Genomic DNA, 56,957 nt, shown 5'->3' with positions numbered 1-56,957 from the left:
AGGGCGATTGGCGTTGTCGTTCTCGTCCAGCCAGATCGCCGCGCGGATCAGCGCTTTGGTGATGGCAAGCGTGGTGTTAGGGTTCTGTTCGGTGAATTCCTTGGTCAGGCCGAACACCTTTTCGGGGTTGTTCTTCCACAGCTGATAATCGGTGATGACCGGCACGCCGATCCCCTTGAACACCGCCTGCTGGTTCCACGGCTCACCCACGCAATAGCCGTGGATCGTTCCCGCCTCCAACGTGGCCGGCATTTGCGGCGGCGGCGTCACCGAAAGGAACACTTCCGCCCCGATCTGTCCCGAGATGTTTTCCGGGCTGTAGTAGCCTGGGTTGATGCCCCCGGCGGCCAGCCAATAGCGCAGCTCATAATTGTGGGTCGACACCGGGAAGACCATGCCCATGTTGAACGGCTGGCCCTTGGAATTGAACTCTTCGATCACCGGCACCAAAGCCTCGGCCGAAATCGGGTGCTGCGGGCGGCCATCATCCATTTTCGGAATATGCGGCAGCATCTTTTCCCAGACCTCGTTCGACACGGTGATGCCATTGCCGTTCAGGTCCATGGAAAACGGCGTCACGATATGGGCTTCTGTGCCGTAGCCGATGGTGGCGGCCAATGGCTGACCCGCAAGCATATGCGCACCATCAAGCTGGCCGCCGATCACCCCGTCCAGAAGCACTTTCCAGTTGGCCTGCGCCTCCAGCGTGACGAACAATCCCTCGTCCAGGAAATAACCTTGCTCATAGGCAACGGCGAGCGGTGCCATATCGGTCAGCTTGATGAAACCGAAGGTGAGTTCGTCTTTTTCGAGCTCAAGCAATTCGGCAAAGGAAGGGCTCGCAAGCGCTGTGGTGGCAACAAGGCTCAGAAAGAGCTTTCTCATGATATGTCCTTTCGAAGCGCGCGGTCTTTCGGGGAGGCGAAAAGACTGCGCAGAAACAGAAAAAGGGCCGACACTGACCACCGGATGGTTCCGGCGGAAAGTGAGCGACCCTGCTCAGAAGTTCCCAGTCGTGGGAGGAATTCGGTTTGCTCGCCCCGTTGCGAACACGTCCCTTCAATGCCGCAGCGCAGCGATGATTCCCAATATTTTCTTTAAGGAAATGGGTCGGATCCGTGCAACACGCATCAACCGCCCAAAAAACAGGCGGTCATTTCACGGGAAAGTCGAAAACCCGTGCATCGAAAAAGCGGTTCGGCAAAAGTGTCAAACTGCCAGCCGCAGAAGCAACGGCCGTCGCATGCAGAATCGCCCCTTCGACCTTTTCAGAGGCACCGGGCAAATCGCAGCCCGTTCCCTCCATATGCATCCTGTAGAGATCGGTGCGATAGACCTTGGCAATGGCGTCGATGGACGGCGTGTCAGCAGGCCTGTGATGATCTGCCAGATGCTGCCCAATCCATTTGGCCTGACTGCGCCACGGGAAATTCGCCGCCCCCTCGTGAAACAGCAGGAAACCGTCCACCGATCGCTGCTCGCCCCGGCTTGAAACCACCAGATCCCCCGACAATGCGCGGTCGATCAGTTCGGACGAGACATTGAGATACGACTTTCTCGACAGCAGGGTTGCAGCGGCCAATCGGGCATTGGGATCGGCTAGCCACCGGCCCGCGCGCCACACCGCGCGCATCAAGCGCCCTGTCAGGTCGGGTTCGGTCTCGGCCCAGGCTGTGCGCACCGCAAGCACCTTTTCGGGCGCAAAGCTCCAGATGGAGGCACCGGGCAGCAAAAGCGCGCCCGAACCCTGCTCCACCGCGACAGACCCCCAAGGTTCACCAACGCAAAAAGCATCGACATCGCCAGCAGCAAGGGCATTGGCCATCAAAGGCGGAGGCACGGTGCGGATCACGATGCCATCAGGCCCAAGATCGGTTGCGGCACTCCAGTACCGCAGAAGTTCGACATGCATCGAAAACGGGAAAGGCACGCCAAAGATGATCGGCCTGTCCCGAACTTCGGCCAAGGCGCGCGCGGCTTTCACAGGATCGGCAAAGTCGAACTCAAAGCCATTGGCGCGGAGCTTCTCTTCCAGCGGCTTACCGACGCCAATGACATTGCCATTGACCGACAGGACCGATACCGCGCTCAGCGCCGTGGCCACACCGCCTAGCCCCATCGCCATGGCAATCGGCACGGGCGACAGCATATGCGCGGCATCCACACGCCCAAACGCCAGCATGTCACGCACCGAAGACCAGGACGGAGCGGCGATCAGGTCAAGCGCGAGACCTTCTGCATCCGCAAACCCCATTTCCTGCGCAACGATCAGCGGCGCAGCATCGACAAGCGGCATATAGGCGACAGGAACCGTGACCCGCGTCATCCCAACAATCCCGCCGCAGTGACCAGCGCCTCGGCCACATCGGCGACACGACGTCCCCGGTCCATGGCGGTCTTGCGCAACAGCGCATAGGCCGCGTCTTCGTCGATGCCCTTGGCCTTCATGAGCAGGCCCTTGGCGCGATCAATGACCTTGCGCTCTTCCAGCGCGCGCCGCGTCTCGGCCAATTCGTTGCGCATCTGGCGCACCATGGCAAAGCGCGCGATGGCCGTATCCATCACAGGTTTGATGCGCGCGGGTGCAAGCCCGTCGACCACATACGCCGAAACGCCCGCTTCGATCGCCGCTGCCGCCAGACCGTCGGAATTTCCCGAGACGAACATCGCCACGGGCCGTTCCAGCGGCCCCGAGGCAAGGGTCAGTTCCTCCAGCATGTCGCGCGTCGGATTGTCGATATCAATCAAGACAATATCGGGACCATATGCTGCGATCTTGCGCTCCAGACCGCTGGAATCGCCAACAACAAGGACGTCGCAGGCACAGGCGTCCTTGAGGGCGTCAACGATGGCTATGGCTCTGTCGCGGTCCTGTTCGACGACGACAATCCGGATCGAGGTCTGCATGGTCAGGATGTGCAACAGGTCATTCGGCAGATGCAATCATCGACATGCACAGCGGTGCAGCACACCACCGGAATTCGAGCCGCCGCAAAAACTCTGCCCGCAAAATGAGCGAAACATCCAAATTGAACACCAACCATGGCAGGCCGCGGGACACCATTTGACCGTCACGCAGGCTGGGCCTGTGCCTCCGCACTTCGCTTGAAAAAGGCGTAGTAGAACACAGGGGCCGCCACCAGCGTGAGGATCGACGCAAACGCGAGCCCGCCCATGATGGTCACCGCCATCGACTGGAAGAACGCGTCCCAGATCAGCGGCAACATCCCCAGAATGGTCGTGGCCGCAGCAAGGATCACTGGCCGCAGACGCGATGTAGAAGCCTCTACAATCGTGTCCTTCAAATCCTGATCCGGCTTTTCGGCCCGCACGATGTCGATCTCTTCCACCAGAACGATCCCGTTCTTGATCAGCATCCCCGACAGCGACAACAGCCCCAAAAGCGCTGTGAACGTGAACGGGTACCCGGTGCCCAGCAAAGCCAGACTGACGCCGTTCACCGACATCGGAACCAGCAGCCAGATGATCAGCGGTTGCCGCAGCGCGTTGAACAGAAGAACCGAGATCACCACCATGATGATCAGGCTCATCGGCAATTGCCGCCCAAGGCTGGCCTGCGCGTCGGACGAGCTTTCCAGCTCTCCACCCCATTCCATCTTGTAGCCCGCAGGCAGGTCCATTGCCTCAATGGTCTCGGTCACCTCGGCCTGCACCTGTGCCGCAGTCAATCCTTTGACGATATCCGCGCCCACGGTGATCGTCAGCAGCCGGTCCCGCCGCATCAGCAGCGTGTTCTGCGCCTCGAATTTCAATCCGTCCGTCACCTGTTCCAGCGGCACCGATGTCTGCGCATTCTGCGAATAGACCACGTAATCGGTCAGAGCGAGCCCCGCCTCGGGGTCAGCACGCAGAACGATGGGGATCTGCCGCTCCCCCTCCCGGTACACCCCGGCATCGATCCCGGTGGTCGCAAAGCGCAGGATGGTTGTGATGTCGTCGCGGGTGATCCCTGCCTCCTGCGCGCGGTCTGTGGCGTAAACCGGCTTGAGCACAAGCTCTTGTTCCCGCCAGTCGATGCGCGGGGCAACGATGTTGTCCGATGCAGCGGTCAGACGTGCCATCGCCTCGTCTGCCAGATCCCGCAGAACAACCGCATCCGGCCCCGAGAACCGCACCTGAATCGGATCGCCCCCACCGGGTCCAAAGGCCAGCCGCTTGGCGCGGAATTCGCCTTGCGGCAGGTTTTCAGCGGCAAAGGCTTCAATCTCTGCGATCAGCGGCGCAATTTGGTCGATGTTTTCGGTGCGCACGATGATATGGCCGTAACTCGGGTTCGGGTCTTCGGCCTGATATGTCAGCATGAACCGGTCCGCGCCGCGCCCGACAAAGGCACTGGCAGAGACGACATCCTCCTGTTCGGCAAGCCAGTCCTCGAACACCATCAGATCGCGCGATGTCTCTTCGATCGACGCCCCCTGCTCCAGCTTGTAATGCACGAAGAACAGCGGCGTGTTGCTGTCGGGAAAGAACTGCTGCTTGATCTGACCAAACAGCATGAAGCAGACAACCGTGATCCCCACGAGCCCGACAATCACAAGCCACCATGTGCGCAACGCGCCGCGCAGGACCGCGCCATAAAGCCGGAACATCGCGCCGCCATAGGCGTCGTCATCCCCACCCGCACCACGCTTGAAGAAATAGTGCCCCAGCAAAGGCGTCGCCGTCAGCGCCAGCACCCACGATAGCAGCAGCGAAATCCCGATCACAGCGAACAGCGAGAACAGGAATTCCCCCGTCGCATCCGGGCTGAGGCCAATACCGGCAAAGGCCATGATCCCGATCACCGTGGCCCCAAGCAGCGGAATTTGCGTCTTGCTGGCCGCCTCATCCGCTGCGGCCCGGCTGTCCTTGCCGCGTCGCATCGCGATCTGCATGCCTTCCGCCACAACGATGGCATTGTCGACCAGCATCCCCATGGCGATGATCAATGCGCCCAGCGAAATCCGTTCCATCTCGATGGCAAAGACCGCCATGAAGAACAGCGTTCCGACCACGGTCAAAAGCAGCGTCACGCCGACAACAATCGCAGCCCGCCATCCCATGAAAAGCGCAAGCACGATGACAACGATGGTCACCGACATGGCAAGGTTGACCAGGAACGCGTTGGACGCCTCTTCCACCACCACGTGCTGCTGGTAGATCGGTTGCAGCTCCACGCCCACCGGGATTTGTGGCGCAAGCTCGGCCAGCTTGGCGTCGGCACGCTTGCCAACATCGACGATGTTCTCCGAACCGATCCCGGCGATCCCCAATGCAAAGGCTTCGACCCCATTGTGGCGAATGATCAGGTCGGGCGTGACTTCGCGCGCGCGATAAACGTCGGCAAAATCGAAAAGGTTGAGCACCTCTCCACCGACCCCAACGGTCAGGCCCGCGATCTCTTGCACGGTGTCATATCCATCCGGTCCCTGGATCAGCGTACGCCCGTCCACATCCTGGATCGACCCGCCATCCACAACCGAATTGGTCGTCGCCAAAGCCTGCTGAATCGCGGCAGGCGGCACGTTCAGGTTGGTGCTCAGAACAAGGTTCGGCTCCACATAGATCACTTCGTCCGGAACACCCGAGAGGGCGACATCGGCAACGCCGTCAACGGTCAGCAATTCGCGCCGCAGAAAGGTGGAAAGCTCGTAAATCTCGGCATCGGAAAAACCGGGGGCTGTCACGGCATAGTAGATGCCGAACACGTCCCCAAACCCGTCATTCACAAACGGTCGGCCGGTGCCTGATGGCAGCCGCGCCGCATTCACCCGGTTGCGTAGCTTGGTCCAAATCTCGGGCAATTCCTCGCCGTCATAGGTGTCTTTCATGTCCACGCTGATGCGCGACAGACCGGGTTGGTTCACCGACCGGACTTCCTTGACCTCCGACATCTTCTGGATCTCGGATTCCAGCGGTTCCGTCACCTCGCGCGCTACCTGTGCGGCGCTGGCACCGGGATATTCCGTGACCACCACGGCGGTCTTGATGGTAAAAGCCGGGTCTTCCAACCGACCCAAGGAAAAGAAGCCCCAGATGCCGCCCAGCAGGGCTGCCAACATGATAAGCCACGTGAGGATGGGGCGGTCGATGGACGCTTTTGCAATATTCATGGCGCGGCGCTCAGTTCGAGAAGCCGGTGAACCGCTTCACGCGATCCCCGTCGGCCAATTGGCTGGCGCCGCTGGCAACGATCTCTTCACCCGGCTGCAAGCCTTCCGTCACCCGCACATCTCCGCGAATGGTCGGCTCCACAGTCACCGGACGACGGGCAACTGTGCCCTCGTCCGCGCCAGTCGGCGTGAACACCATCACGGTCGGGCTGCCATCGTTTGTCGTGCTGACCGCCGACGCGGGGATCACGATGTCCTGCAGCTCGCCATTCAGCGTGGCAAAAACCGTCACCGACGATCCCGGCAGGATCGTTTTGCCCTCGGGTGGGGTCATGCCAAGGGTGATGCGGTAGGTCTGCCCGATTTGCGAGGTTTCGGCGTTGAATTCACGCGGCATAACGGAATACCGGGTATCATCTGTCGGAAACTGCGCCCACAGTTCCACATTGGGGTCCGTACCTGCGCGCTGAAACAGCACCTCGGGCACGTCGATCTCGATCCGCAGATCAGACATGTCATGCAACCGCGCAATCGGGCTTCCCGCACCGATGGTCGAGAAATTGGCCACATTGCGCGACGCCACGAGCGCGTCGAACGGGGCCAGAAGTGTCGCGTTGTTCAGCTCGCGCTCGGCATTGCGCACCGCGATCTCGGCCAGTTGCAAAGAGGTTTCGGCGTCATCCACGGTGACCTGACTCACCGTGCTGCCCTGCAGTTTCTGCAACCGCTCGACCGTGCGTTCCGCCTGATCCTTCTGCACCCGCGCCTGATCCAGCGCCAGCTCGAACGGCTCCAGATCCAGTTGCGCCACCACAGTGCCCTTGTCGATCCGCGCGCCTTCAATCACCGGGAGTTCGACGATCTGCCCACCGACCTGAAACGCCAGATCAACGGTTTCCTTGGCCACCACATGCCCAAAGAACTGCCGCGTCACGGCGCTGTCACTGGATTGCACCTCGATGATCTTGGCCAGTCGCATGTCCTGCGCCATAGAGGCGATCGGACTGAGAACCAGCAAAAGAAGAACAAACAGACGGCCCATGACAGATCTCCAGATTTCGCGCGAGGCTAACACGGAAACGATCTATGTCCTGTGACGTTCCCGTAAAACTTCGCCAATATCTAAACTGATCGGTTCAGTTTACCAGATCTATTCCTGCGCTATGGCGTGAAACATCTGTGCGCTGATGCGCAGATGTCCGGTCAGTAAAGCCAAAACAGCGTAATGGCGGGAAACAACACCAGCAGGATCACCCGCACCAGATCGGACGCAACGAACCAGATCACCGCCTTGTAGGTCTCCATCATAGGGGTGTTGCGATCCATCGAATTGATGATGAACAGGTTCATCCCCACCGGCGGCGTGATCAGACCGACCTCAACTACGATCAACACGAGAATACCAAACCAGATCGCCACCCATTCCGCCTCGATCCGGTTCGCCATGCCTTGGGTCACACGAATGTCCAGCGCCTGCATCTGCTCGCGCGTCAACTCCATCCCAGCCGCCATGGCCGACTGGATCGACGCCAGCATTTCCTGCGTCATGCCCTCGGGAACGCCCGCCGCCAGCACGTCGCGCGCTGCATCCGCCTGCATGACCGCCAGATCGACAAAGCCGAAATCCATGACTGAAATCACAGGGAAAAAGATCGGGATCGTGAGCAGGATCATCGACAGGCTGTCCATCAGACAGCCGAACACAAGGTAAAAGAGCAGGATCAACGACAGCACCATGAACGGGCTGAGCCCCATCTCGACCACCCAGTTCGACAACTCCTGCGGCACCTGCGTCAGCGCCAGAAACCCGTTGTAGAACGCCGCCCCCAGCACGATGAAAAAGATCATCGCGGTGCTGACGGCCGTCTGGATGATGCTCTGCTTGAACACGTACCAGCTCAGATTACCCGACAGCAGCGCGATCAGCCCGGTGCCCGCTGCCCCCACAGCCGCCCCCTCGGTCGGTGTAAACCAACCCAGGTAAATACCACCAACGACAAGCCCGAACACAAGCAAGACAGGCCACACGTCGATCAACGCCCGCACCCGCGCGGCATAGGGCACCGGGTCACGATGTCCCGCCGCTTCGGGGTGCCGTCGCACATATAGCGAAATCGTGATCATGTAGCCGATGGCGGCCAGAACCCCCGGAATGAATGCCGCCAGAAACAGCTTGGCGATGTTCTGTTCCGTCAGGATCGCATAGATGACAAGGATCACCGAGGGCGGGATCAGGATGCCCAGCGTGCCCCCCGCCGCCAGCGTTGCCGTCGAAAACCCACCGGAATACCCGTTGCGCCGCAATTCCGGCAGCGCGACCCGGCTCATCGTCGCCGCCGTCGCCAGCGACGACCCGCAGATCGCGCCAAACCCGGCACAGGCCCCGACCGACGCCATGGCAACACCGCCCTTGCGGTGCCCCAGCCACGACTCCGCCGCCTTGAACAGCGCCTGCGACATGCCCGAAAGGGTCGCAAACTGGCCCATGAGCAGGAAAATTGGAATAATCGACAGCGAATAACTGGAAAACGTCGAATAGGTCTCGGACTTCAGCCGCGCGAGCACCACATCCGGGCTACCCAGCGCCATCCAAAGACCGCCAATCCCGCAGAGCATCATCGCCAGCCCAATCGGCGCGCGCAGAAAGATCAGCACCAGCAAGACCGGAAAGGACCAGAACCCAAGTTCGAGCATGCTCATGCCGCATCCGCCCCCGAGGCTGGCAGGATCGACCGTCCGGTAGCGGCATAGGTCACGCGTCCCACCGAGCAATAAAGGGCTGTAACCGAGGCCACCAAAGCGGCCATAAAACTGGCGGCATAGGCCCACCAGACCGGAAATTGCAGCAGGAACGACGTCTCACCATTCCCGAGCTTGTCCAGCAACCCCGCAAACAATCGCCACGTGATCAGCCAGATCACAAGCGTCAGCACGACATCCCAGAACGCGATCAGCCACGCATTCGCCTTGTCAGACATCCGCGACGTGAACACATCCACCGTCGCATGCCCGGCATAAAGCTGGCAGATCGGCAGGAACGCGAAGATCGAAAACGCGATCCCCGCTTCGACCAGCTCGAAATCCCCTGTCACCGGCCCGACCCCGCTGGCGATCAGCCAATCGGCAAAGCCCTGTGCCATCGAGGTCAGCCAGCCGGAATGTCCCATGGAGTTCAGACCGCGCCCCAAAACCGACACGCAGGTCAGAAGCACAAGGGCCACCATCACGACACCGCCAAGAACCGCCATGCCCCGCGCGAGGCGCTCAATCGCCGTTTTCATGCCGCTCTGCCCCTCGCCGTCTTGTGCGTCGCCCAACCCTTTGGCAGGGCGACGCGCCACGCTTTACTGCGTGTTATGCTTGTCCAAAAGCTCTTTCGCCCGCGCGATCAGAGCATTTCCGTCAATGCCCTTATCGTTCATCTCGGCAATCCACTCGGCTGTGGTCGAGGCAGCCGCCTCGCGCCACGGACCTGCATCCGCCTCTGAAATTGTGATCAGATTGTTGCCCAGGTCCAAAGCCGCCTCGCGACCCGGCGCATCGTCCAACTGCATCTGCGTTCCCGCCATCCGGCTGAACTCGGCCCCCGACTGCGAATCGATGGCCGCCTTCAGGTCATCCGGCAGGCTTTCGTACTTTTCCTTGTTCATGGCGAAAATGAACGTCGTGGTATAGATCGCAGGCCCTTCGAACTCGGTGTGGTTCTCCACCAATTCAGCCACCTTGAGAGCGCCGGTCACCTCCCACGGGATCACGGTCGCATCAACGACCCCCTTGGACAGCGCTTCCGGGATTGCCGGAACCGGCATGCCCACGGTGGTCGCCCCAAGATTGGTGAAAAGCTTGTTCGTCACGCGTGTCGGCGCGCGCAGCTTGACCCCGTTCAGATCACCAGGTGTGGTGATCGGGTCGGCGGAATGGATCACGCCGGGGCCATGGACCCAGACCCCCAGCACTTTGAAGTCAGCAAAGTCCTGATCCATCATCTGCTCTTCGGCCAGTTCCCAATAGGCCGCCGACATATCGCCCGCATCGGTCATGGTGAACGGCAGCTCGAACACCTCGGCACGCGGGAAGCGGCCGGGCGTGTAGCCTGCCACGGTCCAGATGATGTCGGCCACGCCATCAATCGCTTGGTCGATCAGCTGCGGCGGCGTGCCACCCAATTGCATCGACGGGAAATGCTGGATCTCGATCCGCCCACCCGAGGATTCCATCACCCGCTCGGCCCAGGGCACAAGCACGTTCTTGGGCACATTGGCCTGCGCCGGCAGGAACTGGTGCATCCGCAATGTCACCTCCTGCGCAAAGGCACCTGTGCCCAGCGTCAGTGCCAGTGCCGTTGTTCCAGCGAACTTGAGAAATGCGCGCTTGATCATGGTAATCTCCTCCCTTGTCTCTGACGGCATAAACGCACGAAGCTCAGGCCGAGTCCAAGGGCAATCTAGCCGCGCCCGATATAGGGCATGGTGGTCGCCATCACCGTCATGAACTGAACATTGGCATCCAGCGGCAGACTGGCCATATGCAGCACAGATGTCGCCACATGCGCCACATCCATCACCGGCTCCACCGGTTTGCCTGCGTCGATCGCCTGCGCGCGCAACCCGTGCACGATCTCGGTCTCCGCATTGCCGATATCGATCTGCCCGCAAGCGATGTTGAACGCCCGCCCATCCAGCGACAGCGTCCGCGTGAGCCCGGTGATCGCATGTTTCGACGCCGTATAGGGCACCGACCCCCAGCGCGGCACATGGGCCGAGATCGAGCCGTTGTTGATGATCCGCCCGCCCTGCGGGTCCTGCCGCCGCATCTGCGCAAAGGCCGCACGCGCACAGAGAAAACTGCCTGTCAGGTTGACGTCGATGCAGCGTTTCCAATCCTCCAGCGGGATCTCGTCAATGGTCGCCCCGAACACGCCCGTTCCTGCATTGTTGAAAAGCGCATCAAGCCGCCCCCAACGCTCCACAACCTGCGCAAAGGCCGCCTCCACCGCCGCCACGTCGGTCACGTCACAGGGCAGCGCCAACGCCGCCTCTGTCCCCGCCGCGATCTCCTCCAAATGTGCCGCCCGTCGCCCGATCAGCCCGACCGTCCAGCCAGCCTCAAGAAATGCTTCGGCACAGGCACGGCCAATCCCGCTGCCCGCCCCAGTGATGATGATCGTCTGTGACATGACCCAGCTCCCTGCTTCATCTTGCCAAATAAACTCCGGGGAGTCCGCCAAAGGCGGACGGGGGCAGCGCCCCCTACCCCGTCAGTGATTGTCGCGCGGCAAATCCTTGGCGATCCGCTGATACGCCGTCGCCAACTCGAGGCATCCCCCATCCGCCAATTGCCCGACATGGCGGCGATAGATCTCCTGCCACGGCGTCTGGTTGACGATCTCCGGCGCCTGCCACGCCGCCTTGCGTTCCTCCCATTCCACCTCATCCACCAAGGCGTTCAGGGTCGAGGCATTGAGATCCAGCCGCACCCGGTCCCCGGTTTGCAGATAGGCCAATCCGCCCCCCACAACCGCCTCGGGCGAGGCATTCAGGATCGACGGGCTTTCCGACGTCCCCGATTGCCGCCCATCCCCCACCGTCGGCAGGTGATTGATCCCAGCCTTTACCAGCGCATCAGGCGGCTGCATATTCACCACCTCGGCTGATCCGGGATAGCCCACACAGCCGACATTGCGGATGAAGAGCATGCATTCCTCGTCAATCGCCAGATCCGGATCGTTGATCCGGTCGTGGTAATCCTCGGGCCCCTCGAACACGATCGCCCGCGCCTCGAACACGCCTTCCTCACCGGGTTTCGACAGGAACCGCTTGCGGAAATCGGCGGAAATCACGCTGGTCTTCATGAGCGCCGAGTCAAAGAGGTTCCCCGACAGCACCTTGAACCCCGCCTTGTCGCGCAGCGGCGCGTCATAGGTCGTGATCACGTCCCGGTCCAGACTCTCCCAAGACGCCAGCACATCCCCCAACCGCTGCCCTGACGCGGTCATCACCCCCTCATGCAACCGCCCCGCTTTGCGCAATTCCCCCATCACCGCAGGCACACCGCCTGCGCGGTAAAAACTCTCGCCCAGGTACTCGCCCGCCGGCTGCATATTCACCATGAGCGGCACGTCAAACCCGATCTTCTCCCAATCGGTCACGTCCAACTCCACCCCCGCATGTCGCGCAATCGCCTGCAGATGCGGCGGGGCATTGGTCGACCCGCCAATGGCCGCATTGACCACAATTGCGTTCTCGAACGCCTCGCGCGTCAAAATGTCCGACGGTTTCAGATCGTCCAGCACCATCTGCACACAGCGCTTGCCCGTCTCATAAGCCATCGCCATCCGCTCACGGAACGGCGCCGGGATCGCCGAATTGCCCGGCAAGGACATGCCCAGCGCCTCGGCCATCGCGTTCATCGTGCTCGCCGTTCCCATCGTGTTGCAATGCCCCAATGAGGGCGACGATGCACAGGCCAGTTCCATGAACTCCTCGTAGCCGATCTCGCCCCGCGCCATCAGACGCCGCCCTTCCCAGATCGTCGTGCCGGAGCCTGCGCGTTTGCCCTTGTACCAGCCATCCAGCATCGGACCGCCATTGAGCGCAATCGCCGGAATATCCATCGTCGCCGCGCCCATGAGCTGCGCCGGCGTGGTCTTGTCACAGCCTGTGGTCAGCACCACCCCGTCAATGGGATAGCCATGCAGCACCTCGACCAAACTCAGATAGGCAAGGTTCCGGTCCAACGCCGCCGTCGGCCGCTTGCCGGTCTCCTGAATCGGATGCACCGGGAATTCCATCGGAATCCCCCCACCATCGCGAATCCCCGCCTTGATCCGGTCCATCAGGAACACATGGATCTTGTTGCAGGGCGCAAGATCCGACCCGGTATTGGCGATCCCGATGATCGGCTTTTCGGCCTGCAACTCCCCTTGGGTGAAGGACTGGTTCTGATAGCGCTCCAGATAAAGCGCCGTCATGCCCGGATTGTTGGGATTGTCGAACCATTCCTGCGACCGGAACCGTTTGCGCGCACGCGTGTCGGACATCTGATCTCTCCCCTCATCTGTCCCCAGCGTTCTGGACAATCCGCGCGCCAACAGCAAGTGTCAGCGCAAACAACAGTCAGGAGACACCCCATGATCGAACGGCAAGAGATCGGTACGCGGATGAGCAAGATCGTCAAACACAATGGCACCGTCTATCTCTGTGGTCAGGTGGGCTCAGGCGACACCGTGACAGAGCAGACGCAGGATTGCCTCGCCCGCGTCGATGCGCTGCTGAAACAGGCCGGATCGTCGCGCGAACAGATCCTGCAAGCCATCATCTGGGTCGCCGACATGGCCGATTTCGCCGAAATGAACGCTGTCTGGGACGCCTGGGTGCCCGAAGGCCACGCTCCCGCCCGCGCCTGCGGGGAGGCCAAGCTGGCCCGCCCCGAGCTCAAGGTCGAAGTGATCGTGACCGCCGCTTACGAATAAAGCCCGGCCGTCCGCGCCCGCAACGTGACCAACGCCAGCACCGTGTCGATTGTCGGTGTTGGCACATTCACCACGCGGCCCAGCTCCTGCACCGATCCCACCAGCGCGTCGATTTCCATCGGACGGCCCTGATCCAGATCCTGCAGCATCGACGTGCGGTGCGCGCCGACTGCCGCACCGCCATCAATGCGGCGCTCCACATCTATCGGGAACTTCACCCCCAGCTTTTCCGCAATCTCCTGCGCCTCGAGCATCATCCCCTTGGCCACCGCCCGCGTACCGGGATCGGTGCAGAGCACATCCAGCGTCGCATGGGTCAAAGCCGAGATCGGGTTGAATGACAGGTTGCCCCAAAGCTTCACCCAGATCTCATCCCGCAACCGGGGCCGCACCGGCGCCTTGAGCCCCGCGGAAGACAGCGCCTGCGACAGCGCCACAGCCCGCTCGGATTTCGACCCGTCCGGTTCGCCCAGCGAAAAGCGGTTGCCCTCGATATGCTTGACCACGCCGGGCTCGATCACTTCCGCTGCCGGATAGACCACACAGCCCAGCACCCGGTCCGGCCCGAACCCGTCCCATTGCGCATTGCCCGGATCGACCGACTCAAGCCGTGTGCCTTCGTGTTCACCACCGATCTTGTGAAAATACCACCACGGCACCCCGTTCACCCCCGACACAATCGTGGTGTTCGGCCCGATCAGCGGCTTCATCTTGTCCACGATCGGCGGCACGGAATGCGCCTTCAGTGTCACGATGATGTAATCCTGAACGCCAAGATCCGCCGGATTGTCCGAGGCGGTCACAGACACAACGGTCTCCTCACCACCCTCTTCGATCAGCTTCAAACCGTTGGCTTTCATCGCCGCCAGATGCGGCCCGCGCGCCACAAGGCTCACATCTGCCCCGGCCTGCGCCAACTTGACACCCATATAGCCGCCAATGGCGCCCGCTCCGAATACGCAAATCTTCATCGCTCACCCGAAACGATCCGCTGCTTTTCCGCGAACCGCTCCCCCTTCATCTTGCCAAATAAACTCCCGCCGGAGGCTCCCTCTCGATCCATCCGACACCACCGCCGATCAAAGGCGTAGGCCGGGCTATCAGCCCGGCACATGCTCACGCCGTCTCAACCAGCCCAAGCTTTTCCGCCAGACCGATCCGCTGCATCTTGCCGGTGGCCCCTTTCGGGATCTCGTCCAGAATGATCACCTTGCGCGGCACTTTGAAATCCGCCATGCGCTCGGCTGCGAAATCGCGGATCTCGCGCTCGGTCGCCTCGGTGCCATCCTTCAGCACGACAGCCGCCGCGACCTCTTCCCCCAGCTTGGGATGTGGCAGCGCGAAGGTCACCACCTGCGCAATCGCCGGGTGGTCCAGAAGCACCCCATCCACCTCGAGCGGCGAGACCTTCTCGCCGCCGCGATTGATGATTTCCTTCAATCGCCCGGTGAGATGCAGGAAGCCGTCTTCGTCAAACGCGCCCTGATCGCCGGTGCGGAACCAGCGCTTGCCATCGGCTTCAAAGAAGTTCTTGGCGTTTGCATCCGGGTTGCTCTCATAGCCGGGTGTCACGTTCGGGCCGGAAATCACCACCTCACCCGTCCCGTCGATCAGCCGGTTCTCGGTCTCATGCGCCACGCGCACTTCGGGGCCAGCGGCCACACCCACCGCACCGGGTTTCTGCCGGTCGAACGGGTTGCAGCACATCTGGTGCGCGGCTTCGGTCATGCCGTAAGCCTCGATCACCGGCGCGTTGAAGGTCTCGCGCAGCTGCTCCATCACCTGTGCCGGCAAAGACGCCGAGGACGACCGCAGGAAGCGCAGCGGCACCTCCGCGATCACATCCGCATTGCGGCCTGCGCGGGTCAGGATGGCCTGATGCATGGTCGGCACAGCGGTGTACCATGTGGGCGTCGCATCGCGCATCCAGCCAAAGAAGCGCAGCGCGTCAAAGCCCGGCGCGCACCAGATCGACGCGCCCACGGACAAAGATGCTGACACCGCAGCGATCAAGCCGTGAATATGGAACAATGGCATCACGTTCAGGCAACGGTCGTCGGACGACAGGTTCAGTGACGCCGCGATGTTGTGTGCCGACGCCGCCACGTTCGATTGCAGGAGCGGTACGATCTTCGGCCGCGACGTGGTACCCGAGGTGTGCAGGATCAGTGCCACATCGTCATCGCTCGGATCGCTCGCAGGAAGCGCATCGCCCGTCGCACCATCGGCGGACAGGGTGAACGACCCAGCTGGTGCGCCCTCGGCCACAACCGTGCGCAGCACCATCAACCCAAGGGACTGTGCGGCAGCCAGCGCCGGACCGTCATAGCCGTCGCCCAGCACAATCGCTTTCGCGCCAAGGTCCTCAAGGTAGAACTTGTATTCATCCTCGCGGTACGCCGGGTTCAGCGGGGCCGTGGTCGCCGCCTGCGCGATTGTCACGAACGCCGCCGCCATTTCCGGCCCGTTCGGCAGCACGATGGCCACCCGGTCGCTTGGACCGATGCCGAAGCCGCGCAAGGACGCGCTGACCTCCGCCGACAGATCCCGCAGCCCGCCATAGCTGAGCCAGTCCCGCCCAGGTGCGCCCAAGGCATTTGATCCGGCGTCATGTCCCTCTAGCAGTGCCTTGACGTTTGTAGCCATTGCCCTGTCCCTCCTTAGTAGTCTGTTTTCAGTTTTTTCCGCCCGAGCACCGCTCTGACATCCACCCTTGGGCTGATACATAACGAGTGGGCGCATAAAGAAAAGCGCGGCGTTGGCAATTTATACCTCTGACACCTGGTCTTCGATGACCGGACCACCGTGATCCCGACCCGCTCGCATAGGTCAGGCCAGTTTTTCCGACCGCTTGCGGCGCAGCAGTTTTATCGCAGGCAGCAGGATCAGGATGATGGCAACCACGGTGATGGGCCCCGCAATGGGTCGGGTGAAGAAGATCGTCGGGTCACCCGAGGACAGCAGCAGGGATTGGCGCATCGTCGGCTCGGCAATGGGCCCAAGCACAATCGCCAGAACAGCCGGTGCCAGCGGATAATCGAACTTGCGCAAAAAGAACGCCGCAAGCCCGAAAATGATGATCAGCCAAAGATCATGCATGCTGCGCGACGCGGCAAATCCACCAACGATGGACAGTACGAAGATCAGCGGAGCAAGGATGGTGAAGGGCATCCGCAGCATCCACACGAAAAGCGGGATGAACGCGAGGTTGATGAACAGCGCAGCGATGTTCGAGATGTAGAACGATCCGATCAGACCCCACACAAACTCGCTTTCATCGACAAACAGGCGCGGACCGGGTGTCAGACCCCAGATGACCATGCCACCCAGAAGGATCGCCGTTGTCGGAGAGCCCGGAATACCCAGCGTCAGCATCGGCAACATGGAGCCTGTAGAGGCGGAGTTGTTGGCGGCTTCAGGCGCCGCAACACCGTCGGGCGTCCCCTTCCCGTATTCCTCGGGATTCTTTGAGACCATCTTGGCAACACCGTAAGACATCAGCGACCCCGGTGTCGCACCTGCAGCGGGAAGAACACCAACGAAGAACCCAAGAAACGATCCGATCCCCGTGCCTTTCCAACCTCTGCGCATCGCTTCCTTGGAATCAGACACCATGCCCTTCATGGTCATTTTGGGGTTTGTCGTTGTCACTTCACCGCGCGTTTGCTCGATTGTCCAAAGCATCTCACCGATGCCGTATACCCCGATGGCCAGCACGATAAAGCCGATCCCCCGCAGGAAACCCTCGATCTCGAACAGCACAAGGCGCGGCTCACCCGAGATGGTGTCGAACCCGACAGTGGCCAGAACCAGACCAAGGCAGATCGAAAAGATCGTCTTCGGGATATCATCCCCGCCAAGCCCCACAAAGGTCGCGAAGGCCAGCAGCATCAGCGCAAAGATCTCGGGCGGTCCAAACGACAGGGCCATGGTCGCAAGCAGCGGCGCAAACAGAGTGAACAGGACGTTGGCGATGGTGCCGCCCACGAAGGACGCAATCGCCGCTGTCACCAGGGCAAGGCTGGCCCGCCCCTGAAGCGCCAGGGGCCGTCCATCAAACGTCGTGGCCACGGCCGTTGATGCGCCGGGTATGCCCATGGTGATTGATGAAATCGCCCCCCCGTACATCGCGCCGTAATAGATGGCGGCCAGAAAGATGATGGCGGAACCCGGCGGCACCAGAAAGGTGATCGGCAAAAGGATCGCCACACCGTTCACCGATCCCAATCCCGGCATTGCCCCGATGAACAAGCCAACGGTGACGCCAATCAGGATAAGAAGAAGATTGAGCGGCTCAAGCGCAACAAGCACGCCATCGGCCAGAAAAGATAAAGCTTCCATGATGGTCCTTGGGTCCTGGGGGCGTCAGTAAATGATGTCGTACATCACATCGAAGAAGGGCTGCGTGAACGGCAGGCCTTGCGGCATCGAAATCTGCATCGCCCCCTCGAAGAAGAAGAACAGACCGATGGGCAGGACGATCGCGATGGCGAGTGTCAGGGCCCAGGAATGCCGGCCCAGAAAACGCAGGTAGTAGACAAGGAACAGCCCCACCGCGCCATACATCGACACCACGGAAATCAAAGCAACGAATGCAATGACCCCACCTCCGACATGGAGCACGGTGCGCCATCCGAAGGCATCCATGAGCGGTTCATCAGACACCGATGCGGGGCTCTTGCCGCGCCACCAATTCCAGGCAATCGCAACACAGCTCAGCAGCATTCCGACCGACAGCCAGAATGGCCAGAAGCCACCGCCCGGCCCTTGGCCGCGAATGTACCCGATGGGAAGCTCTGCGCTCTTCCACATCAGATACAGGGAAAAGAGGGCAAGGAGCCCTGCAAGTGATATTTCACCTTGGCGCATGTCTGCCCCCTTTCCTGGCTTACAGCTTAACCGCCGATTTCGGACAGAAGCTTGCGGTGAGTGGCAACCTGCGTCGCCCAGTAGGCCCGTGTTTGCGCTTCATCCATCGGCAGCGGCGACAGGCTTTCAGAGGCCAGGTAGGCCTGCCAGTCCTCGCCTTCGTAGACCTTGCCGAAGACCTCGCGGTAATAGGCTGCAGCCTCGTCCGACATACCGGGGGCACCGACGATGGCCCGCTGGTTGTAGTACGAGAAGTCATGCCCCTTTTCCTTCATGGTCGGCACGTCAGGATAGGCATCCATACGCTCGTCCGAGAAGGCCAGAAGCGGCACGAAGTCACCCGCTTCGTAAAAGCCCTTGGCTTCGGCGGGGTTGTTGACGGTTGCCATGATCTGCTGACCGGCAAGGTCCTTGGCCACGGCGCCGCCGCCATCATAGGGGATGTACTTGATCTTCAAACCATAGGCCCCGGACATGTAAGCGATCACGATCGAGTCTTCCTGACCCGTTCCTGTGCCACCCATGACGTACTCGCCGTCCATTTCTTTGACCTTGGCGATAAAGTCTTCAAAGGTCGTGATGCCGGAATCCTTGTGAACCCAAAGCACGAACGGATCGACGCCCATCATGGTGATCGGGGTAAAGGTTTCGATATCGACGCCCAGACCCTCTTGGCGGATCGGTGTTGTGTAGAACGAATTCAGCGTGACCATCAGCGTGTGATCCGGGTCGCGCGCGTCCTTGAGATGCAGAAGGGCCTCAGCGCCCGAGCCGCCACCGCGGTTGGTGGGGATCAGGGGGCGATTGGTCATGTCATTCGCCTCGACCACCGATTGCACGAACCGCGCGATCTGGTCTGCCCCGCCGCCCGGACCTGCCATGATCGTGAAATCGATCGGACGTTTCGGCTGCCAGTCCTGGGCCAAAGCTGCCATCGGCAATGTCGCAAGGGCCGTGCCTGCAGCCAGTCCGAGGAAAAATCTCTTGGTGAGTTTCATGGTGTAGTCCTCCCTAATATGCCCGGTGTCCCAGGCCAGTCGTTTCCGCGTCATGTGCGGGGTTCAGATATGGGGCACGCCCCGGTCACAGGCCGTTGCTCGGCCAAAGAGTTGGTTCAATGTGCCATCAGGATGGGCATTTCTGTCTTGTCCACGATGCGTTCGGTATTGCCTCCAAACAGCATCTCGGTCTCGTGGCTGTGGCTGTAAGCACCAATCACCAGCAGGCTGGCCCCGATGCTCTTGCTCGTCTTGAGAAGCTCGGTGGCGGCATCTTTTCCGCTGAAGCGCACAACTTCGGCGGTGATGCCCCGCAGCGCGTAATAGTCCACAAGCTCTTCAACGGTGGGTCCGTGCGTTTGCACTTTCCCGCCGGTCAGGATGCTGACGCGCTTGGCAGCGTGAATGATGTCCAAAGACGATGCCACAGCCCGCGCTGCAGGCAGCGAGCCATTCCAGCCAACCGCCACGTGCTGGGCGAATGTTGCGTCAGGCTGCAACTGCCCCGGACAGATCAACACGGGCCGCCCCGCGCCATAAAGCGCCGCTTTCAACGAGCTTTGGCCAAGATTGCGTTCCCGCTGAGGCTTCGGCAAAACAATCAGATCGGACAACCGACCCGAATGCTTGACGACATCGGCCATGCGGCCCGGCTCTTCCGCAAAGGTACAAACCGCAACATCGGGTGTGCTCGCGTTTTCCTCGAGCCCAAAATCACGCGCCAGACGGTGCAAAATCTTGCGCAGGTGATCTTCCTGACGGTTCGCAAGCTCGACCGCCTGTTCCATCATCACCTTGCGGGCAAAGTCATTCATGACAATCCCCTGCGGCAGCAGATCGCTGGCCTGGGCACGACAATGGACGACATTGACCTGCGCTTGGTGCTGCTTGGCAAGTTCGGCGGCGTGGGCAAGGACGGTTGCGACCATGCCATCACCACGCACTGGGACCAAAATGGATTTCAACATCGCCGACGATCTCTCCTGCCTGTTCGCGCGGTCGCAATGTCGCGTCCCTACCGAGCAAAGGCCGCCTTCTGACCCAACGCTCTTCGCAATTCTTGGGCTTTCATCTAGGCGCAGGATTATTTCGTCAAGCATTAAGGTTTTGAAATTTACTTACTCAGTCGTTTTTCTCAATTTTTTAAGCCTTTGTTAATTAAATATTTTTCTGTATCCCAAAGTATACTGCGCTTTTGACGGGTCTGAGCGGCGCTAGCTGAGGCCACGGCAGACAGACTGCCTCGGTGATCCCGACCGAATCGCGCACAGGTGCCACCCACAAGCCCGCGCGCATCACCCTCTTCACGTCACCCCTTGCGTTAGCGCAAACGCGCACGGACAGACACGTTACGAAAGTTGATCACCCGCCGCATGGGCGGGGCGGCACCGCCGTGGTACACCGGGCCTGACCACCAAAGGACCAGCCTCATGCACCAGCCGCCCCTGCCGCTCACTCAGGACCTCGTTCTTATCGGTGGCGGCCACACCCACGCGTTGGTGCTGCGCAAATGGGCGATGAAACCTCTCCCCGGGGCACGACTTACGCTGATCAATCCGGGTCCAACCGCACCCTATTCCGGCATGCTGCCCGGTTTTGTCGCTGGCCATTACACCCGCGAACAACTCGACATCGACCTTGTCCGCCTCGCGCAATTCGCCAATGCGCGGCTGATCCTTGGATCGGTCACTGGCATCGACCCGGCCCGTGGCACTGTCCAGATCGACACCCATCCGCCCATTGGGTTCGACGCCTGTTCGGTCGATGTCGGCATCACCTCCGACATGCCTGCCCTGCCCGGTTTTGCCGACCATGCGATCCCTGCCAAACCGCTTGGTCCTTTTGCCGCCGAATGGGACAGCTTCCGCAACCGCACTGGCCCGGCCAACGTGGCCATCATCGGCGGCGGCGTTGCCGGTGCCGAATTGGCGATGGCAATGGCCCACGCCTTAAAGAAACGCAATCGCCCCGCCACAATTCACCTGATCGACAACGCCACCGCGCTGTCGGCGCTGCCAGCAAAAAGCGCCGATAAATTGCGCGACGCGATGAAGTCGCTCAACATCATCTTGCACGAAAACACCCAGATCACCCATCTTGGCAAAGACACGATCACCCTCGACGACGGCAGCAGCATCACGGCCCAGTTCATCACGGGCGCCGCAGGAGCACGCCCTTATCCTTGGCTGGCACAGACCGGCCTGACCACCCATGACGGCTTTCTGACCGTCAATGACCGTCTGCAAACCAGTGATCCGCGCATCTTTGCCGTCGGCGACTGCGCGCACATGTCCCACGCCCCCCGGCCCAAGGCGGGCGTCTATGCCGTGCGGCAAGCCCCTGTTCTATTTCACAATCTCGCCTCCTCTCTCTCGGGTGGTCCGCTCAAGACCTATGTGCCACAGAAAGATTACCTGAAGCTTATCTCGCTCGGGAAAAAGTCGGCGCTTGGTGATCGCTTCGGCCTCACGTTCACCGGCCCTTGGGTCTGGGGTTGGAAAGACCGCATCGACCGCAAATTCATGGACCAGTTCGACCAACTGCCCAAGATGCCCACTGCGCCCCTGCCCTATCCCCGCGCCAAGGGGGTGCAGCAGGCGATGGGCCCTAAACCGCTTTGCGGTGGCTGTGGCGCGAAACTCGGCCGCGATGCGCTGTCCAAATCCCTCGCCACGCTGAAACCCACGCAGCGCGCCGACATCACGCCGCTTCCTGGTGACGATGCGGCCCTCCTGCTCACCGGCGGCGCGCGGCAGGTTTTCACCACCGACCATCTGCGCAGCTTCTGGGCCGATCCCGCCGTCATGGCCCGCATCGCGACCCATCATGCCCTGGGTGACATCTGGGCGATGGGTGCCAACCCGCAGGCCGCAACCCTGTCGATCACCCTGCCCCGCCTGTCGGAACCCTTGGCCGAACGCACCCTGACAGAGATCCTGACCTCGGCCCAAACCATCCTGCAGGACGCGGGTGCCGATATCGTCGGCGGCCACTCCACGCTGGGGGACGAATTGACCATCGGCCTCGCCGTCACCGGCCTGCTTGACCGCGATCCGATCACGCTGGGCGGCGCACAGGACGGCGCGGCGCTGATCCTGACCAAACCCATCGGCACCGGCGTGATCATGGCCGCGCTCATGTCCGGCAAGGCGCGGGGTTCCGACGTCGCAGCCGCGCTGGACGCGATGCAGCAGGGCCAGAAATCCGCCTCCCACATCCTGCAGGACACGGCACAGGCAATGACCGATCTCACCGGGTTCGGCCTTGCCGGGCACACACAGAACATCTGCGCCGCCTCCGGCCTTGCCGCGACCCTGACGCTCGACACTATCCCGCTCCTGCCAGGTGCGCTGGACCTGTCGGAACGCGGCGAGCATTCTTCGCTTTACGACAACAATCGCGCCGGATTTTCAAACATTCCCGACAGCCCGCTCACACGCTTGCTTTTTGATCCGCAAACCGGCGGTGGGCTGTTGGCGGCTGTTCCGGCGGATCAGGCGCAAACCCTGATCGACAAACTGCACCAGAACGGGCACCCCGACAGCGCCATCATCGGCCATCTGCACAGAGGTCCGGTCGGTCAGATCTCAATCGCCTGAAGCACCGCCGCGACCTGCGCCGCCACGTGTTCAAGATGCGCAGGCGTAAGCCCATCCGCCGCAACCTGCGCAATGACATGGGGGGCCATCGCCTTCATCGACTTGGCATAAGCCAGATCGTAATGGTCCTCCATCAGCGACCGCGTGAGCGCCCGCTTGTCACCCGCCGCACTCAGCCCAATCCACTGCGCAACCAAAGCCTCGCCCCGATGCGCCTTGAGTGGCGCCAGCCGTGCGTGCAGCCTGGGCCGATCCGACAGGATATCGTCATAGGCCCGCAGCAAATACTCCGTCCGCGCCTCCAATGGCGCTGTCACCTCGATCCACGGCGCCACCTTCATCCCGTCCCAAAGCGACGGCGGCACAAGGATCTGCCCGATCTTGCTGCTCTCCGCCTCCACCAGAACGGGCCGCCCCGGATCGAGACGGCACAGCACCCGTGCCAAGGCGCTTTCAAACGCCTTCTGCGACGGCTGCTCCCCCATCGACCCCAAGAGCGATCCACGGTGGTTCGCCAACCCCTCAAGGTCGATCACCTGCACGCCCCGCGCCGCCAAAAGCGGCAAAAGCTCTGTCTTGGCCGTACCGGTATAGCCGCCCAATTGCACGAACCGGAACGGCAGCGCCTGATCGTGCAGCATCTCCACAACCAGCCGCCGATAGGTTTTGTACCCGCCCTGAACCACGTCAGACCGCCAGCCGATTTCCTTGAGCAGCCACGCAAACGACCCCGACCTTTGCCCGCCGCGCCAGCAATAGACCAAGGGTCGCCAACCACCGTCATGATGAGACAAAGAGGTTTCGATATGGTTAGCGGCATTGCGGAACACCAACGCGGCCCCGATCTTACGCGCATCAAACGGGCTGACCTGCTTGTAGATCGTACCCACCCGCGCCCGCTCCTCATTGTCGAGAACCGGCAGGTTGATCGCACCGGGCACATGATCTTCGGCAAATTCCGCAGGGCTGCGGACGTCGATCACGGTATCGAACCCGTGGTCGAGCAGGTCATTCAGGCTGGAGGGGATCAGGGGCATGGCCTCTAGCGCAAAAGCCCGATCAACTCGTCCGACAGCGCCACCAGCGCCCGGCCCTGCGCGTCAGTGACCGCAGCCGCCGAGATCTCGGCAATCGGCACCGAGATGGCAAACCGTTCGACCCGCTCGCGCGGGCGTCCGTCCACGGCACTCACTGCAGCCTGCCCTGTGATCTCGAACACACCTGAAACATTGGCCAGCATCCTGTCGATCCGCACATCCAGCCGCGCCGACGGGCCATCCAGCAGCGGCCAAGGCTCTGCCGAAACTGTCGCCGTGCTGCGGTCGTCCAGCAATTGTGCCAACGTACCCGTGACCGCGCGCGCCGGATCATCCGCCCAGACCGCGTCCCCCAAGGGCCGCAACGCGCCGCCTTCCTCGCGCACGAGGATCTCGGAACCTGACGCATGGCTGGGCAGCGACACGTCGCGCAACTCGACACTCTGCACCGACACGCGCGTCGCAGCCCCGGTCGCCACCGGCGCGTCGATCAGGTAACGCGCGCTGTCGGCTGATCCACAGGCCACCAAAGGCAGCGCGACCAAAACCGCCAGCACCCGCATGTTCATCTGCATCATTCCACTCGTCCTTCCTCAGCGCCCGAAGATCAGCGAATTGGGGCTGCGCTCGATCGCGCGCGCCAATTCGGAAATCGACTTCGCTGCATTCTGTACCTCGCGCAGCGCTGACAGCGTCTGCGTATTGAAATCCGACCGTTCCCCATAAGACCGCACAACGGCCTCGGTCTCGGCCACCAACCGCTCCAACCGGGCGGTCAACTGCGGCAGGTCCTCAACCGACTCCGCCACCGACCCGGCCGCATCCGACGCCGATTGCAGCGTCGCGTTCAGGTTCTCAACCACGCCCCCTTCACGCAACTCGGCCAAGGCCAGCCGCATCTCGGTCAGCGCGTCGTTGATTGTACCGGGCAGTTCCAGCGTGTCCTGCGACCCCACCAGCGCATCGACCCGGTTGAGCGTGCTCGTCGCACTGTCCACTAGCTCTTGCAATTCCAGATCTTTCGCCGTCGTCGCCACCGCTTCAAGCTCGCTCAACAGCTCGGGAATGTCGCTCTCGGTGATCTGCCGCAGGTTCGCCGTGAGCGCGGGAGCATCCTGCGAGGCCACGCTGATATCCGCCATTGCCCTGTCCAGATTACGCAGGGAACTGCCCAACGCCTGCACCGCACCTTCGGCCCGCACATCCGCCACGATGGTCCGCACATCCTCGATCGCTGCAGTCACCGCTGCCGGGATGCCCTGCACCGCCTCCTGCGCGATCAGCGCATCCACCCGGTTCAATGTCGCCGTGGCGCTGGCCACCAACTCGTCCAGCTTCAGCTCCTGCGCGGTCTGCGCCACGCCCTGCAATTCGGCCAGCACCGCCGGAATGTCCTCTTCCGTCAGCTTTGCAAGGTTCTCGGCCAACGCCGGGGCCGATTGCGACGCGGCGTTGATCCCCACCATCGCCGCATCCAATTGCGCCAAGGCGCTGTTCAAGGACGCAATCGCACCACCCTCGCGCACCTCGGCCACAAGCGCCGTCAGGTCGTTCACCGCCGCTTCGATCTGCGCTGGGATCGCCTGGATCGCCTCGTTGCCGACCAGCGCGCGTGTCGTCCAGCAGCGCCACCGCCGATCCCGGCACGCGCTGCAAATCCTCGTTCCGCGCCAATTGCTCGACCGCATCCATGAGGCTGATCGCCTGTTGCATGACCTCTTCAATGGGCAGCGCGTTGATCCGCTCCAGCACACCTTCGGCGGTGGCCGTAAAGTCCGACAGATTGGATTCGATGCTGGGCAGGCGCGGTGGTTCACCATCAACTTCGGTCAGCCGCGCAGCAGGCGCGTCATCCAGCACAACAAGCTCGATCCGCAGATCGCTGCTCAGCAGGCTTTCCGTCGCCAAACGCGCCCGCATCCCCGTCTCGACCGCAAAACGGAAGAAATCGACCGTCTCCTCCGGGGTGGTTTCGGGGGGCAAGCCCATGCGCTGCGGGTCGATGGCTACGTTCACCAGCAAAGACAGCTCTGGCCCGAACTGAGTCTCGATCACCCGAGACCGCAATTCGGTGACGACCCCCACTTCGAGGCCCTGATAGGTCACGTCGTCGCCCGCTTCCAAACCGTTCACCGACTCCGAAAATTGGACCGCGAAAGACACGCCCTGCGATGGCCCGCGCACCAGGGTGTTGCGGCGGGCGTCTTCCTCTTCCTCGTAAAGCGTGAACACGTAGCCGGGGGGCAACGGCTCCCCGTCTTCGTAGACATCATCAAACGACACGCCGCCTGTGACCAGCGATGCAAGGCTGTCGAAATCCACCGAAAAACCCGCTGTACCAAAGGTCAGTTCGAACCCCGACGTGTCCCAGAACCGCGTCGCCTGCGTCAGCCGCGTATCATGCGGCGCGTCGATGAACGCATCGACCAACACCGTGCGCCCATCTGCCGAAAGACGCGGAGCCTCCAGCCGCCCCACCTCGACACCGCGAAACAGCACCGGCGATCCATAGGAAATCGTCGTGCCATCATCCGTCGCCAATGTGATCCGCCGACCAGGACGCCCTGGCTGGTTCAGCGGCGGCGTTTCCGTTCCGGCAAACCGCTGCGTCACTGCACCCGGGATGTTGTCCCACGCGCCTTCGATATACACACCCGACAAAACCGTCGACAAACCGCTGATCCCACGCGCTGACACTTCAGGCCGCACCACCCAGAACGTCGCCTCGTCGTCGATGAACGGTGCAACATCATTGTCGACACGCACATAGACCAGAACCTGGCCCAAATCCGAGGTGAACCGCACATCCTCGACCGTTCCTACCACCACGTCGCGATAGCGCAGGGTCGTTTCTCCAGCCACCACGCCCGATGCGTTGCGAAACGCGATCTCGATCAACGTCCCGCGATCTGCATAGTTCTGCCACGCGATGCCAAGCGACACGCCCAGCGCCACCAGCGGCACCAGCCAGACAACAGACAGGTTCCGAAACAGCGACTTGCGCGGTGCGGACACCTTCATATCTGCGGGGGTCGGATCGCTCAAACCGGTTTTCCTTCAGGCGCGTCCCAGATGAGTTTGGGATCGAAGCTATTGGCCGAAATCATGGTGAATGCAACCGAAAGAGCAAAACTCACGGCCGCGATTCCTGGATGAATGGAGGCGACGAAATTCAACTGCACCAAGGCCGACAGGATCGCCACGACGAAGACGTCGATCATCGACCAGCGACCTATGAACTCGACCACCTCGTAAAGGTGAAAATGGGCGGTGGTGCCCGGTTTTCCGCGCTGAATCCTGATTGCAAGATAGGCAATCGCGATGAACTTGCTGACCGGAATGATGACCGAGGCGAAAAACACGATCAACGCCACACCATAAGAGCCGTGATCCATCAGCTCGAACACACCGCCGACAATCGTGCTCTCCTGCGTATTGCCAAAGGTCGTGGTGCGCAGCATCGGATAGACATTGGCGGGGATGTACACGACCATGCCCGCAAAGAGCCAAGCCCAGACCCGCTGCAGGCTTGTCATGTCCCGGCTGACCAGCCGCGTTCCACACACCGTACAGGTCTCTGTTCCCAGTTGGTAAACATGGCCACATTCGGCACAGCCCACCAACCCCGCAGCCCGCGCCGTCAGGACGGGCTGCGCGCGTTCAGCGTTTGCCATACCGTCACCCGACACATGAAATTATCCTTGAGAACCGTGATGATCACCAGCCCAACGAAGGCCCAGAAGGCGGGGCCAAGCGTCACCTGCGCCAACCCTGCAACCTTCACCAGCGCGACAGCCACGCCAATGATGAACACCTCCGCCATCGCCCATGGGCGGATATGTTCAGCGAGTTTGAACACCGACCGCGCATGTTTCGCGGGTGCCCAACCCAATGCCATTGGCGCGAACACATAAATCAGCGCCACGAACCGGGTGATCGGCAACACCACGATCAACGCCGCCACCGCGAAGGACAAAGGCAGCATGAGCCCGTCCGAGAACGCAAGAATTGCGTCGAAAACCGAACTTTTCCGACCCAGCCCATGGGTGCTCAATTCAAGAAATGGAAAGAAAACCGCAGCGATCATCAGGATCAGAGCCGTCATCGACAGCATGACGATCCGTGTCATCGCGCCTTCGCGCGGCGCCATCAGAACAGTGCCACACCGCACACATCTGGCCTGAGCGCCGATATCGACTTGCGGCACCCGGTGCAGCGCGTCGCATTTGGGGCAAGCGATCATGTCGGACAGTGAGTTGGTCATTTGGCTGTGATACGCCATCCGCGCGGCAGGTTACAGGAGCTTGCTCAGAAGACGCGCGCGCCTGTCCTTTTGTTCCCCAAACCTGATCAAGGTTTGAGCAATGCGGCGACACCTTCGCATTCTACCTGACTGTCTTGTCTGTCTCGACGTCCCTTTGGCCCGAAGGGCAGGCGGCATCTCAGAACTAGCTGCAACGCGTCAAGAAACGCTTTCCAAAAACAATAGATTAAATAGAAGAGAAGCTGATTTTCGATACATTTATTCGAAGTAAAAGCAGCCTACAGCCATCGGATCAAAGCGTACGGTTCGCAAGGTCCAACCGTACGGTTCATCGCTGCGCGGTTTGCCAATCCGGATGAATCCACGGCTCACGATTGTCCGACGGCAACGGCGTTTTGCCCAAAATGTGATCCGACGCCTTTTCTCCCACCAGAATCGACGGCGCGTTGAGATTGCCATTGGTGATCCGCGGAAAGATCGAGCTGTCCGCAACCCTCAGATTTTCCACACCAATCACGCGCGTTTCGGGATCGACGACCGCCATCGGATCGTTGCGCCCCCCCATCTTGCAGGTCCCGCAGGGATGATAGGCGCTTTCGGCATGCTCACGGATGAAATCGTCAAGGCTTTCATCACTTTGCGCGTCATCGCCCGGTTGGATTTCGTGCTTGAAATAAGGTTTGAACGCATCCTGCCGGAAGATATCCCGGACCAGCCGGATACCCTGCCGAAAGTCGATCCAATCCTCCAAGTGGCTCATATAGTTGAAGAAAATACGAGGATCCTCCTTCGGATCGCCGGAGCGCAGCGTGATCTCGCCCCGCGACGGCGACCGCATCGGCCCCACATGGGCCTGAAACCCGTGCCCTTCGGCAGCAGTTTGCCCATCATACCGAACCGCAATCGGCAGGAAGTGGATCTGCAGATCGGGATAGTCGACGCCAGCCCTCGACCGAATAAATCCAGCACTTTCAAACTGGTTAGAAGCGCCCGGTCCGGTTCTGGTCAGCAGCCAGCGCGCGCCGACATAGGCTTTGCCCAGTAGGTTCCAGTATTTGTAAAGGCTCACCGGCTGGCTCGCCGCGGCCTGAACATAAACCTCCAGGTGATCCTGCAAATTCTGCCCCACGCCCGGCCGATCCGCGATCACCTCGATGCCATGTTCCCGCAAGTGCTGCGCCGGACCAATCCCCGAAAGCATCAACAATTTCGGGGAGTTGATGGCCGAGGCTGCAAGGATCACTTCAACATCGGCACGGATCACCTTGATCTGTCCCGCCTGTTCGACTTCGACACCAGTGGCGCGCCCGTTCTCGATCACAACCTTGCGCGCGAACTCCCTGACAACATTACAGTTTCCGCTCTTCAACGCAGGCCGCAGATATGCCTTGGCCGCCGACCATCGCTCGCCCTGCCAGACCGTCATGTCGAACGGCCCAACCCCCTCTTGCTGGTGCCCGTTGTAGTCGCCCGTGATGTCGTAACCCGCCTGAGCACCCGCCTCGACAAAGGCACGGGTCAACGGGTTCTCGCGCGCACCTCGGGTGATGTGGAGCGGTCCACCGGTTCCACGCCACTCCGGATCGCCACCATGTCCACCTGAATGCCAATTCTCAAGCCGCTGAAAATAAGGCAGAACATCAGCATATCCCCAGCCAGCGGCACCCTGATCGCGCCAATGGTCATAGTCGCGCGCATGACCCCGCACATAGATCATGCCGTTGATTGACGACGAGCCCCCAATCACCTTGCCACGCGGACAGGCCAGACGCCGACCGCCAAGATGTGGCTCAGGCTCAGTCCTGAATCCCCAGTCATAGCGCTTCATGTTCATCGGATAGCTCAGGGCGCCAGGCATCTGGATGAACGGTCCGGCGTCCGTCCCGCCGTGCTCGATCACGGTCACGGAACGGCCCGCTTCGGACAAACGGTAGGCCAGCGCACAGCCCGCTGAGCCAGCGCCTACGATGACGTATTCAGATTTCATTTCAGTGCCTTAGAACGGGGCCTCAACGTCGCCCATGCGGACGAAGACGGATTTCAGTTCGCTGTAATGGTTGATTGCAGCCTTGGAGTTTTCGCGTCCGACGCCCGACATTTTTGTCCCGCCAAAGGGCGCTTCGACCGGAGCATCGTTATATGAGTTGATGAAACAAGACCCCGCCTCCAGCTGCGCGATCACGCGATGCGCGCGAGACAGGTCGCGGGTGAACACACCGGCGGACAGACCGAATTCCGTGGCGTTTGCACGGGTTATCGCCTCTTCTTCGGTGTCGAAATCAAGCACCGCCATGACGGGGCCGAAAATCTCTTCGCGGGCGATGGTCATGTCGTCGATAACATCTGCAAAAACCGTGGGTTGCAGGTAGAAGCCATCGCGGTCGAGACGCTTGCCGCCGGTGACCAGACGCGCCCCTTCCTTTTCACCTTTTTCGATGTAATCGAGGACGATGTTCATCTGTTTTTCAGAAACCATCGGGCCGAAATTTGTGGCCTCATCCAACGGATCGCCAATCACGGCCGTGGAAAGACGTTCCGTCAGGCGTTTCAGAAACGCTTCCTTAATCCCTCTCTGCACAAATACCCGCGTCCCGTTCGAACACACCTGACCAGAGGAGTAGAAATTTCCCAGTATCGCCCCCCCGACCGCGTTCTCGAGATCGGCATCGTCAAAGATCACCAACGGTGACTTTCCACCCAATTCCATCGTCACGTGTTTCATCTGCGCGGCGGCAGCGGCATAGACTTTCTTACCCGTCGGCACGGATCCGGTCAGGGATACTTTCGCAACCCGTGGGTCTGTAACGAGGGAGGCCCCAACTTCGCCAAGCCCTTGAACCACGTTGTAAATACCTGCGGGAAGCCCCGCCTCGTACAAAATCTCGGCCACCTTCAAAGCACAAAGCGGCGTCATCTCGGAGGGTTTGAACACCATGGAATTCCCGCATGCCAGCGCAGGTGCGCCCTTCCAGCAGGCAATCTGGGTGGGATAGTTCCAGGCACCGATGCCAACACAAACGCCCAAAGCCTCGCGACGGGTGTAGACCCAGTTTTCGCCCAGCTGGATATGCTCTCCGGTCAGGCTGCCCGCGAGGCCGCCGAAATACTCGAATGCATCCGCCCCGCTGGTGGCATCCACTGCGATGGTTTCCTGATAGGGTTTGCCGGTGTCATGGGTTTCGAGCACCGAAAGGTCGTGATTGCGCTCGCGCATGATGTCGGCGGCCCGACGCAGGATGCGCCCGCGTTCGGTCCCTGACATGGCGGCCCATTGCTTCTGCGCCCGATGTGCGGCGGCAAGCGCTTGGTCGATGATCGCCGGGGTCGCGGCATGAACGAGGGCGATCTGCTTTCCCGTCGCAGGATAAATCACGGGAATCGGCGTGCCGCTCGTGTCTTCGACATAGGCACCGTCGATGAAATGACTGGCTTTGGGCTGTGTGTCGTAGCTCATTTCGCAGGCCCCCTGTCCGCATGGGTGATTTCGTGATCAAGCATCGTGAGCACTTGGCGGGTTGCCTCTTCGCCCGAAGGGGCACCCCGGCTCAGCGCTTCGCGAAGGTACAAGCCGTCGATCAGCCCCGCGATGCGCAATGCGACTTCTGCCACACGCGGACCGACCAAAGGACGCAAATTGTAGACGAGGTTGGAATGCAGTCGGCGTTGGTAAACGCCCAACAAGCGCCGTGCCTGTTCGTCAGATTGCGCCAGAACGTAGAAATTCAGCCACGCGGCAACCACTTCGCGCCGAAAGTTCGAGCGGGTGAACCCGGCGCGGATGATCGCTTCGGTGCGCGCACGCGGCCCCTTGGCCATCGCAAGGGCACCTCGCACCTCGGCCCCATACAGACTGAGGGTATGGCGCATGGCCGCGAGAAAGATCTGATCCTTGCCGCCAAAATAGTGATGCGCCAGCGCCGAGGACATGCCTGCACGCCGGGCGATCTGTGCAACGGTCACGTCCAGAGACCCCACATGCCCGATCTCGGCAATCGTGGCTTTTACCAGCGCCTCACGGCGTATAGGCTCCATCCCGAGCTTCGGCACGTTCGACTCCGAAAATAAATGTTTGACGTCCGGGACCGTATGGCGTTTTTAATTGACTCGTCAATCAACAAAAATAACCGACCTCTGTCAGGGAGACTTACCAAATGATGAAATCTACCATTTCCGTTATGGCGATTTGCGCAGCGGGCGCTGCGGTGGCTGATTGCGACACCGTGACCTTTTCCGATGTGGGCTGGACCGACATCACCGCCACAACAGCAGCAACCACGGTCGTGCTGGATGCTTTGGGGTATGAGACCGATATCAAGGTGCTTTCGGTTCCGGTGACCTACACCGCATTGGCTGAAGGTGACGTTGACGTGTTCCTTGGCAACTGGATGCCGACCATGGAGGCCGACATTGCGCCCTATCGCGACGCGGGCACTGTCGACACCGTGCGCGCAAACCTTGAAGGCGCAAAATACACGCTTGCCACGAACAAGGCCGGGGCCGATCTGGGCATCACCAGCTTTGCCGCCATTGCCGCGCAAAAAGATGCGCTGGACGGCGAAATCTACGGGATTGAGCCCGGCAATGATGGCAACCGCCTGATCATGGACATGATCGCAGCAAACGCCTTTGATCTTGAAGGGTTCGAAGTTGTCGAAAGCTCGGAACAGGGGATGCTGGCGCAGGTTGCGCGGGCCGATGACCGTGGTGAGCCGGTAGTGTTCCTTGGCTGGGAACCGCACCCGATGAACGCCAATTTCGAAATGACCTATCTTGAAGGCGGCGACGACTGGTTCGGCCCGAACCTGGGCGGTGCGACTGTCTACACCAACACCTCCGCTGGCTATGTCGAGGCCTGCCCGAACGTGGGTAAATTGCTGACCAACCTCGAATTTACGCTGGCCATGGAAAACGAAATCATGGGCGCGATCCTGAATGACGGGGCCGAGGCGCGCGATGCGGCGATTGCCTGGCTGCAGGCGAACCCGGATGCTTACATGGGTTGGCTCGACGGCGTGACCACGAAGGACGGCGGCGATGCCGTGGCGGCGGTGAAAGCCGCACTTCAGTAACCAGAACAGGGCGGCGTCAGGCCGCCCTTCCTTTATTGACGACAAGGACCCATCATGGACTGGTTGACCGAGAACAAGATCCCGGTGGGGCAAGTCGCCGGGAAAGCTTTTGACTGGCTTGAAAGCAATGGCGCGTTTTTCTTTGACGCGCTGTCGGACGCGCTCGAGGCGATGATCGACGGCTTTCTTTGGCTGCTGCAAACGCCGCATCCGCTGGTGATCATAGGGCTGTTCGTGGCGCTGACCTACTACCTGCAACGCAGTTGGAAAGTCGCGCTCTTTGTGGCGCTTGGGTTCCTCTTCATCATCAACCAGGGCTATTGGGAGGAAACGACCGAGAGCCTCACACTGGTTCTGTCGGCCTGTGTGGTTTGCATGGGCGTCGGCGTACCGATTGGAATCGCAGTCGCGCATCGCCCAAGGCTTTATGCATGGATGCGACCGGTCTTGGACCTGATGCAGACCTTGCCCACCTTCGTTTATCTTATTCCAGCCATTGTGTTTTTCGGCATCGGTATGGTGCCCGGCCTGATTGCGACAGTGATTTTCGTCCTGCCCGCGCCGATCCGTCTGACGCATCTTGGCGTGAGTTCCACCCCGCTCCCTTTGATCGAGGCGGCAGAGGCGTTCGGGGCCACGAAATCGCAACTGCTGTGGAAGGTCGAACTTCCTTCGGCGCTGCCGCAGATCATGGCCGGGTTGAACCAGACCATCATGCTGTCGCTGTCGATGGTGGTGATTGCAGCACTTGTGGGCGCAGACGGGTTGGGCGTGCCGGTGGTGCGGGCGCTCAATCAGGTAAACACGGCACGCGGGTTTGAGAGCGGCTTCGTGATCGTCGTGGTCGCTATCATTCTTGACCGAATGCTGCGGATGGAGCGCCAGAAATGAGCGATACACGCGTCGAATTCGACAATGTCTCCATCGTGTTTGGGGACAAGCCGCACTCTGCGCTGCCGCTGATGGATGCGGGTCAGGACCGGGGACAAATCCAACGCGACACGGGGCAAGTTCTTGGTGTGCATAACTGTTCGCTCAATGTGGCCGAGGGCGAGATTCTTGTCCTGATGGGCCTGTCCGGGTCGGGCAAATCCACGCTGTTGCGGGCGGTGAACGGGCTGAACCCTGTCGCGCGCGGCTGTGTGCGGGTGCATGATGGCAAAGGCTTGGTCGATGTCACCCATGCCAGCGCCGACGCGCTGCGCACCATCCGGTTGCGTCATGTGGCGATGGTGTTTCAGCAGTTCGGCCTTTTGCCATGGCGGTCCGTTCGGGAAAATGTCGGTCTTGGGCTCGAACTGGGCGGCCAATCCAAGGCCGACCGGAATGCGCAGGTCGAAAAGCAATTGGCCCTTGTCGGCCTCACCGATTGGGCCGACCGCAAGGTCGCGGAATTGTCCGGCGGGATGCAGCAGCGGGTTGGCCTTGCCCGCGCCTTTGCCACGGATGCCCCGATCCTCCTCATGGACGAGCCGTTTTCGGCGCTCGACCCGCTGATCCGCACCAAGCTGCAGGACGAGTTGCTGGAACTGCAGCAACGGCTGAAACGGACGATCATTTTTGTGAGTCACGATCTGGACGAAGCGTTCAAGATCGGCAACCGGATTGCCATCATGGAAGGCGGGCGGATCGTGCAATGCGGCACCCCGCAAGAGATTTTCCGCAACCCATCGAACGATTACGTGGCAGATTTCGTCAAGCACATGAACCCTTTGGGCGTGTTGCGGGCGCGCGACGTGATGCGTGCGGATACCCCACTTGCCGGGGCGTTACCAGTTGATGCCGATGCACGCGTTCAGGAGGTCATGACGACGCTGGTCAGCAGCGAGACAGACCTTGCTGTGATGGAGGGAGACAGGCCAATCGGAGTGATCGGCAAGAACGATGTTCTGACCTACCTGTCCGATCCGACCGGCGCAGGAGCGATGCCCCAAGCCTGACATTCAGGACACCTAAAAAGATGCCGCCTCGCTACATTTTTTGTTTGCCCCTCTTGCTACGTATTCAATTTTCATTATATGTTATCCAAGCAAGGAGGGCTCAGACATGACACCCAAGGTCACAGGTTTTTTCGACGACGCCACCAACACGATTTCCTACGTGGTTCAGGACCCGCAAGGCAGCGCCTGCGCGATTATCGATAGCGTTCTGGATTTTGACTACGCCTCCGGCCGCACCGACACCAAATCTGCCGATGCGATCATCGCTTTCGTCAAGGAAAACAACCTTGATGTTCAATGGCTTCTGGAAACCCATGTCCATGCCGACCACCTGAGCGCTGCGCCCTATCTTCAAGCGGCGCTTGGCGGCAAGATCGGCATCGGCGACCGCATTCAAGTGGTGCAGGACACCTTTGGCAAAGTCTTCAACGAAGGCACCGAATTCCAGCGAGATGGCAGCCAGTTCGACAAGCTTTTTGTCGAAGGCGACAGCTTCCACATCGGGCAGATGCGCGCGGATGTGTTGCACACACCGGGTCACACACCAGCCTGCCTGACCTATGTGGTTGGCGATGCGGCCTTTGTCGGCGACACGCTGTTCATGCCGGATTTCGGCACAGCGCGCTGTGACTTCCCCGGCGGGTCGTCCGAACAGCTTTACAACTCGGTGCAGAAAATTCTCGCCCTGCCGGACGAGACCCGCATTTTCGTGGGCCATGACTACAAGGCGCCGGGTCGCGAAGACTATGCGTGGGAGACCACGGTCGGTGAGCAAAAAGCCAAAAACGTGCATGTTGGCGGCGATGCCACAAAGGACAGCTTTGTCGAAATGCGCAATGCGCGTGACGCGACGCTGGCGATGCCGAAACTGATCATCCCGTCGCTGCAGGTGAACATGCGTGCCGGGCAAATGCCGCCTGCGGACAAGGACGGCAAGGTTTTCCTCAAGGTTCCAGTAAACGGATTGTAAAGACATGAACCCGGATTGGATTTATGGGCTGCTCGGCGGAATGCTGATCGGCACCGGCGGCGCGGTTTATCTGCTCGCCAATGGACGTATCATGGGTGCCAGCGGCATCATTGGCGGGCTTGTCGATGGCAGCGGGCGCAGCACGATGGGGGAGCGCATCAGCTTTCTGGCTGGTTTGGCGCTCATCCCGGTGGTGCTGCTCTGGTTTCTTGGACCGAAGGAAACCCACGCAACAGGCAACTTCGCGTTGCTGATTGCGGCAGGTTTGCTGGTCGGTGTCGGCACGCGACTGGCCAATGGCTGCACCTCGGGCCACGGCGTCTGCGGGATCTCGCGGCTGTCGCTGCGCGGCATGGTCGCCACCGTCTTCTACATCCTTGCCGGCGGGCTGACCGTCGTGCTGTTCCGCCACCTGCTGGGGATCATCTGATGCGCAACTATTTCGCTTTTCTGGCCGGTGGCCTGTTTGGTGCCGGGCTCTTCATCTCGGGCATGACCGACACTCGTAAAGTGCAGGGATGGCTGGATATTTTCGGCAATTGGGATCCGACATTGGCCTTCGTCATGGGCGGCGCGATCATCCCAATGGCGATTGCGTGGCGGGTTGCCGCGAAACGCCGCTTTGCCCTGACGGGCGACGCGATGCCACCGCCGCCCGAGCCAAAACTCGGCCGAAACCTTGTCATGGGATCGGTTCTGTTCGGGATGGGTTGGGGTCTTGTTGGTCTTTGCCCCGGCCCGGCGATTGCATCGCTCAGCTATGGCGGGATTGAGGGGCTTGTGTTTATTGGCGCGATGGTCGCCGGAATGAGCGCCATGCCACCCCTGCGGGCATGGCTGGACAGACCCGCAACGGCGCAGTAATCCTCGGTCATGGATATTCGCACCATCACCGACCGCTATAGCGTGTCCCCGCAGATCGACCCCGAAGACGCCGCCGCCATCAAGGCGGCGGGGATCACAACCGTGATCTGCAATCGACCGGACGCCGAAGTGCCACCATCGCATCAGTCCGATGTGATGCGCGCCGCCATCGAGGCTGTTGGCCTGCGTTTCGAAGTCTTGCCGATCACCCACCAGACCATGACCCCGGACCGAGTGGCCCAGCAGGCCGCTATGGTCGAGGCATCCGATGGTCCGGTTCTGGCCTATTGCGCCTCGGGCACGCGCTGTTCGATCCTGTGGGCGCTGAGCCAGGCGGGCAAGCAAAGCGCCGATGAAATCCTCGGTGCCGTGGCACGGGCGGGCTACGACCTGTCTGGCCTGCGCCCGACGCTTGACGCCGCAGCCGACGCGCAGCGCTAACTTTCAATCTGGTCCGATGCCGCCGGGAGACCGGCGGCAATATCGTTCAGCGCCATGTCCAGCGATCCCCCATAGTCCAGCTTGGGTAAGTCTGGCCCAACAGGGACAAGTGCCGTCGCAGTTTGCAGCGCGTCTGCTTGCGCCGGTCGCAGGTCGGGTTTGTGAAGCGGTGACTCCCCGCTTCCGATGCGGATTGCGCGGAAGCCGTTCATCTGCCCCAGCGTTCCCCGAGCCACGATGCCCCCCCCGGACAGGCTCAAAGTGGCTGATGACGTTGCCCCGGGCGAGAGCGTCAACACATCTCCGGGGCGGAGTGCCTGTGCCCTGTCTAACGGGATGTGGATTCGCGTGAGGATCGCCTGCATTCGCACGGGTGCCAGCTTGAACATCGCTTCGTGTTTGCCGGGCTGCGCGATGGTGTCCAGCTCTTCAACATCGGGTGCAGGCTCTGGAAACAGGAACAGAATAGCGCCGCTGCGTGTGTCGTTCGCAAGGCTGACCTCAAACGTAGCGAGATGGTAACTGTCGGCATCGAGGGCGAGAGCTGCGGCCTGACAATCCTCGACCAATGCGCCGAACCTGTAGTCCTGCAGATGCGCCATTTCCGGCTGCATCGATAGCATGGACGCAAACCTGGGCAGCGCGGCGTCGATCAGCGGCGCCGTCATTGCGGCGTCGGTTGGTGTGTACGGCCGCGGATCCGCCGGAAACCGCGTCACTCGCCCCAGGGTCTGAATGTCGATCAGGCCCGTGACGAGATCGCGATCAAAGGCCGCCAAACCCCGTCGTCCCTGATCATGTTCAAGGATCACCAGCAGACGGTCGTCACCGATATGGCGGGTGACCCGGTCAACCGGCAGAGTGTCATCACCGGTCGGACGCGCCACCAGCGTCAGCCCCCAAAGTGCATCTGCCGCAATCGACAAACCCCGACCCAACGCGCGGGACAGCGACCATCCGCCACCGCCCAGCGCCTTGCGCTGCGCCTGCACCTTGCGCTGCAACACTGTTCCTGTGGCATCGTCGGTCATGATTTGCGGTAACCCCCATGGCCTTTGATCCGGTTATCGCCGGAATTGGTTACCAAGGGTTTAGCAGAACCGCGATGTCGGGATTATTGCGCCGCCAGTGCCGTTCGATAGGGCAGGACCACACGGAAGTTCGCTCCGCGCGACGCCGGGACATAATCCACCGACCCGCCAAGCCGCGTCATCACCTGACGGCAGATCGCAAGACCCAACCCCGCCCCGCCCGCCTTCTGATCGCTGACTCGGGCAAATTTTTCAAAGATCATGTCCACGGCATCCGGCGCGATGCCCGACCCATTGTCCTGAAAATCAATCACCACGCGGTCGGCCTCTTGCATCACCCGAATGGCAAGTCGGGGCGCTTTGGCATCGCAGTATTTGCGCGCATTTGCGATCAGGTTGATGAACACCTGACTCAGGCGGTCAAGATCGGTGTGCAGAACGATGTTTTCCTTACCAAAGTCGCGTTTGATCTCGAGTTGAACCCCGTCTTCACCTATGGCCGCGGACGACACCGCCCGATCCAGCGCATCGCGCAGCGTACCGTCCCGCAGGTTGAGGTTCACCTGTCCGTTCTCCACCACGCTCAGATCAAGCAGATCGTCCAGAAGCCGCGTCAGGCGCTGTGCCTCGTCATGGATGATCGATGCATAGCGGGATTGCTCGTCCGGTGTCATCTGGTCGGTGTCGCGCAGGATCTCCGAAAACGCCCGGATCGACGTCATGGGCGTGCGCAATTCATGGCTGATCTGGCTGAGAAACGCATCTTTCTGGACCGACAGCCGGGTCAGTTTCTGGTTGGCGTTGCGCAGCTCCAGAGCGGTGCGGCTCAGTTCTTCGGACTGTTCCTTGAGCCGTGCCGAGTATTCCAGCATCTGCGCGGTTTCATCCGCCACAGCCATCAGGTCTTCAACGGAAATCGCCATGCCTCCGGTGATCTGTCCCACCATCGCATGTGCGGTTGCAGCCCCCACGGAGCTGCCCAACTCGCGTTCCAGCGCCTCGAGAAAATCCGGGGTCGGCGCGGGCAGATTGCCCCGGGCCCCTTGCCGCCGCGCGTGGCGCAGGAACAGCGCTTGTGCTTCACCGGCCCCCAGAATGCGCTGAGCCATGACCATGAGGTCTTCCGTCTGCGCCGTTCCGCCCGACCAGCTGCGCGCATTGGTCGAATGTTCAAAGATGTTGACGAACTGTGCGGCCTGCAATCTTTCCAGAGGCGACGGGAATGTCACCAGCGACACGGCCACGAAAGCCACCACATTGAACAACATGCTCCAAAGCAGCGCATGCATGAGCTGGTCCATTCCGGTGATGCCGAACAACGCGTCGGGCCGCAGCCATGCAAGACCGAACAGCCCATTTTCCACGATCGACATGGGCAGGATCGTGCCCACACCAAAGCTGGGCAGGTAGAGCGTGTAGAGCCAGATTGCAAAGCCCGCTGTCAACCCGGCGAAGGCCCCCAACCGTGTCGCCCCGCGCCAGAACATGCCACCCAGCATCGCGGGCAAGACCTGCGCCAGCCCGCAGAACGCCACCAGACCGATGGACGCCAAAGCCTCACCGCCGCTGGACAGGCGAAAATAAAGATAGCCCAGCATCACCACGCCAACGATGGAAATGCGCCGTGCCATAAGGACAGCCGCGCGCACGTCGCCTGAAACGCTGGCGCCGCTGGGGCGCAAATGAAGCCAGATCGGCATCACGATGTGGTTCGACACCATGGTCGACAGGGCAATCGCCGCAACGATGACCATTGATGTGGCCGAACTGAAGCCGCCAAGGAACGACAGCATGGCAAGACCATTCTGCCCAAGGGCCAGCGGCACCGTCAGCACGAAGAGGTCGGGGTTCGACCCTTCGGGCATGATGTCGAGACCCGCAACAGCGATGGGAACCACAAAAAGGCTGATCAGGCAAAGATACAGCGGAAAGGCCCAACTGGCGGTGCGCAAATGATTTTCGTCGTCATTTTCCACCACCAGCACCTGGAAGGTGCGCGGCAAGCACAGGAAAGCCGCTGCCGAGAGGAAGATCAGACCGGCCCAGCGGCTGCGGTCGGTGTGCCAATGGCCGAACTCGGACGCGTCGATCCGGTTGAGCGACTCGGTCAGACCTCCCGAGACGCCCCAGACCACGAAGATCCCGACCGAGAGAAGCGCCACAAGCTTGACCACCGCTTCGACGGCGATGGCCATGACCACGCCGTCATGCCGCTCTTTGGCATCGAGGTTGCGGGTGCCGAAAAGCACGGTGAACAAGGCCAGCCCCATAGACAGCCAAAACGCGACAATGGCCTGATCCTGCGCCGCCAACCCATCCGATTGTGCGGCAAACACCGAAAACGAAAGCGTCACCGACTGTAATTGCAGCGCGATGTACGGCGTCGTGCCGATCACCGCGAGGATGGTGACCCCGGCGGCCAGCAGGCTGGATTTGCCATAACGCGAGGAAATCAGGTCGGCGATCGAGGTGATCTTCTGCGTCCGTCCGATCCGGATCAGCTTGCGCAACAGCCACCACCAACTGACCATCACGATCGTCGGTCCAAGATAGATGGTGAGATACTCGAACCCATTGCGCGCCGCCGATCCGACGGCCCCGTAAAATGTCCACGCGGTGCAGTAGATCGACAGGGAAAGCGTGTAGATCAGCGGAGACCGCAGCCACGCTTTCCTTCCCTGCGCTGCCAGCCGATCCGCGGCAAACGCAACGAAGAACAGGAAGAGAACGTAGGCCACGCAGACCGCGACGAGAAGGTTGAGCGTGCTCATGTGTCGGAATCCGACAGTTCGTCCACCTCACCGGCCAGAAGATACGACAACCCCCATGTGAGCAGAATGATCCCTGCCCAAACGACGAAAACATAGATCAACGCCTTGGCGCTGCTGACCGTGCCATCCCCCGATTGCGGCCAGATCAACGGGATCATCCAAAGGATCAGCGCAAGAAGCGGGGCGACGCGTGCGGCATCCATGACTCGGCGTCGGCGATAGGTGCGCCTTTCATGAAAGACGGTCGGCGGTCCGGGCCTTTCCGTGGTGCGGGTCATTTCGCGGCAAGCGCTCTCACGGTTTCGAGCACATCCGCATTCGAGAACGGTTTGGTCATGAAGGCGTCGCAGCCCGCACGTTCGGCGATTTCGCGATCCTTGGTCTGGCCCCGTGCGGTGAGCATCAGAACCGGCAAGCCATTGACATCGGGATCGTTCCGCAACTCGCGCAGGATGTCGTAACCGCTTTTGCCCGGCAGCATAACGTCAAGGATCACGACATCCGGTTTGCGCTGTTTCACGATATCAACGGCGTCGGCGCCGTTTGAATGGGTTTTGACCGTCCACCCGTCGCGCGACAGGATGAAGCTGATCGCCTCGATGATATTGGGTTCGTCTTCAATCAACAGAACCTGCTTGGACATGCGTGCCCTCCCCCGTGCCGCAAGAAGCTGATTGGCTTTTGCCGTTTTTTTCCAGCTTCGCTAAACTATTACGAAGTGCGCGCCTCGTGTCAAAGCTTCCGGGGCGCGGACGCCACCATGATCGACGGTTCGCGCCGCGCCTCACAGCTTGCCTGAGGGCAGATCCGACAGGTCAACCCGACTTGCCGGATCGGCTCAGATACATCCCTCTTGGGTTCCGGCACGATCAGCATGTGGCTTTCGAACAGAACATCCTCGCCCGGTCGAGCCGGACCGGTTGGCTGCGAGATGGCAATACCCCGGTGGCGGGCTGCGGCGCGGGCGGATTGCTCCATCACTTCGGTATGTACCATCATCGGACGTGCCAGAGCCCGATAGAGCGGCCAGAGCACACATCCTGCTCCAAGGCGCGGCAGCGGAAATTCCGGTAACGGTTTGCGGAACGTCGTCACGCCAGACCCATCGCAGATCGCAAGACCAACCGGGTCCGGCAGGATGTCGTCGGGAAGATGGGCCAGACGGCGCATCGCGCTCGCCAGATCGCAGCCGAACCGCGCGGCAAAGGCGAAAGGGTCATTGCCCGACACAGCGACCGTATCAGCGCACGCGGCCAAAGGCATCCGTTCGGCATCGGCGCGATAGCGCAGAAGGACCCGGCGCAAGAGCCACCGCGCGGCCTGCGAAACATCCTGCCCCAAATCCGCCGCCACCGCATCCACATCCGCTTGCGGTGTTTCAAGAGCGGGCAGATGAAAGCCGGCTTTCTGGAACACGCCATCGAGCTCATCCTGGGGCGCATTGGTTTCCGACGCTTCGGAATCCGCCTCGGCAAGATATTGTGCGAGGCTGCGGCTGCTGTCGGCCAGGCGCGCACTGTCTTCGTAGATGTTGCGATTGAAACGGCGTTGCCATTCCGGTTCGATATCGCCGGGTTCGGCAAGGATCGATGCGGCGGAGCGGATCGCAGTCACCGTGGACAGCATCTCGTGCAGCGACGCCGCCAGATGTGGATCGTGGGTCAGGCGGTCGGTCAACGCTTCGACGCTGCGCTGCAACGTCTCGACCTTGCGCTGACTGTCGGCCAGAAGCGCCGCCCACGCGGGAAATCGCCCGGCGAACTCCTCGACCCGGACGAATTCAGCCTCGGGCATGTCGCCACCGCTTGCGGCCTCGCGCAACGTGGCCAAAAGAGCGGTCTCTGCCCCCTCGGTCAGCGACCCCGGTTCCACACCCAAAGCATGCGCGATGTCGACCAGCAGTTTTCCACCGATTCTGCGACGGTTGTGTTCGATCAGATTCAGGTAGGAGGCCGAAATATCCGCGCGTTTGGCCAGTTCCGACTGTTTGAGGCCCGCCATCACGCGGCGCTCGCGGATGCGGCTGCCTGTCAGAGTGTCGCGGGGCACGTCAAAATCCCATGCTTAATCAAACCTTTTCTGCACCGCGGCAAAAACAAATTTACAGCTTTCTGCAGCGCATTGTACATTTTTTGACAGAAAAAACGTTTGATGCAAAGCGCTTATTGCTATGTTTTCCATGCATAGCCGATAATCACCTTGCACATATGTGCGGCTTGGCGGGAGGAGGACCCCCGCTGAACCCTTAAAGACATTGGGAGGATTATATGTCCAAAGGCAACCTGACACGTCGCGGCGTGCTCAAGACAGGTGCTGTGGCAGGCGCAGGTCTTGCTCTGCCCACGTATCTGTCCGCAGCTGGCCATGAAGGCTTTACTAACGCGCCGACAGGCTCGACCGTCACACTGGGTTTCAACGTACCCCAGTCCGGCCCCTACGCAGACGAGGGCGCAGACGAACTCCGCGCCTACGAACTTGCTGTCGAACATCTGAATGGTACCGGCGCCGACAATGGCATGCTGGAAACGTTCAAGTATGCCGATGGCTCCGGCACCGCGCTGAAAGGCAACGGTATCCTTGGCAAGAAGGTCGAATTCGTCACCGGCGATACGCAGACGAAATCAGACGCCGCACGCGCATCGGCCAAGTCGATGATCGAAAAAGACGGTGCCATCATGATCACCGGTGGTTCGTCCTCGGGTGTGGCCGTGGCTGTTCAAGCCCTTTGCCAGGAAGCGGGCGTCATCTTCATGGCTGGTCTGACCCACGCCAATGACACGACCGGCAAGGACAAGCGCGCCAACGGGTTCCGCCACTTCTTCAACTCCTACATGTCCGGTGCGGCGCTTGCGCCGATCCTCGCGGCGCAATATGGGGCAGACCGCAAGGCGTATCACCTGACCGCCGACTACAACTGGGGCTACACAACCGAAGAAGCGATCCGCTCCTCGACGGAAGCCTTGGGCTGGGAAACTGTTGCGACCGTTCTGACACCGCTGACGCAGACCGACTTCTCGTCCTACATCACGCCGGTTCTGCAGTCTGATGCCGACGTTCTGGTTCTGAACCATTACGGCGGAAACATGGTGAACTCGCTGACCAACGCGGTTCAGTTCGGCCTGCGCGAGCGGATGGTCAACGGCCGGAAATTCGAAATCGTGGTGCCGCTCTACTCCGAGCTTATGGCGCGCGGCGCGGGTTCGAACATCGCCGGCATCCTCGGCTCCCAGAACTGGGACTGGAAACTGGAAAACCAGCTTGGCGCGAAATACTCGGGCACCAACGCGTTCGTTCAATCCTTCGGAACGAAGTACGGTTTCCCACCGTCGCAGGCGGCGCATACCTGCTACGTGCAGACGCTGCTTTATGCGGATGCTGTGGAGCGGGCCGGTTCGTTTGCACCTTGCGCTGTTGTCGGAGCTCTCGAAGGCTTCTCGTTCGACGGTCTGGGCAATGGTCCGACGCTGTATCGCGGCGAAGATCACCAGTGCTTCAAGGACGTCGTTGTGGTGCGCGGCAAGGAAAACCCCGAAAACGAATTCGATCTCGTGGAGATCGTCGAGGTTACACCGGTCGAGCAAGTCACATATGCACCGGATCACCCGCAGTTCGCCGGCGGCGCGCTGGGTACCTGCAACAACGGCGCGTAAGCCCTTGTTTCTTGAGGTGGGCCACGCGGCCCACCTCATCTCTTCTCCAGCCCGTTGCTGTTACGGGCTGTCTGCACTTCCACACTTCTGACCGCAAAGGGTGGGGCAATGGACGCCATAATCCTGCAAATTCTCAACGGGCTCGACAAGGGCTCGGCCTACGCGCTTATCGCGTTGGGCCTGACACTCATCTTCGGCACGCTGGGCGTGGTGAACTTTGCGCATGGCGCACTGTTCATGATCGGTGCCTTCTGCGCCGTCACGCTGTCGCGCCTGCTGAGCCTCAGCCACAAGGTTGAGATCCCCGGAGCCGTCGACTTTCTCGGCAATCCGCAGATGCGCGATGTTCCGTACATCTACGAGTTTTTCGGTGAAAACCTCGGCGCGACGATCATCGACTGGGCTGTGCCGCTGTCGATCCTTCTCGCCATCCCTGTGATGATTCTGATCGGTGTCATCATGGAGCGCGGCTTGATCAAACACTTCTACAAGCGCCCCCATGCCGACCAAATCCTTGTGACCTTTGGTCTGGCGATCGTTTTGCAAGAGATCATCAAATACTATTACGGTGCCAACCCGATCCCGACTCCAGCCCCCTCCGCCTTTATCGGATCTTTCGATTTCGGTGCGCTGATCGGGTTTGATCCTGGTGTGATCATTTATCCCTACTGGCGCTTGGTCTACTTTGCCTTTGCGGCAGTGATCATCGGTGCGGTGTTCGCCTTCCTGCAGTTCACAACCTTCGGCATGGTCGTGCGCGCGGGCATGGCAGACCGCGAGACTGTGGGTCTGCTGGGCATCAATATCGACAAGCGGTTCACCATCATGTTCGGTCTGGCCGCTGCGGTCGCGGGCCTTGCCGGCGTGATGTACACCCCGATCAACTCGCCAAACTACCATATGGGCATGGACTTTCTTGTCCTCAGCTTCGTTGTGGTGGTTGTCGGCGGCATGGGCTCTCTGCCCGGTGCGGTTCTGGCAGGGTTCCTTCTGGGAATTCTGGAAAGCTTTGCTTCGATGCGCGAAGTCATCGACATCATCCCCGGCATCAACCAGGTGATCATCTACCTTGTCGCCATCGTAATTCTACTGACACGTCCGCGTGGCCTGATGGGTCGCAAGGGCGTGATGGAGGACTGATCCATGTTCGGACTGGACAAAAAAGACGCATCCCTCCTGCTGTTTGTGACAGCTCTGGTCGCCTTTGCGCCCTTCCTGCTCAACCCGTTCCCTGAGGGATCGGCGATGGCGCAGTTCAATGCGGGCTACCCGGACCTGATGCAGCGTTTTGTGATCTTCGGTATCTTCGCCATAGGTTTCAACATCCTGTTCGGTCTGACCGGCTATCTCAGCTTCGGTCACGCCGCCTTCCTCGGGGTCGGCTCCTACGCCGCCGTGTGGATGTTCAAGCTGCTCAGCATGAACGTGATCCCCGCAATCGTTCTTGCGGTCCTCACCGCAGGGGTGTTCGCGCTGATCATCGGTTACGTGAGCCTGCGGCGGTCGGGCATCTACTTCTCAATCCTGACTCTGGCCTTCGCGCAGATGTCCTTTGCGCTGGCCTACTCGGTTCTGACGCCGATCACTGGCGGCGAAACCGGCCTGCAACTGGCGCTGGACGATCCGCGCATCTTTGGCAGCGCCACGACGGCAGAGGGCAACATTCCGGTCCCGGGCTTCTTCGGTCTGGAAATGCGCGACAGCACCGAACTGGTGCTTGGAAACTGGGTGTTCACCTTCAGCGTAGGCTACTACTTTGCCGCGATCATCATGCTGTTGTCGTTCTACCTGTCGATCCGCATCTTCCGGTCGCCCTTCGGCATGATGCTGCGCGCAGTCAAATCGAACCAGCAGCGCCTGAATTACACCGGCCTCAACCCGCGTCCCTACACGCTGGCGGCCTTTGTGATCTCGGGGATGTATGCCGGTCTTGCTGGTGGCCTGATGGCATCGATGGATCCTCTGGCCGGTGCGGAGCGCATGTTCTGGACCGCGTCGGGCGAGGTGGTTCTGATGACCATCCTTGGTGGCGTCGGCACGCTCATCGGTCCGGTTCTGGGTGCGGGTTTGATCAAGTACATGGAAAACATCATTTCCAAGATCAACTCGGACATCCTGCACAGCTGGTTCGCCTTCCTTCCGGATGGGCTCGAGGATCTGGTCGTGACGCTGATCTATCCGTTCATCGGCAAGGGCTGGCACCTGACACTTGGCATCGTGTTCATGCTGGTCGTGATCTTCCTGCCGGGTGGCCTTGTGCAGGGCGGTCAGAAAATCGCGGGGCTCTTCGGCCGTAAAAAGGCGCAAGAACCCAAGAACGCAACCACCGAACCTGCGGAATAAGGAGACGGACAGATGGGAATTCTTGAAGTCAAAGACGTCAACAAGCGGTTCGGTGGCCTGCAAGCGCTTGGCAATGTGAACCTCAGCGTGGCAGAGAACAGCTGCCACGCGATCATCGGACCCAACGGCGCGGGCAAATCCACCCTGCTCAACTGCCTTGTCGGCAAGCTGATCCCGGACACGGGCGCGGTCATGTTCGACGGCCAGAGCGTGCTGGGCCGCACCCCGTTCGAGATCAACCAGATGGGCATTTCCCGCGTGTTCCAGACGCCCGAGATCTTCGGCGATCTGACCGTGATGGAAAACATGCTGATCCCGTGCTTTGCAAAACGGGACGGGTCTTTTGCCCTGCATGGCATCCGGTCCGTTACAAGCGAAGCGGAACTGCGCGATCAGGCCGAACAGATGCTGGAAGAGGTCAACATGCTCGACAAGCGGAACATGCACTCCGCCTCCATGTCGCGCGGGGACAAACGCCGCCTTGAAATGGCGATGTGCCTTGTTCAGAACCCCAAGCTGCTGCTGCTGGATGAGCCGACGGCGGGCATGGCACGGGCCGACACGAACAACACCATCGACTTGCTCAAAGAGATCAAGGAAAAGCGCAACATCACCATCGCAATCATCGAGCATGACATGCATGTGGTGTTCTCTCTGGCCGAACGGATCACCGTTCTGGCGCAGGGCACACCCTTGGTCGAGGACACGCCCGAGAACATCAAGGGCCATCCGAAGGTCAAGGAAGCCTATCTCGGAGAAGCTGCGTAACCCTATTTGGCGGGGCTTTCCCGCCACCCCTCCCACAGCGAGGACAGACTTATGAACGTCAAACCCGACTTTTCAAAACACGCCAACCACGCGGAAACAGCCCCGGCGTTCCTCTCCGTGTGGGACATGCACTCTTACTATGGCGAAAGCTATATCGTGCAGGGCATCTCGTTTAACGTCCACGAAGGCGAGATCCTCGCGCTTCTGGGGCGAAACGGGGCCGGCAAGACCACCACGCTGCGCTCCATCGCGCGGATGGACAGCCCGCAGGTGAACCATGGTGAAATCTGGCTCGACCACAAACCGCTTCACAAGATGACCTCTTACGAGGCGGCTGGAGTTGGCTTGGGCCTTGTGCCCGAAGACCGCCGCATCATTCCCGGCCTGACGGTTGAGGAAAACCTGCAGCTGGCCCAGATCGCACCGCCCATCGGCTGGTCGATCGAGCGTCTTTACGATCTGTTCCCGCGTCTGGGCGAACGCCGCAACCAAGAGGGCGTGACCCTGTCGGGCGGTGAACAGCAGATGCTCTCCATCGCCCGCGCTCTGGCCCGCGACATCAAGGTTCTGTTGCTGGACGAGCCGTACGAAGGTCTGGCGCCGGTGATCGTGGACGAAATCGAAAAGACCCTGCGCGTGATCAAGGAACAGGGGATGACGACGATCCTTGTCGAACAGAACGCGGTGCGCGCGCTGCAACTGGCGGATCGGGCGATCATTCTGGACACTGGGTCTATCGTATTTGATGGCACAGCGGCAGAGGTTCTGGAAAACAGCCAGTTGAGAGCGGAATACCTCGCGATTTGAAAATGGCCATCGGCCAATGCGACTTTTGCCGCCCTTGCCTTTTCCCGGCGGGGGCGGTTTTGTTTGACCGAATGAAGGAGGACCCCCATGAGTGACACAACCTATCCCCCGTCCAAAGAGATGGCCGAGAACGCCCACATAGACGCGGCGCGGTATGAGGAGATGTATGCGCGGTCTGTGTCTGATCCTGATGGGTTCTGGGCGGAGCAGGCGCAGCGTCTGGACTGGATGAAGGTGCCGACGCAGGTGAAGAACGTTGATTTCACGCTGGGTCAGGTCAAGATCAACTGGTTTGCTGATGGCACGCTGAACGTGGCCGCGAACTGTGTCGACCGGCATCTGGCGACCCGTGGCGATCAGACCGCGATCATCTTCGAGCCGGATGATCCCAACGAGCCGGCCAAGCACATCACCTATCGCGACCTGCATGGCAGCGTCTGCAGGATGGCCAACATCCTCGAGACAATGGGCGTGCGCAAGGGTGACCGCGTGGTGATCTACCTGCCGATGATCCCCGAAGCGGCCTATGCCATGCTGGCCTGCGCGCGGATTGGTGCCATCCACTCCATCGTCTTTGCCGGCTTCTCGCCCGACGCACTGGCCGCGCGGGTGAACGGCTCGGACGCCAAGGTCGTCATCACCGCCGACGAAGCGCCGCGCGGCGGCCGCAAGACCCCGCTCAAATCCAATGCCGATGCAGCCCTCCTGCACTGCAAGGACAGCGTGAAGTGCCTTGTCGTCAAGCGCACCGGCGGCCAGACCACATGGGTCGACGGGCGCGATTACGACTACAATGAAATGGCGCTGGAGGCGTCAGACGTCAGCCAGCCTGCCGAAATGAATGCCGAAGACCCCCTTTTCATTCTCTACACATCGGGCTCGACCGGGCAGCCCAAGGGGGTTGTGCACTCAACTGGTGGATATTTGGTTTACGCCGCCCTGACCCATGAAATTACCTTCGATTATCATGAAGGCGACGTTTACTGGTGTACCGCCGATGTGGGCTGGGTCACCGGGCATTCCTACATTGTTTACGGGCCTTTGGCGAACGGCGCGACGACGCTGATGTTCGAAGGTGTGCCGACCTATCCGGACGCGTCGCGCTTCTGGCAGGTCTGCGAGAAGCATTCCGTTAACCAGTTCTACACGGCGCCGACCGCAATCCGCGCCCTGATGGGTCAGGGCAACGAATTCGTAACGAAATGCGATCTATCCTCGCTCAAGCTTCTGGGCACGGTGGGCGAACCGATCAACCCCGAGGCGTGGAACTGGTACAATGACGTGGTGGGCGGGGGCCGCTGCCCGATCGTCGACACATGGTGGCAAACGGAAACCGGCGGGCACCTGCTCACCCCGCTGCCGGGCGCCCATGCGACCAAACCGGGGGCGGCGATGAAGCCGTTCTTCGGCGTGGTGCCGGTGGTGCTCGACCCGCAATCGGGCGAGGAAATCCATGCCAGCCCGACCGAAGGCGTGCTGGCGATCAAGGACAGCTGGCCGGGGCAGATGCGCACCGTCTGGGGCGATCACGAGCGGTTCGAGAAGACCTATTTCTCGGACTACAAGGGCTATTACTTCTCGGGCGACGGCTGCAAGCGCGACGCCGACGGGGATTACTGGATCACCGGCCGGGTGGACGATGTGATCAACGTGTCGGGCCACCGGATGGGCACGGCCGAGGTGGAATCGGCGCTGGTGGCGCATGCCAAGGTGGCCGAGGCTGCCGTGGTCGGCTACCCGCATGCCATCAAGGGCCAGGGCATCTACTGCTATGTCACCCTGATGAACGGGATCGAGCCGAGCGATGAGCTGATGAAGGAGCTCCGCGCCTGGGTCCGCACCGAGATCGGCCCCATCGCCTCGCCCGACCTCATCCAATGGGCCCCCGGCCTGCCGAAAACCCGCTCCGGCAAGATCATGCGCCGCATTCTGCGCAAAATCGCCGAAAACGACTACGGCGCCCTCGGCGACACATCCACTCTCGCAGACCCCTCCGTCGTCGATGACCTCATCGAAAACCGGATGAATAAAGGCTGATCTTCAAGAAAATCCAAACGATGAAGGGCGGTCTCGGGACCGCCCTTTTTTGATTCACAAACCGTTAACCCAGTTTTGACTCTCACCGCGCATTGCGGGGCAATTTCAGCTAAGCTTGGGCTGTGGGGGCTTTGACATGAAAGAGCATGACAATGCCTGTTTTTCATCCAACCATGCCCAGCATGGCACTCAAAACTTTGTACCGGGGCGAATTCCTTTCAAAACCCGCCGCGCTGACCACGCAACCCGTTGTTGCCCCATCACCTTTTCCAATCGTCAGTCAGGATGACACCGTGATCACACCGGCAGCACCCCCTTCGGCGGTTCAAATGCAGATCAAGGCGCTCATGTCAGAGCAGGCCCTGACCCTTGAAGCCGCAAAAGAGGCAGCGGCGGAGAGCTGATTTCCAACGGGCTCACGCCGCCTTCTCTCGCTCAGTTGCCGACATTGATCGCAGCTGCCCCTTGCTCCTGAACTGTAATCGGTGCAAGGAAAGGCATGCAATGCGGGTGGTGCCCGTAGGTAAAGCGCGCTTCCGATCCAATCACCGACGGGGCCGCATCAAGAGCAAGAAGCGGGCGAGGGACAGCATGACCAAGACCAATCACGACGCGGACGTGGCGTTTATCGAAGCACTGGCCAAGCTGCTTCGGGAAAACGACCTGACCGAATTGCAGGTCAAGCGCGAATACGGCGAGGATGACAGCCTCAATGTGCGCGTCAGTCGTGTCACCCAGGTCGCGCCTGCCGTCCAGACAACCGTTGCTGCAGCACCAGCCGCTGCACCAGCCGCCGCGGCTGCACCTGCAGCACCAAGCGCACCGGAAGACCCGGCCTCGCATCCGGGTGCTGTCACATCGCCGATGGTCGGCACGGTCTATATGCAGGCGGAACCGGGCGCACCTGCGTTCATTTCCGTTGGGCAGCAGATCAACGAAGGCGACACGCTTTTGATCGTCGAAGCGATGAAGACGATGAACCACATTCCGGCACCGCGCAGCGGCACGGTGAAACGTATTCTGGTCGAAGACGGAGCCCCCGTCGAATACGGCGCACCGCTCGTGATCCTCGAATAATCGGGTTCTGGCATGTTTGACAAAATCCTGATTGCCAACCGGGGTGAGATCGCCCTTCGCGTGATCCGCGCCTGTCGGGAGATGGGTGTGGCCAGCGTCGCGGTGCATTCGACGGCAGATTCAGACGCGATGCATGTCCGCATGGCCGACGAGGCGATCTGCATCGGCCCCCCCTCGTCCACCGACAGCTATCTGTCGATCCCCGCGATCATCTCGGCCTGTGAGATCTCCGGCGCGCAAGCGATCCATCCCGGCTACGGGTTCCTGTCGGAAAACGCGCGGTTCGTGCAGATCGTCGAAGACCACGGGCTGACCTTTATCGGCCCGACCGCGGAACATATCCGCATCATGGGCGACAAGATCACCGCGAAGGACACGATCAAGGCGCTTGGCGTGCCGTGCGTGCCCGGGTCGGATGGCGGTGTAGCCGATCTGGCCGAGGCCAAGAAGGTCGGCGAAGAGATCGGCTATCCCGTGATCGTCAAGGCCACCGCTGGTGGCGGTGGGCGCGGCATGAAGGTGGCGCAAACCGCGGCCGACATGGAACGCGCGTTCCAGACAGCCCGGTCCGAGGCCAAGGCCGCTTTCGGCAATGACGAAGTCTATATCGAAAAATACCTGACCACCCCGCGCCATATCGAAGTGCAGGTCTTCGGCGACGGCAAAGGCAAGGCCGTGCATCTGGGCGAACGCGATTGTTCCTTGCAGCGCCGCCACCAGAAAGTTCTGGAAGAGGCCCCCGGCCCCTGCATCACCGAGGAAGAGCGCGCCCGGATCGGCAAGATCTGCGCCGATGCGGTGTCCAAGATCAGCTATGCGGGTGCGGGTACAATCGAGTTCCTGTATGAAAACGGCGAGTTCTATTTCATCGAGATGAACACCCGGCTGCAGGTCGAACACCCAGTGACCGAAGCCATCTTTGGTGTCGATCTGGTGCGCGAGCAGATCCGCGTCGCCTCGGGCCTGCCGCTGTCATTTGAACAGGACGATCTGGTCATCAACGGCCATGCCATAGAGGCGCGGATCAATGCCGAGAAGCTGCCGAATTTCTCGCCCTCACCCGGCCGGATCACGCAGTATCATGTGCCCGGTGGCTTGGGCGTGCGCATGGATAGCGCGCTCTATGATGGCTACAGAATTCCGCCCTATTACGACAGCCTGATCGCCAAGCTGATCGTGCATGGCCGCGACCGGGACGAGGCGCTCGCACGGATGTCCCGCGCGTTGGGGGAATTGATCGTGGATGGCGTGGACAGCACCGTACCGCTGTTCCGCGACCTTTTGCAGGATCCAGACGTGCGGAGCGGGGCATACAACATCCACTGGCTCGAGCATTGGCTGGAGCGCACCTACGCGAAGCCTTGAGGCCGATCACGCACCCGCTTCACGCCGACGCGCAAGGTGATGCGCCATGACGGTCACACCCGAGTTGTTGTTGCAGGCCTATCGTGCAGGTGTTTTCCCGATGGCCGAACATCGCGACGATCCAGAGATGTTCTGGGTCGATCCGCGCAAGCGGGGCGTCTTCCCTTTGGACGGGTTTCGTATCTCGCGAAGCCTTGCCAAGACCCTGCGCCGGGACACCTATCGCGTGACGTTGAACACCGCCTTCGGCGATGTCATCGACGCTTGCGCAGATCGCAGCGAGACGTGGATCAACCACAACATCCGTCTACTGTACGAAGAACTGCATCACAGAGGACATGCCCATTCGCTGGAAGTCTGGGCCGATGACCGTCTGATCGGTGGAGTTTATGGCGTGGCTGTCGGCGGCGCCTTTTGCGGGGAAAGCATGTTTTCGCGCCAGCGCGACGCGTCGAAAATTGCACTGGCGTGGTTGGTCGATCTGCTTCGACGAACGGGCTTCGTGTTGTTCGACACCCAATTCCTGACGCATCACCTAGCTTCGCTCGGCGCCATCGAGATCACACGGGCAGAGTACAGGGCACATCTGGCACAGGCGCTGCAGATCACCGCCGATATCACCAGCGCCCCATTGGCAGCGTCAGGTCAGGACGTGGTGCAGCGCAATACCCAGACATCGTAGCGCTGGTGGTCCATCGGATTGAGCGCTGGGGACGACGCGATCATCCAACCCTGATAGACCGGGGCGTCCTTGCCGATCTCGGTGATGGTCAGCGAGGCATAGGCCTCGCCTGCCGCATTGCCTTCGGGATAGCGGCATTCGTTGGCGCGCACCGTGATACGCCCCACGGTCGCGGACTGCCCATTGACCACCTGCAAATCGGTCACCTTGCCAGTCAGCTTGTCCAGCGCCCGCACCGTGACACCGGTGCCATTGGTGGTGGCAAGCTGGGCCATGCCGGCTGACGCCAGCAGAAGCGATGCAAGAATGGCCATCAGACGTGGCATCATCAACCTGCCTTTGATCCAGATGTCCCGGATTATTCCGGGCTCCACGCCTCGTAGTCCTGGCGCGGCTTTGGTTCCGACCGGCGGATCGACCCGGCCGGAGCATAAGCCAAGGCGGTGCCCGTCAGGTTTTCCTGATGCGGCTTGACCCAGGCTTTTTTCGGAAGCGGACGGTCGGTCGGCAGTTCCTTGAACGTATGGTGCAGCCAGCCGTGCCAATCGGGATCAACGCGGCTTGCCTCGGATTCACCATTGTAGATCACCCAGCGCCGTTTGCCGTCACGCGACTGGTAGAAGATGTTTCCCTGGGTGTCCTCACCCACTTTTTCGCCATTGCGCCACGTGTAGAATTGGGTGCCAAGCGTCTGCCCGTTCCACCAGGTGACAGCGCGAAGAAGGGTATTCAGAATGCCCATGGACAACTCCTCGGGGTTGGTTCAGCGCTTTATAGGGCGCTTTGCGGGCCAAGGTCCAGCGCAGCTATGACGCAGCAGGAGCCAGAGCGGTGACTTCGATCTCGATCCGGTACTTCGGGTCGATCAAGCCGCACTCGATCATCGTCGCCGCCGGCGGGTTCTCGCCAAAAGTGCCCGCGAGGATGTCGTAGCAGGCTTCGAATTCATGCCGGTCCGGAAGGTAGTAGGTCACGCGGACAACATCGGCCATCGACGCCCCCGCCTTGTCCAGCGCACCCGCAATCACGTCAAGCGCGCTTTGGCACTGTTCGGCGACAGTATACCCCTGCCCGACTGTGCCAGCGACATGAACAAAACCGCCAGCCACGACAGCACGGCAATAGCCAATCTTGGCCTCAAACGGGCTTCCGCTGTGAATTCTTTTGATCGTCATCGTTCTTTTTCCAAAAAGAAAGGCGGGCAAAATGCCCACCTTTTCACATTGCTCACGAGAGTGGGTTCAACCAGCCTCGACGGATTCCTTTTTCTGATCCGCATAGATCATCAGGGGCTTGGCGTCAGACGTCACAGCCTCTTCATTCACCACAACCTCGACAACGTCATCCATGCCCGGCAGTTCGAACATGGTGTCGAGCAGAATGTCCTCGAGGATCGACCGCAGACCACGTGCGCCTGTCTTGCGCTGGATCGCCCGCTTGGCAATGGCGCTGAGCGCGTCATCCGTGAAGCTGAGCGTGGTATTCTCCAACTCGAACAGACGCTGATACTGCTTGACCAGCGCGTTCTTCGGCTTGGTCAGGATGGTAATCAGCGCGTCTTCGTCGAGGTCCTCCAACGTCGCGATGACCGGCAGACGACCTACGAATTCCGGGATCAGACCGAACTTGAGCAGATCCTCGGGTTCCAGGCTCTTGAACGTCTCACCGATGCCCTTTTCGCTTTCATCGCGCACATCCGCGCCAAAGCCCATCGCGCTGCCCTTGCCGCGTTGCTTGATGATCCGATCCAGACCGGCAAACGCCCCACCGCAGATGAAGAGGATGTTGGTCGTGTCCACCTGCAGGAACTCCTGCTGCGGATGCTTGCGACCCCCTTGCGGCGGCACCGACGCAACCGTGCCTTCCATCAGCTTGAGCAGCGCCTGCTGCACACCTTCACCCGACACGTCGCGTGTGATCGACGGGTTCTCGGATTTGCGGGTGATCTTGTCGACCTCGTCGATATAGACGATGCCGCGCTGAGCGCGTTCGACGTTGTATTCGGAGGATTGCAGCAGCTTGAGGATGATGTTCTCAACATCTTCGCCCACGTAACCGGCTTCGGTCAGCGTGGTCGCATCCGCCATGGTGAACGGCACATCCAGAATCCGCGCCAGAGTCTGCGCCAGAAGTGTCTTGCCGCAACCAGTCGGTCCGATCAGCAGGATGTTCGACTTTGCCAGTTCGATGTCAGACGATTTCTGCGAATGGTTCAGGCGCTTGTAGTGGTTGTGCACCGCCACCGAGAGCACGCGCTTGGCCAATGACTGACCGATCACGTAATCATCCAGAACATCGCAAATATCGCGCGGGGTCGGGACGCCATCCGTCGACTTCAGGCCACCGCCTTTGGTCTCTTCGCGGATGATGTCCATGCAGAGTTCGACGCATTCGTCGCAGATGAAGACGGTCGGCCCGGCGATCAGTTTTCGGACTTCATGTTGGCTTTTGCCGCAAAAGCTGCAGTAAAGAGTATTCTTGCTGTCGCCGCCAGAATTCGTCGCCATGTCTTTACCTTTCCTGACTCACGCGATGGATGTATGATCTCAATCTATTCACCTTATGCGTGTGTCATATTTTCTTCTCAGAACCTTAGGACAGCAAAACTTGGGCCACAACGTCAAAAACGCATCCGAGACGACGTGACCCAATCACGATTTATGCGTCGTCGGACGTCTTCACTCGGCTTTCGACAATCTCGTCGATCAGCCCCCAGTCCTTGGCTTCTTCGGGCGACATGAAATTGTCACGCTCCAATGCCGCTTCGACTTTCTTGAGCGTCTGCCCTGTG

55 protein-coding genes (2 of these 55 cut by a window edge) are annotated in these 56,957 nt (G+C 60.7%); 20 read left to right on the top strand and 35 right to left on the bottom strand.

Annotated elements, in window-relative coordinates:
* The 10 genes from ACMVPR_RS00565 to ACMVPR_RS00520 all read right to left on the bottom strand — a co-directional run.
* Positions 1 to 885, bottom strand: partial view of a CmpA/NrtA family ABC transporter substrate-binding protein gene (locus ACMVPR_RS00565; RefSeq protein ID WP_416881257.1) — the 5' portion only. The gene continues 483 nt to the left of window position 1, outside the view; 885 of the gene's 1,368 nt are visible here — the first part of the coding sequence; it begins with the start codon at positions 883 to 885; its stop codon lies beyond the left edge, outside the window.
* Between the two features lie 268 nt (positions 886 to 1,153).
* A complete protein-coding gene (locus tag ACMVPR_RS00560; protein WP_416881256.1) occupies positions 1,154 to 2,326 on the bottom strand; it encodes a CmpA/NrtA family ABC transporter substrate-binding protein in 1,173 nt (390 codons plus the stop codon).
* Positions 2,323 to 2,907: an ANTAR domain-containing response regulator gene (locus ACMVPR_RS00555; RefSeq protein WP_300580669.1), complete on the bottom strand. Its 585-nt coding sequence runs from the start codon at positions 2,905 to 2,907 to the stop codon at positions 2,323 to 2,325. Before ACMVPR_RS00555 ends, ACMVPR_RS00560 begins: the two co-directional genes overlap by 4 nt.
* A 164-nt stretch (positions 2,908 to 3,071) precedes the next feature.
* The gene (locus tag ACMVPR_RS00550; protein ID WP_416881255.1) at positions 3,072 to 6,113 is read right to left on the bottom strand and encodes an efflux RND transporter permease subunit; all 3,042 of its coding nucleotides are present in this window, start codon (positions 6,111 to 6,113) and stop codon (positions 3,072 to 3,074) included.
* Positions 6,114 to 6,123: 10 nt separating this feature from the next.
* Positions 6,124 to 7,155 carry an efflux RND transporter periplasmic adaptor subunit gene (locus ACMVPR_RS00545; RefSeq protein ID WP_416881254.1) on the bottom strand — a complete coding sequence of 344 codons (1,032 nt, stop codon included), beginning with the start codon at positions 7,153 to 7,155 and terminating at the stop codon, positions 6,124 to 6,126.
* A 161-nt stretch (positions 7,156 to 7,316) separates the two neighbouring features.
* On the bottom strand, positions 7,317 to 8,813 hold the full coding sequence (locus ACMVPR_RS00540; RefSeq protein ID WP_416881253.1) for a TRAP transporter large permease: 1,497 nt from the start codon (positions 8,811 to 8,813) through the stop codon (positions 7,317 to 7,319).
* Positions 8,810 to 9,394, bottom strand: a complete 585-nt coding sequence (locus ACMVPR_RS00535) for a TRAP transporter small permease (protein ID WP_416881252.1) — start codon at positions 9,392 to 9,394, stop codon at positions 8,810 to 8,812. Before ACMVPR_RS00535 ends, ACMVPR_RS00540 begins: the two co-directional genes overlap by 4 nt.
* 63 nt (positions 9,395 to 9,457) lie before the next feature.
* Complete coding sequence (locus tag ACMVPR_RS00530) at positions 9,458 to 10,492, bottom strand: TRAP transporter substrate-binding protein (protein ID WP_416881251.1); 1,035 nt, start codon at positions 10,490 to 10,492, stop codon at positions 9,458 to 9,460.
* A gap of 65 nt (positions 10,493 to 10,557) precedes the next feature.
* Positions 10,558 to 11,289 (bottom strand): SDR family oxidoreductase, encoded by a 732-nt coding sequence (locus tag ACMVPR_RS00525; protein WP_416881250.1) that lies wholly within the window; start codon positions 11,287 to 11,289, stop codon positions 10,558 to 10,560.
* Between the two features lie 81 nt (positions 11,290 to 11,370).
* On the bottom strand, positions 11,371 to 13,152 hold the full coding sequence (locus ACMVPR_RS00520; RefSeq protein ID WP_416881249.1) for an IlvD/Edd family dehydratase: 1,782 nt from the start codon (positions 13,150 to 13,152) through the stop codon (positions 11,371 to 11,373).
* A gap of 90 nt (positions 13,153 to 13,242) precedes the next feature.
* Between ACMVPR_RS00520 and ACMVPR_RS00515 the strand changes: the two genes are divergently transcribed.
* Entirely contained in the window at positions 13,243 to 13,584 is a 342-nt protein-coding gene (locus tag ACMVPR_RS00515; protein WP_416881248.1) for a RidA family protein, read from the top strand.
* On the opposite strand, the gene ACMVPR_RS00510 is transcribed toward ACMVPR_RS00515, so the two are convergent.
* From ACMVPR_RS00510 to ACMVPR_RS00485, 6 genes are all read right to left on the bottom strand, one after another.
* Positions 13,575 to 14,555, bottom strand: coding sequence for a 2-dehydropantoate 2-reductase (locus tag ACMVPR_RS00510; protein ID WP_416881247.1), 981 nt, complete (start codon positions 14,553 to 14,555; stop codon positions 13,575 to 13,577). The genes ACMVPR_RS00515 and ACMVPR_RS00510 overlap by 10 nt on opposite strands.
* Positions 14,556 to 14,700: 145 nt before the next feature.
* Positions 14,701 to 16,230, bottom strand: a complete 1,530-nt coding sequence (locus tag ACMVPR_RS00505) for an acyl--CoA ligase (protein WP_416881246.1) — start codon at positions 16,228 to 16,230, stop codon at positions 14,701 to 14,703.
* A gap of 183 nt (positions 16,231 to 16,413) precedes the next feature.
* A complete protein-coding gene (locus ACMVPR_RS00500; protein WP_300580635.1) occupies positions 16,414 to 17,925 on the bottom strand; it encodes a tripartite tricarboxylate transporter permease in 1,512 nt (503 codons plus the stop codon).
* 24 nt (positions 17,926 to 17,949) lie between these two features.
* Complete coding sequence (locus tag ACMVPR_RS00495; protein WP_300580633.1) at positions 17,950 to 18,453, bottom strand: tripartite tricarboxylate transporter TctB family protein; 504 nt, start codon at positions 18,451 to 18,453, stop codon at positions 17,950 to 17,952.
* Positions 18,454 to 18,479: 26 nt separating this feature from the next.
* Positions 18,480 to 19,451, bottom strand: coding sequence for a Bug family tripartite tricarboxylate transporter substrate binding protein (locus ACMVPR_RS00490; RefSeq protein WP_300580630.1), 972 nt, complete (start codon positions 19,449 to 19,451; stop codon positions 18,480 to 18,482).
* 116 nt (positions 19,452 to 19,567) lie between these two features.
* A complete protein-coding gene (locus ACMVPR_RS00485) occupies positions 19,568 to 20,095 on the bottom strand; it encodes a universal stress protein (RefSeq protein WP_416881245.1) in 528 nt (175 codons plus the stop codon).
* On the opposite strand from ACMVPR_RS00485, the gene ACMVPR_RS00480 reads away from it, so the two are divergent.
* Both ACMVPR_RS00480 and selD read left to right on the top strand, forming a co-directional pair.
* The gene (locus tag ACMVPR_RS00480; protein ID WP_416881244.1) at positions 20,075 to 20,491 is read left to right on the top strand and encodes a hypothetical protein; all 417 of its coding nucleotides are present in this window, start codon (positions 20,075 to 20,077) and stop codon (positions 20,489 to 20,491) included. The genes ACMVPR_RS00485 and ACMVPR_RS00480 overlap by 21 nt on opposite strands.
* 390 nt (positions 20,492 to 20,881) lie before the next feature.
* Positions 20,882 to 23,050, top strand: a complete 2,169-nt coding sequence (gene selD, locus ACMVPR_RS00475) for a selenide, water dikinase SelD (protein WP_416881243.1) — start codon at positions 20,882 to 20,884, stop codon at positions 23,048 to 23,050.
* On the opposite strand, the gene mnmH is transcribed toward selD, so the two are convergent.
* The 9 genes from mnmH to betI all read right to left on the bottom strand — a co-directional run bounded on the left by mnmH (position 23,032) and on the right by betI (position 32,398).
* A complete protein-coding gene (gene mnmH, locus ACMVPR_RS00470) occupies positions 23,032 to 24,087 on the bottom strand; it encodes a tRNA 2-selenouridine(34) synthase MnmH (RefSeq protein WP_416881242.1) in 1,056 nt (351 codons plus the stop codon). The genes selD and mnmH overlap by 19 nt on opposite strands.
* A gap of 5 nt (positions 24,088 to 24,092) precedes the next feature.
* Positions 24,093 to 24,665 carry a PqiC family protein gene (locus tag ACMVPR_RS00465; RefSeq protein ID WP_416881241.1) on the bottom strand — a complete coding sequence of 191 codons (573 nt, stop codon included), beginning with the start codon at positions 24,663 to 24,665 and terminating at the stop codon, positions 24,093 to 24,095.
* A gap of 15 nt (positions 24,666 to 24,680) precedes the next feature.
* A complete protein-coding gene (locus ACMVPR_RS00460; RefSeq protein ID WP_416881240.1) occupies positions 24,681 to 25,331 on the bottom strand; it encodes a hypothetical protein in 651 nt (216 codons plus the stop codon).
* Positions 25,243 to 27,132 (bottom strand): intermembrane transport protein PqiB, encoded by a 1,890-nt coding sequence (locus ACMVPR_RS00455; protein WP_416881239.1) that lies wholly within the window; start codon positions 27,130 to 27,132, stop codon positions 25,243 to 25,245. Before ACMVPR_RS00455 ends, ACMVPR_RS00460 begins: the two co-directional genes overlap by 89 nt.
* Positions 27,129 to 27,761 (bottom strand): paraquat-inducible protein A, encoded by a 633-nt coding sequence (locus tag ACMVPR_RS00450; RefSeq protein ID WP_416881238.1) that lies wholly within the window; start codon positions 27,759 to 27,761, stop codon positions 27,129 to 27,131. The genes ACMVPR_RS00455 and ACMVPR_RS00450 overlap by 4 nt, the downstream gene beginning before the upstream one ends.
* Positions 27,728 to 28,351, bottom strand: coding sequence for a paraquat-inducible protein A (locus ACMVPR_RS00445; protein ID WP_416881237.1), 624 nt, complete (start codon positions 28,349 to 28,351; stop codon positions 27,728 to 27,730). The genes ACMVPR_RS00450 and ACMVPR_RS00445 overlap by 34 nt, the downstream gene beginning before the upstream one ends.
* A 328-nt stretch (positions 28,352 to 28,679) precedes the next feature.
* The gene (gene betA, locus ACMVPR_RS00440; RefSeq protein ID WP_416881236.1) at positions 28,680 to 30,338 is read right to left on the bottom strand and encodes a choline dehydrogenase; all 1,659 of its coding nucleotides are present in this window, start codon (positions 30,336 to 30,338) and stop codon (positions 28,680 to 28,682) included.
* A 9-nt stretch (positions 30,339 to 30,347) separates the two neighbouring features.
* Positions 30,348 to 31,805 (bottom strand): betaine-aldehyde dehydrogenase, encoded by a 1,458-nt coding sequence (gene betB / locus ACMVPR_RS00435; protein WP_416881235.1) that lies wholly within the window; start codon positions 31,803 to 31,805, stop codon positions 30,348 to 30,350.
* On the bottom strand, positions 31,802 to 32,398 hold the full coding sequence (betI, locus tag ACMVPR_RS00430) for a choline-responsive transcriptional repressor BetI (RefSeq protein WP_416881234.1): 597 nt from the start codon (positions 32,396 to 32,398) through the stop codon (positions 31,802 to 31,804). Before betI ends, betB begins: the two co-directional genes overlap by 4 nt.
* 107 nt (positions 32,399 to 32,505) lie before the next feature.
* On the opposite strand from betI, the gene choX reads away from it, so the two are divergent.
* The 7 genes from choX to ACMVPR_RS00395 all read left to right on the top strand — a co-directional run bounded on the left by choX (position 32,506) and on the right by ACMVPR_RS00395 (position 37,635).
* Entirely contained in the window at positions 32,506 to 33,420 is a 915-nt protein-coding gene (gene choX, locus ACMVPR_RS00425; RefSeq protein WP_416884592.1) for a choline ABC transporter substrate-binding protein, read from the top strand.
* Positions 33,421 to 33,474: 54 nt separating this feature from the next.
* Positions 33,475 to 34,311 carry a choline ABC transporter permease subunit gene (gene choW, locus ACMVPR_RS00420; protein ID WP_292266625.1) on the top strand — a complete coding sequence of 279 codons (837 nt, stop codon included), beginning with the start codon at positions 33,475 to 33,477 and terminating at the stop codon, positions 34,309 to 34,311.
* Entirely contained in the window at positions 34,308 to 35,360 is a 1,053-nt protein-coding gene (gene choV / locus ACMVPR_RS00415) for a choline ABC transporter ATP-binding protein (protein ID WP_416881233.1), read from the top strand. Before choW ends, choV begins: the two co-directional genes overlap by 4 nt.
* Positions 35,361 to 35,466: 106 nt before the next feature.
* Positions 35,467 to 36,330: an MBL fold metallo-hydrolase gene (locus tag ACMVPR_RS00410; RefSeq protein WP_416881232.1), complete on the top strand. Its 864-nt coding sequence runs from the start codon at positions 35,467 to 35,469 to the stop codon at positions 36,328 to 36,330.
* A 4-nt stretch (positions 36,331 to 36,334) separates the two neighbouring features.
* Entirely contained in the window at positions 36,335 to 36,760 is a 426-nt protein-coding gene (locus ACMVPR_RS00405) for a YeeE/YedE family protein (RefSeq protein ID WP_416881231.1), read from the top strand.
* Entirely contained in the window at positions 36,760 to 37,194 is a 435-nt protein-coding gene (locus tag ACMVPR_RS00400) for a DUF6691 family protein (protein WP_416881230.1), read from the top strand. The genes ACMVPR_RS00405 and ACMVPR_RS00400 overlap by 1 nt, the downstream gene beginning before the upstream one ends.
* A gap of 9 nt (positions 37,195 to 37,203) precedes the next feature.
* Positions 37,204 to 37,635 (top strand): TIGR01244 family sulfur transferase, encoded by a 432-nt coding sequence (locus tag ACMVPR_RS00395; protein WP_416881229.1) that lies wholly within the window; start codon positions 37,204 to 37,206, stop codon positions 37,633 to 37,635.
* Here the strand turns inward: ACMVPR_RS00395 and ACMVPR_RS00390 are convergent.
* The 5 genes from ACMVPR_RS00390 to ACMVPR_RS00370 form a co-directional block, all read right to left on the bottom strand.
* Positions 37,632 to 38,666, bottom strand: coding sequence for a FliM/FliN family flagellar motor switch protein (locus ACMVPR_RS00390; RefSeq protein WP_416881228.1), 1,035 nt, complete (start codon positions 38,664 to 38,666; stop codon positions 37,632 to 37,634). The genes ACMVPR_RS00395 and ACMVPR_RS00390 overlap by 4 nt on opposite strands.
* An 83-nt stretch (positions 38,667 to 38,749) precedes the next feature.
* Positions 38,750 to 41,437 carry a sensor histidine kinase gene (locus ACMVPR_RS00385; protein ID WP_300580588.1) on the bottom strand — a complete coding sequence of 896 codons (2,688 nt, stop codon included), beginning with the start codon at positions 41,435 to 41,437 and terminating at the stop codon, positions 38,750 to 38,752.
* On the bottom strand, positions 41,434 to 41,640 hold the full coding sequence (locus tag ACMVPR_RS00380; protein ID WP_292266640.1) for a hypothetical protein: 207 nt from the start codon (positions 41,638 to 41,640) through the stop codon (positions 41,434 to 41,436). The genes ACMVPR_RS00385 and ACMVPR_RS00380 overlap by 4 nt, the downstream gene beginning before the upstream one ends.
* Before the next feature lie 71 nt (positions 41,641 to 41,711).
* Positions 41,712 to 42,080, bottom strand: coding sequence for a response regulator transcription factor (locus ACMVPR_RS00375; protein WP_292266642.1), 369 nt, complete (start codon positions 42,078 to 42,080; stop codon positions 41,712 to 41,714).
* Between the two features lie 89 nt (positions 42,081 to 42,169).
* Positions 42,170 to 43,486 (bottom strand): helix-turn-helix domain-containing protein, encoded by a 1,317-nt coding sequence (locus tag ACMVPR_RS00370; RefSeq protein ID WP_416881227.1) that lies wholly within the window; start codon positions 43,484 to 43,486, stop codon positions 42,170 to 42,172.
* A 218-nt stretch (positions 43,487 to 43,704) separates the two neighbouring features.
* On the opposite strand from ACMVPR_RS00370, the gene ACMVPR_RS00365 reads away from it, so the two are divergent.
* The 10 genes from ACMVPR_RS00365 (at position 43,705) to aat (ending at position 54,166) form a co-directional block, all read left to right on the top strand.
* Entirely contained in the window at positions 43,705 to 45,087 is a 1,383-nt protein-coding gene (locus ACMVPR_RS00365) for a substrate-binding protein (RefSeq protein ID WP_416881226.1), read from the top strand.
* A 108-nt stretch (positions 45,088 to 45,195) separates the two neighbouring features.
* On the top strand, positions 45,196 to 46,227 hold the full coding sequence (locus ACMVPR_RS00360; RefSeq protein WP_416881225.1) for a branched-chain amino acid ABC transporter permease: 1,032 nt from the start codon (positions 45,196 to 45,198) through the stop codon (positions 46,225 to 46,227).
* A 3-nt stretch (positions 46,228 to 46,230) separates the two neighbouring features.
* Positions 46,231 to 47,430: a branched-chain amino acid ABC transporter permease gene (locus ACMVPR_RS00355; protein WP_416881224.1), complete on the top strand. Its 1,200-nt coding sequence runs from the start codon at positions 46,231 to 46,233 to the stop codon at positions 47,428 to 47,430.
* A 12-nt stretch (positions 47,431 to 47,442) separates the two neighbouring features.
* Positions 47,443 to 48,198: an ABC transporter ATP-binding protein gene (locus tag ACMVPR_RS00350; RefSeq protein WP_416881223.1), complete on the top strand. Its 756-nt coding sequence runs from the start codon at positions 47,443 to 47,445 to the stop codon at positions 48,196 to 48,198.
* Between the two features lie 51 nt (positions 48,199 to 48,249).
* Entirely contained in the window at positions 48,250 to 49,005 is a 756-nt protein-coding gene (locus ACMVPR_RS00345) for an ABC transporter ATP-binding protein (RefSeq protein WP_292266651.1), read from the top strand.
* Between the two features lie 87 nt (positions 49,006 to 49,092).
* Positions 49,093 to 51,042 carry an acetate--CoA ligase gene (gene acs, locus ACMVPR_RS00340; RefSeq protein ID WP_416881222.1) on the top strand — a complete coding sequence of 650 codons (1,950 nt, stop codon included), beginning with the start codon at positions 49,093 to 49,095 and terminating at the stop codon, positions 51,040 to 51,042.
* Positions 51,043 to 51,194: 152 nt separating this feature from the next.
* Complete coding sequence (locus ACMVPR_RS00335) at positions 51,195 to 51,446, top strand: hypothetical protein (RefSeq protein ID WP_416881221.1); 252 nt, start codon at positions 51,195 to 51,197, stop codon at positions 51,444 to 51,446.
* 187 nt (positions 51,447 to 51,633) lie between these two features.
* On the top strand, positions 51,634 to 52,119 hold the full coding sequence (gene accB / locus ACMVPR_RS00330) for an acetyl-CoA carboxylase biotin carboxyl carrier protein (RefSeq protein ID WP_416881220.1): 486 nt from the start codon (positions 51,634 to 51,636) through the stop codon (positions 52,117 to 52,119).
* Between the two features lie 12 nt (positions 52,120 to 52,131).
* Positions 52,132 to 53,484, top strand: coding sequence for an acetyl-CoA carboxylase biotin carboxylase subunit (gene accC / locus ACMVPR_RS00325; protein ID WP_300586421.1), 1,353 nt, complete (start codon positions 52,132 to 52,134; stop codon positions 53,482 to 53,484).
* A gap of 46 nt (positions 53,485 to 53,530) precedes the next feature.
* A complete protein-coding gene (aat, locus tag ACMVPR_RS00320; protein ID WP_416881219.1) occupies positions 53,531 to 54,166 on the top strand; it encodes a leucyl/phenylalanyl-tRNA--protein transferase in 636 nt (211 codons plus the stop codon).
* Here aat and ACMVPR_RS00315 read toward each other — a convergent pair.
* From ACMVPR_RS00315 to ACMVPR_RS00295, 5 genes are all read right to left on the bottom strand, one after another.
* Positions 54,130 to 54,540, bottom strand: coding sequence for a DUF2155 domain-containing protein (locus tag ACMVPR_RS00315; RefSeq protein ID WP_416881218.1), 411 nt, complete (start codon positions 54,538 to 54,540; stop codon positions 54,130 to 54,132). The genes aat and ACMVPR_RS00315 overlap by 37 nt on opposite strands.
* Positions 54,525 to 54,908 carry an NADH:ubiquinone oxidoreductase subunit NDUFA12 gene (locus ACMVPR_RS00310; protein WP_300586425.1) on the bottom strand — a complete coding sequence of 128 codons (384 nt, stop codon included), beginning with the start codon at positions 54,906 to 54,908 and terminating at the stop codon, positions 54,525 to 54,527. Before ACMVPR_RS00310 ends, ACMVPR_RS00315 begins: the two co-directional genes overlap by 16 nt.
* Before the next feature lie 64 nt (positions 54,909 to 54,972).
* A complete protein-coding gene (locus tag ACMVPR_RS00305; protein ID WP_416881217.1) occupies positions 54,973 to 55,341 on the bottom strand; it encodes a RidA family protein in 369 nt (122 codons plus the stop codon).
* 66 nt (positions 55,342 to 55,407) lie between these two features.
* Positions 55,408 to 56,673 carry an ATP-dependent Clp protease ATP-binding subunit ClpX gene (gene clpX / locus ACMVPR_RS00300; protein ID WP_300586429.1) on the bottom strand — a complete coding sequence of 422 codons (1,266 nt, stop codon included), beginning with the start codon at positions 56,671 to 56,673 and terminating at the stop codon, positions 55,408 to 55,410.
* A gap of 151 nt (positions 56,674 to 56,824) precedes the next feature.
* Positions 56,825 to 56,957 carry the final stretch of an ATP-dependent Clp protease proteolytic subunit gene (locus tag ACMVPR_RS00295; protein WP_292269079.1) on the bottom strand. The gene runs 497 nt beyond the window's last position, so the window shows 133 of its 630 coding nt (coding positions 498-630); the start codon falls outside the window, past its right edge; it ends in the stop codon at positions 56,825 to 56,827.

This window comes from Marivita sp. (assembly GCF_048006345.1).
Lineage (GTDB): Bacteria > Pseudomonadota > Alphaproteobacteria > Rhodobacterales > Rhodobacteraceae > Marivita.
The sequence above is the reverse complement of the archived record's forward strand: the minus strand, read 5'-3'. Positions and strand labels throughout refer to the sequence as shown.

Excerpts from the sequence above, each read along its gene's own strand:
- ACMVPR_RS00355 (WP_416881224.1), top strand. The coding sequence starts at position 46,231 with ATGTTCGGACTGGACAAAAAAGACGCATCCCTCCTGCTGTTTGTGACA.
- ACMVPR_RS00510 (WP_416881247.1), bottom strand. The coding sequence starts at position 14,555 with ATGAAGATTTGCGTATTCGGAGCGGGCGCCATTGGCGGCTATATGGGT.
- mnmH (WP_416881242.1), bottom strand. The coding sequence starts at position 24,087 with ATGCCCCTGATCCCCTCCAGCCTGAATGACCTGCTCGACCACGGGTTC.
- ACMVPR_RS00540 (WP_416881253.1), bottom strand. The coding sequence starts at position 8,813 with ATGAGCATGCTCGAACTTGGGTTCTGGTCCTTTCCGGTCTTGCTGGTG.
- accC (WP_300586421.1), top strand. The coding sequence starts at position 52,132 with ATGTTTGACAAAATCCTGATTGCCAACCGGGGTGAGATCGCCCTTCGC.
- ACMVPR_RS00520 (WP_416881249.1), bottom strand. The coding sequence starts at position 13,152 with ATGTCCGACACGCGTGCGCGCAAACGGTTCCGGTCGCAGGAATGGTTC.
- ACMVPR_RS00535 (WP_416881252.1), bottom strand. The coding sequence starts at position 9,394 with ATGAAAACGGCGATTGAGCGCCTCGCGCGGGGCATGGCGGTTCTTGGC.
- ACMVPR_RS00495 (WP_300580633.1), bottom strand. The coding sequence starts at position 18,453 with ATGCGCCAAGGTGAAATATCACTTGCAGGGCTCCTTGCCCTCTTTTCC.
- aat (WP_416881219.1), top strand. The coding sequence starts at position 53,531 with ATGACGGTCACACCCGAGTTGTTGTTGCAGGCCTATCGTGCAGGTGTT.
- ACMVPR_RS00390 (WP_416881228.1), bottom strand. The coding sequence starts at position 38,666 with ATGACCGACGATGCCACAGGAACAGTGTTGCAGCGCAAGGTGCAGGCG.
- ACMVPR_RS00550 (WP_416881255.1), bottom strand. The coding sequence starts at position 6,113 with ATGAATATTGCAAAAGCGTCCATCGACCGCCCCATCCTCACGTGGCTT.
- accB (WP_416881220.1), top strand. The coding sequence starts at position 51,634 with ATGACCAAGACCAATCACGACGCGGACGTGGCGTTTATCGAAGCACTG.
- ACMVPR_RS00505 (WP_416881246.1), bottom strand. The coding sequence starts at position 16,230 with ATGGCTACAAACGTCAAGGCACTGCTAGAGGGACATGACGCCGGATCA.
- ACMVPR_RS00350 (WP_416881223.1), top strand. The coding sequence starts at position 47,443 with ATGGGAATTCTTGAAGTCAAAGACGTCAACAAGCGGTTCGGTGGCCTG.
- ACMVPR_RS00560 (WP_416881256.1), bottom strand. The coding sequence starts at position 2,326 with ATGACGCGGGTCACGGTTCCTGTCGCCTATATGCCGCTTGTCGATGCT.
- ACMVPR_RS00480 (WP_416881244.1), top strand. The coding sequence starts at position 20,075 with ATGCTTGACGACATCGGCCATGCGGCCCGGCTCTTCCGCAAAGGTACA.
- ACMVPR_RS00485 (WP_416881245.1), bottom strand. The coding sequence starts at position 20,095 with ATGGCCGATGTCGTCAAGCATTCGGGTCGGTTGTCCGATCTGATTGTT.
- ACMVPR_RS00400 (WP_416881230.1), top strand. The coding sequence starts at position 36,760 with ATGCGCAACTATTTCGCTTTTCTGGCCGGTGGCCTGTTTGGTGCCGGG.
- ACMVPR_RS00380 (WP_292266640.1), bottom strand. The coding sequence starts at position 41,640 with ATGGATGCCGCACGCGTCGCCCCGCTTCTTGCGCTGATCCTTTGGATG.
- betA (WP_416881236.1), bottom strand. The coding sequence starts at position 30,338 with ATGAAATCTGAATACGTCATCGTAGGCGCTGGCTCAGCGGGCTGTGCG.
- ACMVPR_RS00515 (WP_416881248.1), top strand. The coding sequence starts at position 13,243 with ATGATCGAACGGCAAGAGATCGGTACGCGGATGAGCAAGATCGTCAAA.
- ACMVPR_RS00405 (WP_416881231.1), top strand. The coding sequence starts at position 36,335 with ATGAACCCGGATTGGATTTATGGGCTGCTCGGCGGAATGCTGATCGGC.
- ACMVPR_RS00465 (WP_416881241.1), bottom strand. The coding sequence starts at position 24,665 with ATGATGCAGATGAACATGCGGGTGCTGGCGGTTTTGGTCGCGCTGCCT.
- ACMVPR_RS00490 (WP_300580630.1), bottom strand. The coding sequence starts at position 19,451 with ATGAAACTCACCAAGAGATTTTTCCTCGGACTGGCTGCAGGCACGGCC.
- choX (WP_416884592.1), top strand. The coding sequence starts at position 32,506 with ATGAAATCTACCATTTCCGTTATGGCGATTTGCGCAGCGGGCGCTGCG.
- choV (WP_416881233.1), top strand. The coding sequence starts at position 34,308 with ATGAGCGATACACGCGTCGAATTCGACAATGTCTCCATCGTGTTTGGG.
- ACMVPR_RS00360 (WP_416881225.1), top strand. The coding sequence starts at position 45,196 with ATGGACGCCATAATCCTGCAAATTCTCAACGGGCTCGACAAGGGCTCG.
- ACMVPR_RS00305 (WP_416881217.1), bottom strand. The coding sequence starts at position 55,341 with ATGACGATCAAAAGAATTCACAGCGGAAGCCCGTTTGAGGCCAAGATT.
- choW (WP_292266625.1), top strand. The coding sequence starts at position 33,475 with ATGGACTGGTTGACCGAGAACAAGATCCCGGTGGGGCAAGTCGCCGGG.
- ACMVPR_RS00410 (WP_416881232.1), top strand. The coding sequence starts at position 35,467 with ATGACACCCAAGGTCACAGGTTTTTTCGACGACGCCACCAACACGATT.
- ACMVPR_RS00385 (WP_300580588.1), bottom strand. The coding sequence starts at position 41,437 with ATGAGCACGCTCAACCTTCTCGTCGCGGTCTGCGTGGCCTACGTTCTC.
- ACMVPR_RS00525 (WP_416881250.1), bottom strand. The coding sequence starts at position 11,289 with ATGTCACAGACGATCATCATCACTGGGGCGGGCAGCGGGATTGGCCGT.
- betB (WP_416881235.1), bottom strand. The coding sequence starts at position 31,805 with ATGAGCTACGACACACAGCCCAAAGCCAGTCATTTCATCGACGGTGCC.
- ACMVPR_RS00310 (WP_300586425.1), bottom strand. The coding sequence starts at position 54,908 with ATGGGCATTCTGAATACCCTTCTTCGCGCTGTCACCTGGTGGAACGGG.
- ACMVPR_RS00365 (WP_416881226.1), top strand. The coding sequence starts at position 43,705 with ATGTCCAAAGGCAACCTGACACGTCGCGGCGTGCTCAAGACAGGTGCT.
- ACMVPR_RS00335 (WP_416881221.1), top strand. The coding sequence starts at position 51,195 with ATGCCTGTTTTTCATCCAACCATGCCCAGCATGGCACTCAAAACTTTG.
- ACMVPR_RS00375 (WP_292266642.1), bottom strand. The coding sequence starts at position 42,080 with ATGTCCAAGCAGGTTCTGTTGATTGAAGACGAACCCAATATCATCGAG.
- clpX (WP_300586429.1), bottom strand. The coding sequence starts at position 56,673 with ATGGCGACGAATTCTGGCGGCGACAGCAAGAATACTCTTTACTGCAGC.
- ACMVPR_RS00530 (WP_416881251.1), bottom strand. The coding sequence starts at position 10,492 with ATGATCAAGCGCGCATTTCTCAAGTTCGCTGGAACAACGGCACTGGCA.
- ACMVPR_RS00545 (WP_416881254.1), bottom strand. The coding sequence starts at position 7,155 with ATGGGCCGTCTGTTTGTTCTTCTTTTGCTGGTTCTCAGTCCGATCGCC.
- acs (WP_416881222.1), top strand. The coding sequence starts at position 49,093 with ATGAGTGACACAACCTATCCCCCGTCCAAAGAGATGGCCGAGAACGCC.
- ACMVPR_RS00395 (WP_416881229.1), top strand. The coding sequence starts at position 37,204 with ATGGATATTCGCACCATCACCGACCGCTATAGCGTGTCCCCGCAGATC.
- ACMVPR_RS00450 (WP_416881238.1), bottom strand. The coding sequence starts at position 27,761 with ATGGCAAACGCTGAACGCGCGCAGCCCGTCCTGACGGCGCGGGCTGCG.
- ACMVPR_RS00555 (WP_300580669.1), bottom strand. The coding sequence starts at position 2,907 with ATGCAGACCTCGATCCGGATTGTCGTCGTCGAACAGGACCGCGACAGA.
- selD (WP_416881243.1), top strand. The coding sequence starts at position 20,882 with ATGCACCAGCCGCCCCTGCCGCTCACTCAGGACCTCGTTCTTATCGGT.
- ACMVPR_RS00445 (WP_416881237.1), bottom strand. The coding sequence starts at position 28,351 with ATGACCAACTCACTGTCCGACATGATCGCTTGCCCCAAATGCGACGCG.
- ACMVPR_RS00500 (WP_300580635.1), bottom strand. The coding sequence starts at position 17,925 with ATGGAAGCTTTATCTTTTCTGGCCGATGGCGTGCTTGTTGCGCTTGAG.
- ACMVPR_RS00345 (WP_292266651.1), top strand. The coding sequence starts at position 48,250 with ATGAACGTCAAACCCGACTTTTCAAAACACGCCAACCACGCGGAAACA.